Consider the following 57671-nt stretch of genomic DNA (forward strand, 5'->3'; position numbering starts at 1 on the left):
CAGTGCGCGGACGGCCTGTTCGTGCCGGCGCTGCGCAAGGATCGGCCCGAGGTGCCGGCGTTGTTGTCAGCACTGGCGGCGTCTCACAGCGGTGGCGTTGAGCTGGACTGGGAGTCCTTCTTCGCCGGTCGCGGCGCGCAGGTGGTGGACCTGCCCACGTACCCGTTCCAGCGCGAGCACTACTGGCTCACCGGCACCGGCTTCGGCGGCGACGCCACCGCTCTCGGCCAGCTGCCGACCCGGCACCCGCTGCTCGGCGCCGCCCTGGCGCTGCCCGCCGGCGGCCTCGCGCTGACCGGGCGCATCTCCCCGTCGGCGCTGCCGTGGCTGGCCGACCACGAGGTGCTCGACACCGTGCTGTTCCCCGGCACCGGCTTCGTCGAACTCGCCGTCCGCGCCGGCGACGAGGTCGGCTGCGGACACCTCGAGGAGCTCACCCTCCAGGCACCGCTCGCGCTGGACGAACCCGTCGTGCTGCGCGTGGTGGTCGGCCCCGAGGACGCCGGCCGCCGGACCGTCGACATCCACTCGCAGCACCAGGACTCCTGGATCTGCCACGCCGCCGGACTCCTGACCTCGGAGACGGCAGTGGGCGCGCCCCTGGACGCCGCCTGGCCGCCCGCCGGCGCGGAGCCGGTCGCCGCGGACACCCTGCACGACGACCTGGCCGCGGCCGGCCTCGCCTACGGCCCGGCCTTCCGGGGCCTGCGGGCCGCCTGGCGGGCCGGATCCGACGTGTACGCCGAGATCACCCTGCCCGAGGACGTCAGGACCGACGGGTACGGGCTGCACCCCGCCCTGCTCGACGCCGCCCTGCACGCCATCGGGCTCGGCGACCTGCTGCCCGACGACGGCCGGGCCCGGCTGCCGTTCGCCTGGACCGGCGTCACCCTGCACGCCACCGGCGCCACCACGCTGCGGGTGCGGCTGTCGCCCGCCGGCACGGACGCCGTGGCCGTGCACGCCTACGACGGCGGCGGCGCCCCGGTCATCACGGTGGACTCGCTCGCGCTGCGCCCGGTCGAGGCCGAACAGCTGCGCACTTCCGGCGTACCGGAGGCGCTCTTCGTCCTGGACTGGACGCCCCCGAAGGCCGCGGCGGAGGAACCCGCGAGCTGGGCCGCCGTCGGCCGGGACCTGGCCGGCCTGAACCGGTACGCGAGCCTCGACGACCTGCCGGACCCCGCACCCGACGTGGTTCTCATGCCGATCGACGACGACGGCGGCACGGCGCCGGCCGCGCACGCCGCCGCCCGCGACGCACTGTCCGCCGCACAGCGCTGGGTCGGCGACGACCGGTTCGCCGCCTCCCGCCTCGTGATCGTGACGACCGCACCCACCGCGCAGGGGCTGATCCGCTCGGCGCAGTCCGAATCGCCCGGCCGGTTCGTGCTGCTGAACGCCGAGCCGGGCGCGGTCACCGCCGCCCAGCTGGCCGTCGCCGCGTCCGGCGCCGAGGAGGAACTGGCCCTGCGCGACGGCGAGCTCCGCGTACCCCGGCTGGCCCGGGCGCGCCGCGCCGAGCCCGCCGACGCCTCGATCACCGCCGACTCGACCGTCCTGGTCACCGGCGGCACCGGGGCGCTGGGTGCGCTGGTCGCCCGGCATCTGGTCGCCCGGCACGGCGTACGCCGGCTGGTGCTGACCAGCCGCCGCGGCCCCGGCGCGCCGGGCGCGGCCGACCTTCAGGCCGAGCTCTCGGCCGGGGGCGCGGAGGTACACGTCGTGGCGTGCGACGTGGCCGACCGCGACGGTGTGGCGGCGCTGCTCGCGGCGCATCCGGTGACGGCCGTGGTGCACACCGCCGGTGTGCTGGACGACGGGGTGCTCACCGGGCTGAGCCCGGAGCGGCTGGCGGCCGTGCTGCGGCCCAAGGTCGACGCGGCCGCCCACCTGGACGAGCTGACCCGGGCGCTGCCGCTGACCGCGTTCGTGCTCTTCTCGTCGGCCGCCGGCGTCCTGGGCTCGCCGGGCCAGGCGAGCTACGCCGCCGCGAACGCCTACCTGGATGAGCTGGCCCGCCGCCGCAACGACGCCCGGCTGCCGGGCCTCTCGCTGGCCTGGGGACCCTGGGCCGACACTGACGGCATGGCGGGCACGCTCGCCGCCGGCGACGCCGCCCGGCTCGACCGGACCGGGATCGGCGCGCTCTCCGCCGACGAGGGCCTGGCCCTGTTCGACGCCGCGCTGCGCAGCGACCTGCCCGGCCTGGTGCCGATCCGGATAGACACCGCCCGGCTGACCGGCGCGGACCTGCCGCCGGTGCTGCGCGGCCTGGCCCGGGCGCAGCGACGGACCGCGAGCGCCGCGGCTCCCGCCGCCCTGCCGGCCCGCCTCGACGCGCTGCTCGACGTGGTGCGTACCGAGGTCGCGCGGGTGCTGGGTTTCGGTTCGGCGGCGCAGGTGGACGTGGCGGCGGCGTTCTCGGATCTGGGTTTCGACTCGTTGACGGCGGTGGAGTTGCGGAACCGTCTGGTGGCGGTCTCGGGTCTGCGGTTGCCGGCGACGCTGGTGTTCGACTATCCCTCGCCGGGCGCGCTGGCCGGTTTCCTGCTGGCCGAGCTCGGCGGTGCCGCGGCGTCCGCGGAGGTGCGGGAGCATCCGGTGGAGTCGGACGAGCCGATCGCGATCGTGGGCATGTCGTGCCGGTATCCGGGTGGCGTGTCGTCGCCGGAGCAGCTCTGGGATCTGCTGGTCTCAGGCGGGGACGGTATCTCGGACTTTCCGACGGATCGTGGCTGGGAGCTGTCGTCGCTGTTCAGCGATGATCCGTCGCAGGCGGGCACGTCGTATGTGCGCGAGGGCGGGTTCCTGGCGGATGCGGCGTTGTTCGATCCGGCGTTCTTCGGGATCAGCCCGCGTGAGGCCGTGGCGATGGATCCGCAGCAGCGGCTGCTGCTGGAGGCCTCCTGGGAGGCCTTCGAGCGCGCCGGCATCGACCCGGCGTCCGTGCGCGGCTCGCGGACCGGCGTCTTCGCCGGTTCGATGTACCACAACTACGGCTCGTGGCTGGCCGAGATCCCCGAGGAGTTCGAGGGCTTCCTCGGCACCGGCGCATCGTCCAGCGTCCTGTCCGGCCGGGTGTCGTACGTGTTCGGCCTCGAAGGGCCCGCTGTCACCGTGGACACGGCCTGCTCTTCGTCGCTTGTCGCGATGCACCTGGCGGCGCAGGCCCTGCGGCGCGGCGAGTGCGGACTCGCGCTGGCCGGGGGCGTGACGGTGATGCCGACGCCGGACACGTTCGTGAACTTCTCCCGCCAGCGGGGGCTGGCCGCCGACGGCCGGTGCAAGTCGTTCGCCGCCGCCGCCGATGGCACCGGCTGGGGGGAGGGCGTCGGCGTGCTGCTGCTGGAGCGGCTCTCGGAGGCCCGCGCGAACGGGCACCACGTCCACGCGATCGTCCGGGGCAGCGCCATCAACCAGGACGGCGCCTCCAACGGCCTGACGGCGCCGAACGGTCCGTCGCAGGCGAGGGTGATCCGCGCAGCGCTGGAGAGCGCGGGTCTGTCCACGTCGGACGTGGACGCGGTGGAGGCACACGGCACGGGCACGACGCTGGGCGATCCGATCGAGGCGCAGGCGTTGCTGGCGACGTACGGGCAGGGTCGTGACGGTGGTGAGCCGTTGTGGCTGGGTTCGCTGAAGTCGAATCTGGGTCACACTCAGGCGGCGGCGGGTGTCGGTGGTGTGATCAAGATGGTGATGGCGATGCGGCACGGTGTGTTGCCGCAGACGTTGCACGTGGACGAGCCCACGCCTGAGGTGGACTGGGAGTCCGGCGCCGTCGAGCTGCTGACCGAGGCCCGGCCGTGGCCGGAGACGGGTCGCCCGCGCCGGGCGGGTGTGTCGTCCTTCGGCATCAGCGGCACCAACGGGCACGTCATCCTCGAACAGGCGCCGGGCGGTGCAGAGCCGGCGGAGCCCGGACCCGAGCCGGCCGTCGCTCCGGTGCTGCTCTCCGGCCGCACGCCGCGGGCCCTGCGCGACCAGGCCGCGCGGCTCGCCGGCCATCTCGCCGCCCACCCGGATCCCGCCCTCGCCGACATCGCCCGCTCCGCCGCTCTCGGCCGCGCCCGGCTGCGGCACCGCGCGGTGCTGGTGGCGGGCGACCGTGACGAGCTGCTGCGCGGTCTGACCGCGGTTGCCGAGGGCACCGGACCCACCGGTGTTGCTGAAGGCGGTAAGACGGCGTTTCTGTTCACCGGTCAGGGTGCTCAGCGTCCGGGTATGGGTCGGGAGCTGTATGCCGCGTTCCCGGTGTTCGCGGAGGCGTTCGACGCCGCGTGTGAGGCGTTGGGTGGTGACATCCGCGAGGTTGTGTTCGGCGGCGGGGATTTGATTGATCAGACGGTGTATACCCAGGCGGGTTTGTTCGCGTTGGAGACGGCGCTGTTCCGGCTGGTGGAGTCGTGGGGTGTCCGCCCGGATTTTGTGGCGGGGCATTCGATCGGGGAGATCGTCGCGGCGCATGTCGCGGGGGTGTTGTCGCTGGAGGATGCGGCGAGGTTGGTCGCGGCGCGGGGTCGGTTGATGCAGGCGTTGCCGGCTGGTGGTGCGATGGCTGCGTTGGAGGCGACCGAGGCCGATCTGGTCGGTGAGTCGGTGTCGGTGGCGGCGATCAATGGCCCGACGTCGGTGGTCGTGTCGGGTGCCGTCGGGCTGGTGGATGAGCTGGTCGACCGGTGGAAGGCCGAGGGCAGGAGGGCGCGTCGGTTGACGGTCAGTCATGCGTTTCATTCGGTGCTGATGGAGCCGATGCTGGCCGAGTTCCGGGCGGTGGCGCAGACGTTGACGTATCGGCCGGCCACGATTGCGGTGGTGTCGAACCTGACCGGTGTCCTCGCCGAGGTGCAGGACGCCGACTACTGGGTGCGGCATGTGCGGGAGGCGGTGCGGTTCGCCGACTCCGTGACGTTCCTGGCCGACGCAGGGGTGACCACCTTCCTCGAACTGGGCCCGGATGGGGTGCTGTCCGGCATGGGGCAGCAGTGCGTCGACGGACTGTTCGTGCCGGCGCTGCGCAAGGACCGGCCCGAGCCCGCGACCCTGGTCGCCGCGGTCGGACGGACCTGGACCCACGGCGTAGACGTCGACTGGTCCGCGGTCCTCGGCCGCCCCGGCGCCGCGCTCGTCGACCTGCCCACCTACGCCTTCCAGCACGAGCACTACTGGCTGCGGGGCAACGCCACCGCGGGCGACGTCGCCTCGGCCGGCCTCGACGCCACCGGGCATCCGCTGCTCACCGCCGCGGTCTTCCTTCCCGACTCCGACGGCGTCGTGCTCACCGGCCGGATCTCCGCCGCGGCGCTGCCCTGGCTCGCCGACCACCGGGTGCTCGACACCGTGCTGTTCCCCGGCACCGGCCTGGTCGACCTGGCGATCCGGGCCGGCGACGAGGTCGGCTGCGGACACCTCGAGGAACTCACCCTCCAGGCACCGCTCGTCCTCGGCGAACCCGTCGCGGTGCGGGTCCTGGTCGGCGCCGAGGACGCCGGCCGCCGTACGGTCGGCGTGCACTCGCAGACCGGCGACTCCTGGACCTGCCACGCCACCGGCATCCTCAGCGACGAGGCGCCCACAGCCCCGCCGGCCGAGGACGCCTGGCCACCCGCCGGCGCCGAACCCGTCGACCTCGCCGACGTCTATCCGGGCCTGGCCGAGGCCGGACTGCGGTACGGGCCCGCATTCCAGGGGCTCCGCGCGGCCTGGCGTTCCGGCGGCGAGGTCCTCGCCGAGGTGTCGCTGCCCGAGGACGTCAGGACCGACGGGTACGGGCTGCACCCCGCCCTGCTCGACGCCGCCCTGCACGCCATCGGGCTCGGCGACCTGCTGCCCGACGACGGCCGGGCCCGGCTGCCGTTCGCCTGGACCGGCGTCACCCTGCACGCCACCGGCGCCACCACGCTGCGGGTCCGGATCGCACCCGCCGGCGGCGAGTCCGTCGCCCTGCACGTGTCCGACGGCGACGGCGCCCCGGTGGCCACGATCGCCTCACTCGGCCTGCGCGCCGTCGACCCCGGACAACTGGCCGCCGCCACCGACGACGGGCTGATGTTCGGGCTCGACTGGGCCCGGCTGCCCGGGGCGAACGGCGCACCGGGATCGTGGGCGATCCTCGGCCCGGACGTGCTGGAGCTGCGCTCGGCGCTCAAGCAGGCCGGCATCGACCCGGCCGAACCGGCGGGCCTGCCGGAGCTGCTCGCCGAGGCCGCGGCGGTACCGGACGTGGTGCTGGTCGGCCGGCGCGGCACGGCGTCCGCCGCCGTCGACGCGCACACCGCCACCACCCGCGCCCTGCGGCTGATCCAGGACTGGCTCGCGGACGAGCGGCTCGCCTCCTCGCGGCTGGTGTTCGTGACCTGCGGCGCGGTGGCGGCCCGGCCCGGCGATCCGGTAGCCGACCCCGGCCACGCCGCGCTCTGGGGCCTGATCCGGTCGGCGCAGTCCGAGCATCCGGACCGGTTCCAGCTCATCGACGCCGACGCCGACTCCGCGGCCCGGCTGCCCGAGGCGGTCGGCACCGGTGAACCACAGGTGGCGATCCGCGGCGCCGAACTGCTGGCGCCCCGCCTGGTCCGGGCGTCCGCATCCGGGACGGCGACGCCGTTCGACGCGGAGTCGACGGTGCTGATCACCGGCGGCACCGGCGCGCTGGGTGCCGCGCTGGCCCGGCACCTGGTGGCGGCGCATGGCGTGCGCCGCCTCGTGCTCACCAGCCGCCGCGGGCCCGGCGCACCCGGTGCCGACGCGATCGGCGCCGAGCTGCGCCGGCTGGGCGCCGAGGTGACCGTCGCGGCCTGCGACGCCGCCGACCGGGACAGCGTGGCCGCGTTGCTCGCCGCGCACCCCGTCACCGCGGTCGTGCACACGGCCGGCCTGCTGGACGACGGGATGCTCGACGCGCTCACCCCGGACCGGCTGGTGGAGGTGCTGCGGCCCAAGGTGGACGCCGCCTGGCACCTGCACGAGCTGACCCGCGACCTGCCGCTGACCGCCTTCGTGCTCTACTCCTCGGCCGCCGGTCTGCTCGGCAACCCGGGGCAGGCCAACTACGCCGCGGCGAACGCGTTCCTGGACGCGCTGGCCGAGCACCGGCGGGCCGCCGGGCTGCCCGGCACCGCACTGGCCTGGGGCCTGTGGGAGGACGGCGGCGGCATGGCCGCCGGGATCGGCGGCGAGGCCGCCCGGATGAGCCGGGCCGGCGTCGGGGCGCTGTCCACCGAGGAGGGCCTGGCGCTGTTCGACGCCGGCGTCGCCGCCGACCGGGCGCTGCTGGCCCCGATCCGGCTCGACCTGGCCACGCTGCGGACCCGCACCGACCTGCCCGCGCTGTTCGGCGCGCTGGTCCGGCGCCGGGCACGCCGCACGGCCACCGCCGCCGCGGCGGGCGCCGGACGCCGGCAGCAGCTGGCCGCGCTGCCGGGCGCCGAACGCGCAAAGGTCCTGCGCGACCTGGTGCACGCCGAGATCGCCGTTGCGCTCGGCATCACCGATCCCGGCGAGATCCAGGACACCCGGCCGTTCCGCGACCTGGGCTTCGACTCGCTCACCGCGGTCGAACTGCGCAACCAGCTCGGCGCGCTGACCGGCCTGCAACTGCCCGCGACGCTGGTCTTCGACCACCCGACGCCGGGCGAGCTGGCCGCACACCTGGACCGGGAGCTCGCCGGGGAGGCGGTCGAACTGCCGGTCTTCGCCGGGCTGGACCAGCTCGCGGCCGTGCTGGCCGGCACCCGGCCCGACGAGGCCCAGCGCGCCCGCATCACCGCGCGGCTGCGTTCGCTGCTGGCCGGCTGGAGCGGCGACGCGGCGGACGGCGGGACCGAGGGGGTCGCGGACGCGATCGAGGCGGCAAGCGACGACGAGATGTTCGAGTTCATCGGCCGAGAATTCGGTCTTTCCTGACCTGCGGGAGACGTTTCATGAGCAACGAGGACAAGCTCCGGCACTTTCTCAAGCAGGTCACCACCGACCTGCACCAGACCCGGCAGCGGCTGGCCGACCAGGAGAGCCGCGCCACCGAACCGATCGCCATCGTCGGCATGGCCTGCCGGCTGCCCGGCGGCGTCGCCGACCCGGACGGCCTGTGGAACCTGGTCGCCGAGGGCCGCGACGGCATCGGCGGCTTCCCGGCCGACCGGGGCTGGGACATCGACGCCGACGGGCGCGCGCTGCGGTGCCGCAGCGGCGGATTCCTGGACGACGTCGCGGACTTCGACCCGGCGTTCTTCGGCATCTCGCCGCGCGAGGCGCTCGCCATGGATCCCCAGCAGCGGCTGACCCTCGAGGTGGCGTGGGAGGCGATCGAGAACGCCGGCATCGACCCGGCGACGCTGCGCGGCAGCCGCACCGGCGTGTTCGCCGGGCTGATGAACAACTCCGACTACGTGTCGCCGCTGACCGGCGTTCCGGAGGGCGTGGAGCCGTTCCTCGGCACCGGCAGCACCGGCAGCATCGTCTCCGGACGGGTGGCGTACACCATGGGGCTCGAGGGTCCCGCGGTCACCGTCGACACCGCCTGCTCGTCGTCGCTGGTCACGCTGCACCTGGCGAGCGTCGCGCTGCGACAGGGCGACTGCTCGCTGGCCCTGGCCGGAGGCGTCACCGTCATGTGCACGCCGACCACCTTCTTCGAGCTGGAACTGCTGCAGGGCCTGGCGCGCGACGGGCGGTGCAAGTCCTTCGCCGCCGCCGCCGACGGCACCGGATTCGCCGAGGGCGCGGGCATGCTCGTGCTCGAACGGCTCTCCGACGCCCGCCGCAACGGGCACCGGGTGCTGGCCGTGATCCGCGGCAGCGCGATCAACCAGGACGGTGCCTCCAACGGGCTCACCGCGCCGAGCGGGTCGGCGCAGCGCGAGGTCATCCAGGCGGCGCTGGCCAACGCGGGGCTGACCGCCGGCGAGATCGACGCCGTCGACGCGCACGGCACCGGCACCACACTGGGCGACCCGATCGAGGCGCGGGCGCTCATCGACACGTACGGCAGGGACCGGCCCTCCGGGCGCCCGCTCTGGCTCGGCTCGCTCAAGTCCAACATCGGGCACACCCAGGCCGCCGCCGGCGTGGCCGCCGTGATCAAGATGGTGCAGGCGCTGCGCCACCGGGAACTCCCGCGCACGCTGCACGTGGACGAGCCCACGACCGCCGTCGACTGGTCCGCGGGCACGGTCGCGCTGCTCACCGAGGCCCGGCGGTGGCCCGCGACCGACCGGCCGCGCCGCGCCGCCGTGTCGTCCTTCGGCCTCAGCGGCACCAACGCACACGCCATCCTCGAACAGGCGCCCGAGGAGGAGGACACCTTCGAGCCGCCGGCCGGCACGCCGGTGCCGCTGCTGGTGTCGGGCGACACCGGCGCCGCGCTGCGGGCGCAGGCCGACCGGCTGCACGCGTACCTGCTGGACCGTCCCGGCCTGCCGCTGGCCGCCGCCGCCTGCGAACTCGCCACCGGGCGCGGCGCGCGCGACCACCGGGGCGCCGTGATCGCCGCCGACCGCGACGCCGCCCTGGCCGGGCTGTCCGCGCTGGCCCGCGACGAACCCGACGGGGTGAGCGTCCTGCGCGGCGTCGCGCGGCAACACCCCACGATCGCCTTCGTCTTCCCCGGGCACGGCTCGCAGTGGGCCGGGATGGCGGCCGGGCTGCTCGCCACCGAGCCCGTCTTCGCCGCGGCCGTCGCCGAGTGCGACGCCGCGTTCGCCGAGTTCCAGGACTGGTCGGTGGCCGCCGTGCTGCGCGGCGACCCGGACGCACCGGCCTGGGACCGGGTGGACGTCGTGCAACCCACCCTGTTCACCATGATGGTCTCGCTCGCCGCGGTGTGGCGCTCGCACGGCGTGGAGCCGGCCGCCGTGATCGGGCACTCGCAGGGCGAGGTGTCGGCCGCCTACGTGGCCGGCGCCATCACGCTGCGCGAGGCGGCCCGGATCACCGCCCGGCGCAACGTCGCGCTCTGCTCGCTGATCGGCCGCGGCGCGATGGCCTCCGTGCTGGCCGGCCGCGACGAGGTGACACGCCGGCTGGCCCGCTACGGCGACCGGCTCTCGATCGCCGCCCAGAACGGTCCCACCGCCTGCGTGGTCTCCGGCGACCCGGACGCGGTCGACGAGTTCGTCGCCGAGTGCACCGCCGACCAGCTGCGCGCCCGCCCGATCCGCGGCGCCCGCGCGGCCGGGCACTCCGCACAGGTCGAGGCGCTGCGCGACGGCCTGCTCGCCGAGTTCGCCGAGGTCTCGCCGGTCACCTCGAACATCGCGTTCTACTCCACCGTGGCCGGCGCCCGGCTGGACACCGCCGAGCTGGGCGCGGAGTACTGGTACCGCAACGCGCGGCAGACCGTGCAGCTGCACGACGCCGCCACCGCGCTGCTCGCCGACGGCCACCAGCTGCTGATCGAGGTGAGCCCGCATCCGGTGCTGACCGTGCCGCTGCAGGGCATCATCGACGCGCACACCGACGCCGAGGTCGCGGTGGTATCCACCCTGATCCGGGACGACGGCGGAGCGCGGCGGCTGCTCGGCGCGCTGGCGCAGGCCGGCTGCCACGGCGCCGAGGTCGACTGGGCGGCGCTGCTGCCCGGCCGGGGCGTCGCGCTGCCGACGTACGCCTTCCAGCGCCGCCGCTACTGGCTCGACACCGCGGCGAACCCCGGCGACGTCGGCGCCGCCGGGCTCGAGCCGACCGGACACCCGCTGCTGGCGGCCCTGGTCCGCCCGGCCGGCACCGACACGGTGGTGCTCACCGGGCGCCTGTCGCTCGCGGCCGCACCGTGGCTGGCCGACCACGCCGTCGTCGACACCGTGCTGCTGCCCGGCACCGCGTTCGTCGAGCTGGCGCTGCGCGCCGCCGAGGAGACCGGCTGCGCCGGGGTGGAAGAGCTCACGCTGGCCGCGCCGCTGGTGCTCGCCGAGCGGGGCGGGGTGAGCGTCCAGGTGGTCGTCGACCGGGCCGACGCCACCGGCCGACGCACGATCGGAATCTTCGGGCGTGCCGACGACGCGGACGACGACGGGTGGACCCCGCACGCGACCGGCGTGCTCGCGGCGGCGGCGCCGGACGGCGGGGACCCGTACGACTTCACCAGCTGGCCGCCGCCCGGTGCGCAGCCGCTCGACCTCGACGGCTTCTACGACCGGCTGAATGCGGCCGGCGTCGGCTACGGTCCCGCGTTCCAGGGCCTGCGGGCCGCCTGGCGGCGCGGCGCCGAGACCTTCGGCGAGGTGGCGGCGCAGGTCGCCGTCGACGGCTTCGGCGTACACCCGGCCCTGCTCGACGCCGCCCTGCACGCCGCAATGGTCGGCGCGGACGTCTCCGAGGACGTGCCGCTGCGCCTGCCGTTCGCCTGGACGGGGCTGTCCCGCACAGGCGCGGGCGCCGCCCGGCTGCGGGTGCGGCTGCTGCCCGACGGCGACGGGGTCCGCCTGGAGACCGCCGACGAGACCGGACGGCCGGTCTTCTCGGCCGGGTCGCTGCTGGTCCGGGAGGTGTCGCCGGAGCAGCTCAGCGCGGCCGCCGCCGGGCACCACGACGCGCTGTTCGCCGTGGCGTGGGACCGGGTCTCCGTCGCGCCCGGCGCCCCCGCGGCCGAGGTGGCCATCGCGGAGCTGCCGGCCGGCGGCGCCGGGCCGGCGGCGGTGCACTCCCTCACCGCGCACGCGCTGCGGCTCGTGCAGGACCGGGTCGCCGACGACGCGGCCGACGGCCCGCCGCTGGTCATCGTGACCCGGGGCGCGGTCGCGATCGGCGGCGACGTCACCGATCTGGCCCAGGCCGCCGCCATGGGACTGCTGCGGTCCGCACAGTCGGAACACCCCGGCCGGTTCGCCCTGGTCGATCTCGAGCCGGACGCCACGGTGCCACCGGCCGCCCTCGCCGCGCTGGCGGCGGGGGAGACCCAGCTCGCGGTCCGCGGCGGCGTCGTGCACGCACCCCGGCTGTCCCGGGTGGCCCGCGCCGACGACGCGGCCCGGCCCGCCCTCGACCCGGACGGCACCGTCCTGATCACCGGCGCCGGCGGCACGCTCGGCGCCCTGACCGCCCGGCACCTGGTCGACACGTACGGGGTGCGCCACCTGCTGCTCGCCAGCCGGCGCGGCGCCGGCGCGCCCGGCGCGGCCGAGCTGGCGACCCTGGACGCGACGGTGACGTTCGCGGCCTGCGACACCGCCGACCGGTCCGCGGTCGCCGGCCTGCTCGCCGGGATCCCGGCCGCGCACCCGCTGACCGCCGTCGTGCACTGCGCGGGCGTCCTCGACGACGGCATCCTCGAATCGCTGACACCGCAACGGCTTTCCGGGGTGCTGCGGCCCAAGGTGGACGCCGCCTGGAACCTGCACGAGCTGACCCGCGACCGGCCGCTCGCCGCGTTCGTCCTGTACTCCTCGGCGGCCGGGGTCGCGGGCAACCCGGGCCAGGGCGGATACGCCGCCGCCAACGCGTTCCTGGACGCGCTCGCCGAACACCGCCGGGCGAACGGGCTGCCCGCCACGTCCCTGGCGTGGGGGCTGTGGAACGAGCGCAGCGGGATGGCGGGCGAGCGCACCGATGCCGAGCTGGCCGCCAAGCTCCGGCCGGGCATGGCCGGGCTGGACAACGACGAGGGCCTCGCGCTCTTCGACGCCGGCGTCGCGGACGACCGCGCCGTGCTGGTGCCGATGCGGCTGGACCTCGCGGGGCTGCGCCGCACCCTGGACGCGGTGCCGCCGCTGCTGCGCGGGCTCATCAGGCCCTCCGCCCGGCGCGCCGAGCCGGCCGCCACCGGGGCCACCGACGCGTTCCGGCGCGCGCTGGCCGCCGCGGGCGAACAGCAGCGGCCCGCCGTCGTGCTGGAGTTCCTGCGCGACCAGGTGGCGGCGGTGCTGGGGCTGCCCGGGCCGGAGGAGGTGGCACCGAACCGGCCCTTCCTCGAGCTGGGCTTCGACTCGCTCACCGCGGTGGAGCTGCGCAACCGGCTCGGCGCCGCGGTCGGCTTCCGGCTGGCGCCGACCGTGGCGTTCGAGAACCCGAACCCGAAGGCGCTGGCCGACCACGTGGCCGCCGCCTACGGCGAGCGGTCCGGCGGCCCGGCGGCGGATCCGCCGGCGCCCGCGAGCGTGTTCGCCCCGATGGCCCGCCGGGCCGTCGAACAGGACCGGCTGACCGAGTTCGTCGGCCTGCTGCAGGCCGCCTCCGAGTTCCGGCCCACCTTCGAGCACCCGGGCGAGCTCGGCGACGAACTGGCCGTCGTCCGGCTGGCCAAGGGGCCGGCGCCGACCACGATGGTGTGCATCCCGTCGGTGCTGGCGATGTCCGGCCCGCACGAGTACGCCCGGTTCGCCGCGGCCTTCCGCGAGCTGCGGGACGTGGCCGTGCTGCCGGCCCCCGGCTTCCGCGCCGGTGAGCTGTTCCCGGCGAGCGTGGCCGCTCTCGCCCGGGCACACGCGGACGCCCTGCTGGCCCACGTGGACGGCCGGCCGTTCGCGGTCGCCGCACACTCGTCCGGCGGCCTGCTCGCGCACGCCCTGGCCGAGGAGCTGGAGCGCCGCGGCGTGCGCCCGTCCGCCCTGGTCCTGATCGACGTGTACGGCCCGAGCCGGACGGCGTTCGCCGGCATCGAGTCACGCCTGGCCGGCAGCATGACCGGCGCCGTGGAGGGCCTGCTGCCCGCCGACGACGCCCGCCTGACCGCGATGGGCGGCTACTTCCGTCTCCTCGCCGACCGCGCCGCCGCCCCGCTGGCCGCGCCGACGCTGCTGATCCGGGCGACGGACCCGCTCGAGGGGTGGAGTCCGGACGCGGACTGGCGCTCGAAATGGCCGGACGCCGACGAGGTCCGCGACACCCCAGGCGACCATTTCTCGATGATGGAGCAGCACGCGGAAAGCACCGCCGCCGTCGTCGAGCAATGGCTCGCGTCCGTGGTGGACGAATAGACCGTCCACCGGGTGGAGAAGTTCTCATCGCGCTTCTCCACCCGTGGGCCCAGGTGTCTGCCCCGCCGCTGCCATAGGTTTTCCATCAGTACCGGGACGTGTATTCGACACGGGAGGAAACCATGAGTGACGCCATGCGGGAGGCGCTGCTGATCAGCGGCGCTCTGTTGGCGATCGTCCTGCTCACGCAGGTCGGCAAGCACCGCTTCGGCTGGATCAAGTGGGGTATCTCCATGGCGTTCGTGGGATATCTGTACTGGGACACCTATCACCGGACCGCACTGACCACGCCGAATGTCACCGCCGCCGTTCTCGGCGTCGGAATCGGAACCGTAATCGGCATTCTGCTGATGCGGTCGATGCGGGTGTACCGGCAGGAGAGCAATCAGAAGGTCTACACCCGGGCCGGCTGGACGTACCTGTTCATCTGGCTCGCGGTCCTGCTCGCCCGGACCGCATTCCTGTTCGCACTGGAGAACTGGGACGCGTTCGGCGAGAAATTCGGCCGGTGGATGATCGAGCAGCGGCTCGACTCGGACGGCATCGCCGCCTTCTTCGTGCTGATGGCGATGACGATGGTCGGCTACCGCACGATGGCGTGCCTGCTGCGCTGGCGGCGGTTGGCGCCGGCCGCGGCACCCGCCCCCGGTGCGCCGGAGCGCGCACCGGCACCGGTCGGCTGAGCTTTACCCCCTCCGTGACCGGCCCTGACCGTCCCCCGCGGTCAGGGCCGGTCCAGTCCGTGCCGGTAGGCGTACCGGACGGCGTCCACCCGGTTCTTCGCCCCGATCTTCACGAACGCGTTGTTGATGTGCGTCTTGACGGTCGTCTCGCCGATGAAGAGCCGGCCGGCGATCTCCGCGTTGGTCAGGCCCTGCGCGACCAGCTCCAGCACCTCCACCTCCCGGCCGGTCAGGCCGTCCGGCAGGTGCCGCCGGCGCGGTGGCTGCGCGGCACCGGCCCGGCCGTCGACCGGGTCCGCCGCCGGGGCCGGCTCGCTGAGCGCGGCCACCAGCCGGCTGGAGACGGTCGCGTCGAAGGTGGACTGGCCGTCGGCGGCGGACCGGATCGCGGTGGCGATCTGCGCGCGGTTCGCGTCCTTGGTGAGGTATCCGCGGGCGCCGGCGCGTAGCGCCGCCGCGATCGACTCGTTGTCGGCGTAGGTGGAGAGCACCACCACGTTCGCGCCCGGCTCCGCGGCGATGATCTGCCGGGCAGCCTCCGCCCCGTCCATCACGGGCATGCGCAGGTCCATCAGCACGACATGCGGGCCGGTCTCCCGGGCCAGGCGTACCGCCTCGGCGCCGTCGCCGGCCTGGCCCACGACCTGGACCCCGTCGATGAGACCGACCAGCGCGACCAGGCCCTCCCGGACGATCTGCTGGTCGTCCACGACCAGCACGCGGATCGGCTCCGATCCGGATCGCTCCACGCTGTACACCTCCGTCGTCGCCCTCCGGACACCCTATCTTCCGCCGTTTCGGCGCCGGCCCGGCTCGTCCGGACGCCCGTAGGCCCCAGCCGGGCGACAACGGCTGGGGCCTACGGATGATGGCCGCCGGGGCGGCGTGGATCAGGCGCGGGAGGGCGCGGCGGCCGTGAACTCGCCGCTGAGGTACCGCTCGCGCGACTCGCGCCGCTGCACCTTCCCGCTGGTGGTACGCGGCAGCACACCGCGCCGGATGAGCACGACCTCGTCGGCGTGCAGCCGCTGGCCGTCGTGAATCGCGTCCCGGACCCGGCGGGACAGCTCCGCGGGCGGGGTGTCCCGCAGCGTCCGGCCGTCCGCCTCGACGACCACCACCAGCCGCTCGCGCTCGCCGTCGTCGACGGAGAATGCGGCGGCGCAGTTCGGGCGCAGGCCCGGCACCGAGGACTCGGCGGAGAGCTCCAGGTCCTGCGGGTAGTAGTTGCGGCCGTTGCGGATGATCACGTCCTTGAGCCGGCCGGTGACGTACAGCCGGCCCTCGTGCCGGAAGCCCAGGTCGCCGGTGCGCAGGCTGGGCGCCGGGTCCGCGGCGTCGGCGACCCGGGCGGCGAAGGTGGCCGCGCTCTCCGCCGGCCGGTTGAAGTAGCCGCGCGCCACGCACGGGCCCTGCACCCAGATCTCCCCGATCCGCCCGTCCGGCAGCCGCCGGCCGGTGGCGGGGTCGACGATGTCGATCCGGCTCCGGCCGACCGGCACGCCCGAGCTGACCAGCGGCTGGCCGGATGCCTCGCCGCCCGGGCGCACCTCGTCGCGGCGCAGCGCGTCCGGGTCGACCCAGAGCACCCGGGGCGCCTCGTCGGACGGCGTGCCGGTGGCCTTGAGGGTGTTCTCGGCGAGCCCGTACGCGGGGCTCATCGCGATCGCGGGGAAGCCGTACGGCGTCATCGCCTCGGTGAACGCCCGCACGGTACGCCAGCGCACGGGCTCGGCCCCGTTGCCGGCGAACCGCCACGCCGACAGGTCGATGCCGGGTGCGACCGTCCCGGCGGCCGTGGCCTGCACGCACAGCTCGTACGCGAAGCTCGGCGCCGCCGAGTGCGTGCCCCGGTAGCGCGACATCGCCTCCAGCCAGCGCGCCGGCCGGCGGATGAACGCCTCCGGCGGCATCAGGTACGCCGGCACCCCGGTGCACAGCGGCAGCACCGCACCGAGCAGCAGCCCCATGTCGTGGAAGAGCGGCAGCCAGGAGACCACCACCCCGTCGGGGTCGCAGGGGTACAGCTCGTCGGTCTCCGCCACGTTGGCCAGGAAGTTGGCGTGGCTGACCATGACGCCCTTCGGGTCGCCGGTCGAGCCGGAGGTGTACTGCAGCAGCGCGAGGTCCTGCGGCCCCGGCTCCTCGAGCTCGATGTACGCGGTCGCGCCCAGCGCGCCGGTGTCGACGAGGGTCAGCCCGGCCAGCTCCGGGGTGCCGCCGAACTGCTCCTCGAGGCGGCGCTTCACCTCGCCGGTGGTGAGCACGACGGTGGTGCCGGCGTCGTCGGCGATCCGGCGTACCCGCTCGAGGCTGCGCCGGCGGGTCGGCACCTGCGCGGGCGCGCCGGCGATCCGGGCGAACATGCAGCCGACCAGGGCACGCACGAAGTCCAGCCCGGTCGGGTAGAGCAGCACGGCGGCGCCGCCGCTCAGGCCGCGGGCCGCGAGCGCAACGCCGACCGCGCGGCCCTCGTCCTCCACCTGCTGGAAGGTCATGGAGTCGGTCAGCTCCTCGCCGTCGCGCAGGAAGCCGTACGCGAGCTGGTCGGGATGTTTCTTGGCGCGCAGGCGCAGCTGCCCGATCAGCGTCCGGGTCGCCGGCGCGAGCACGTCCGGTGCGGTCACGGTCATCTCGATGGCCTCTCTGGGGAACGGCTCAGGAATAGGGCAGATCGACGGGCGCGAGCCGGTGGAACGCATCGCCCGGGCCGGGGTTGTCGTCGGGGGAGGCGCCGCCGAGCTGGTGCATCACGCCCCACACGGCGTTGAGCGCGGTGGTGACCGCGCCCTCGGCGAAGCCGGCGGTCCACGACACGTCGTCACCGCACAGGTAGAAGCCGCCGGGATCCTGCATGAACTGGGTGAACAGCCGCCGCTGGTAGCGGTACTGGCCGGGCAGGTTCGCCCGGAACGCGCCCATGAACGCCGGCTCGGTCTCCCAGGTCACCGCGACCGGGTCACCGACGATGTGCGAGCGGATGTCCACGCCGGGGTAGATGTCGGCCAGCCGGGCGAGCAGCACCTCGAGCCGTTCGGTGGCCGACAGGGTCGCCACCTTCAGCGAGTCGTCGTTCCAGGTGTAGGACAGGCACATCACGCCGGGCTCGTCCGGGCCGTCGTCGAACAGGTACACGCCGCGGGCCAGCCGGTCGGTGAGGGTCATGCCCATCGTCTCGTGACCGGTCGCCGGGTCGACGTCGCGCCAGAACGGCCGGTCGGTGAGCACGAACAGCTTCGAGGAACCCATGTAGTGGGTCCGCTCGACGGCCGTCCACTGTGCCGGTGTCAGTAGCGCCGGGTCGGTCCGGATCCGGTTCAGCAGGGTCCACACGTGCGGGGTGCAGACCACTGCCTGGAAGACCTCGCCCTGGCCGGTGACGTCGCGCACCTCGATGCCGCCCTCGCTGCGCCGCATCGAGGCGACCGCCGGGCGCGGCCCGGCCTCGCCGTGCAGCAGCGCCAGCGAGGTGCCGTGCGGCCAGTGCGCGAGGCCGCGGGGCCGGTGCCGCCAGAGGCCGCGGGGCAGCTGCTGGCAGCCGCCCGGGATGAGCACGTGGTCGACGTCGGCCCCGGTGTACACGACCCGCAGGATCTCCAGCACCGAGTTGGGGAAGTCGGTGTCCCACCCGCCGCTGCCGAAGCCGACCTGGCCGAAGATCTCCCGTTGCCGGAAGGACCGGAACGCCGGGCTGGCCGAGAGGAAGCCCCAGAAGGACGTGTCGTCGAGCTCGGTGACCAGCCGGTTCCACACCGACTTCAGGGTCGCCACGTCGCGGTCGCGGATCGCGGTGCTCACCGTGAACAGCTCGGCGTGCTCGGTCAGCACCTTCTCCCAGGCGTCCGCCACCTGCTGGTACGCGGCCGGCAGGTCGTCGGCGGTCCGGGCGTGGTGCCGTTCGCCGCCCAGGTGGATGACGGTCGCGGGGGTTCCCGGGGCGAGCGGGTTGGGGAACGGGCGGGTCGGCAGCCCGAGGAGGTCGACGTAGTGGAACAGCGAGCGGGCCGAGACGGGGAAGCGCATGGCGCCCATCTCGGCGACCACGCCCGGCGCGCCGGGGAACGGCACCGAGCGCATCCGGCCGCCGAGCTGCCCGGCCTCGTACACGATCGGCCGCAGTCCGAGGCGCATCAGCTCGTACGCCGCGGTCATGCCGGCCATGCCGCCGCCGATCACCGCGACGCGGGTGCCGAGGCGCTCGGTGGGAACGGTGCCCAGACCGGCCGGATGACTCAGCCATTCGTCGTACGAGAATGGGAAATCGGGTACGAGCATGGTGATCGGCGCCGGTTTTGCAGACGTCATGGGAATTCCCCTCGATGGCGCGGCAATTCGCACGTTGCCGGCCACCGTATTGACGTGCCGGTGGCGACGGAAACCCCTATCCGCCCCAGCCGTGAATGGAAACGCAATTCCTCGCCAGGCAAGTTAGGGGTTACCTGGGGTGTCCGGCCCGGCCATTCTCGATGAGGCTTTGGATCCCATCGACGGTGAGGAGTGCCGCACATGGCCACGGCCACCACCGCCCGGTTACCGGCGGTTTCGGCGCCGGGCCAGGACGCCGGCGGCCGCGAGGACTGGCACCGCGCCGTCATGGCGGTGCTGCCCGGGCTGCTCGCGGCGATCTTCCTGGCGGCGCTGGACCAGACGGTGATGAGCGCCTCGATCAAGACGATCGCGGACGACCTCGGCGGGCTGAGCCTGCAGGCCTGGGTCACCACCGCGTTCCTGATCACCTCGACGGTGACCACGCCGCTCTACGGCAAGCTCTCCGATGTGTACGGCCGCCGCCCGATGTTCGCGGTGGCCATCTCGATCTTCGTGGCCGGGTCGCTGGCCTGCACGTTCGCGCAGACCATGTACCAGCTGGCCGCCTTCCGGGGCCTGCAGGGCCTCGGCGCGGGCGGCCTGCTCGCGGTGTCCAGCGCGATCACCGCGGATCTGGTGCCGCCGCTGCAACGCTCCCGCTTCCAGGGCTACACGATGACCGCGTGGCTGGCGGCCAGCCTGGTCGGCCCGCTGGCCGGTGGGCTGTTCGCCGCCAACGACGCCATCCTCGGCATGGCCGGGTGGCGCTGGATCTTCCTGGTCAACGTGCCGGTCGGCGCCCTCGCGATGGTCATCGTGCTGCGGGTGCTGCGCACCGACGCCGTACGCCGGGCGCACCGGGTGGACTACTGGGGCGCGACGATGATCACGGCTGCCGCCGTACCGCTGCTGCTCGTCGCCGAGCAGGGCCACGAGCGGGGCTGGACGTCGCCGGCGGCCCTGCTCTGTTACGCCGTCGGTGGCCTGGGCATCGTGGCGTTCCTCTGGTTCGAGCGGCGGATGGGCGACGACGCGCTGATCCCGCTCCGGCTGTTCGGCTCGCCGACGTTCAGCCTGGCGGTGCTCATCTCCGCGCTGGTCGGCGCCGGCATGTTCGGCGTGATCTCCACCGTGCCGCTGTACCTCCAGGTGGTGCAGGGCTTCTCGCCGACCCGGGCCGGGCTGATGCTGCTGCCGATGATGGGCGGCACGCTGATCACGATGATCTTCTCCGGCAAGGTGGTGAAGCGCGGCGGCGCGCTGCGGGCCCTGCCGGCCGGCGGCGCGGCGGTCACCGCGCTGGCGCTGCTCGCCTGCTACCGGCTCACCGTCGACACGCCGGTCTGGGTGCTCGTCGTGATCATGATCGCCTTCGGGTTCGGCATCGGCACGTCGCGGTCCCTCAACGTGACGGCCCAGAACGCGGTGCCGAAGTGGGACCTCGGGGTGGCCACGTCCTCGGTGATGTTCTTCCGCGAGACGGCCGGCGCCGTCGGCGTGGCGGCGTACCTGTCGGTGCTGTTCGCCGCGCTGCCCGGCGCGCTGTCCGCCTCGGTGGCCAGGGCGGCCGCCCGGCCCGACGTGGCGTCCGCGCTCGCCGACCCGGCGGTGCGCGACGATCCGCACAACGCCCCGTTCCTCACGGTGCTGCGCGGCGGCCGGGAGGCGCTCGCCGACTCGTCGTTCCTGCCGCTGATGGACGAGCGGCTGGCCCGGGCCTTCCAGATCGGCTTCGACGACGCGGTCGGCCGGGTCTTCGCCGTCGGCGCCGGGCTGATGTGCCTCGCCGCCGTGCTGGCGCTCTGCATGCGGCCGCCGCAGCTGCGGGAGCCCGACCCCGACCCCGAACCCGTGACCGAGTACTTCGGCCGGCATCGCGCGCCGGTACCGGCCGGGACGACCTGAATCCCAGCGAGAAGAGGTACGTGATGACGATCGTGGACGAGCCGACCGCGGAGACCGGCGGCTTCGACGCGCTCACCCCCTGGCAGGAAGCCGGGTGGCGCGACGAGGCGCTGTCCTGGGTGGAGGACGCGCTGCGCGCCGCGGGCCGCGAGCCCGTGGACCGCGCCGGCTTCGGGGTGCGCCTGCGCCCCTGGTCGGTGGTGGTCCGGGTGCCGACAGACGGGGAGACCGCCTGGTTCAAGGCCAACCCGCCGGCGTCCGCGTTCGAGCCCGAGCTGGCGGCCGCGCTGCCCGGCTGGGCGCCCGGCCACGTGCTGACCCCGCTCGCGGTGGAGCCCGGACGCGGCTGGACGCTGTTCGGCGACGGCGGGCGGTCGCTCGCCGACGGGCCGCAGGACGCGGGAGCCTGGGTGGCGCCGCTCCAGCAGTACGCGGAACTGCAGCGCACGCTCGCACCGCGCGCCGAGGAGCTGATCGGGCTCGGCCTGCCCGACCGCCGCCCGGCGATGCTGGCGGGCGGCATGGCGCTGCTGACCGCGCGCGCCACCGCGGTGGACGACGCGGTGCACGACGCGCTGGGCGGGCTCCGCGCCCGCTTCGCCGGCTGGTGCGCCGAGCTCGACGGCTCGGGCATCCCGATCACGCTGGACCACGGCGATCTGCAGGACGGCCAGGTGTTCCTCGGCCCGGACGGTCGCCACCGCTTCCACGACTGGGACGCCGCGTCCGTCGCGTTCCCCTTCACCAGCCTGCTGGTGGTCGCCCGGGTGATCCGGCAACGGTTCGGCGCCGACGGCCCGGCCGTGCTGCGGCGGCTGCGGGACGCCTACCTGGAGCCGTGGACCGCGGACGGGCACAGCCGCGCCGACCTGGACCGGCTGGCCGGGCTGGCGTGCCGGGTCGGCCCGGTCGGCCAGGTGTTCCGCGCCCTGGCGGTGGGCCGGATGTTCCCCGGATCGCCGGTGGACGCCCGGGCGGTGCACTCGGTCGCCGCGCAGGAGGCCCTGGTCGCGGCCTGCGGCCTGATCGCCGCGGATTAGCCGCGCGGCCCGCGCGGGACGGCGAAGGGCGCCCGGAGCAGGCTCCGGGCGCCCGGTGTGGTCGAACCCGCGCCTCACACGCGCGTGCCCGCCACCTTGACCTTGCCGAAGGCGCCCGCCTTGGCGTGCCCGGCCAGCGTGTCGCCGTCCCGGGTCACCTCGAACGACAGGGTGATCGGCATGGTCGACATGGGAACCTTGAACCGGAGCAGGTCGCCGTCGATCGCGCCGTCCTCGATGTCGTTGATCCGTCCGCCGCCGGCGTCGACCTTGCCGACCAGCCGGCTGCCGTCGCTCTCGAACTGCGCCGTCGCCTCCTGCTTTCCCAGCGCGCTTCTGATGACGATGTGCCATTGTCCGTCGATACTCATCGCCCGATGGTCGCGCCTTTTCCGGCGACGGTCGACCGCGTTCGTCCAAGACAGGGGCCGGCGCCCTCGATAGGGGATGCTAGGGGATCTGTGAAACGCCCTCCGTCGATATTTTGGTGAAATTCAGCGACTCCGTTCATACCAATAATCGACGCCGTTTCGTGAAGGAGGGCGATCGTGACCAAGCCACTGTACGAACTAGGGGAGACCCCGCCGCTCGGTGTGGTCCCAGCACAGATGTACGCGACGGTCATCCGGCGGGAGCGCTTCGGCGAGCCCGCCAAGGCGATGCTCACCGAGGTCGTCGACGTCCCGCGCCCCGGCCGCGGCGAGGTGCTCGTCTACACGATGGCCGCGGGTATCAACTACAACAACGTCTGGGCGTCCCTCGGCACCCCGCTCGACGTGATCTCGATGCGGCAGAAGACCCTGGGCGCCACCGAGGCCTTCCACATCGGCGGCAGCGACGGTGCCGGCGTCGTCTGGGCCGTCGGCCCGGACGTGCGGGACGTCAAGCCCGGAGACCACGTCATCACCTCCGGCGGCCAGTGGGACGAGACCGCGCCGGACGTGCGCCTGGGCGTCGACCCGATGTTCGCCAAGTCCCTGACCGCCTGGGGCTACGAGTCCAACTACGGCTCCTTCGCCCAGTACGCGCTGGTGCAGGAGCACCAGTGCCACCCCAAGCCGGCCAACCTGTCCTGGGAGGACGCCGGCAGCATGCTGGTGACCGGTGCCACCGCGTACCGGCAGCTGACCAGCTGGGCGCCGCACGACGTGCGGCCCGGCGACGTGGTGCTGATCTGGGGCGGCTCGGGCGGGCTCGGCTCCGCCGCGATCCAGATCGTGAAGAACCGCGGCGGCATCCCGATCGCCGTGGTCTCCAGCGAGGAGCGCGGCCGCTGGTGCCTCGAGCTCGGCGCGAAGGGCGTCATCAACCGCAACGAGTTCCACCACTGGGGCCGGCTGCCCGACATCGACGACGTCCCGGCCGTCGAGGCGTGGAACGCCGAGGCCCGGCGCTTCGGCAAGAAGATCTGGGAGATCCTGGGCGAGCGCCGCAGCCCGCGGATCGTGCTCGAGCACCCCGGCGAGGACACCCTGCCCACCTCGATGATGGTCTGCGACACCGGCGGCATGGTGGTCATCTGCGGCGGCACCAGCGGCTACAACGGCGACATCGACCTGCGGTACCTGTGGATGCGCAGCAAGCGGCTGCAGGGCTCGCACGGCTCCAACGACCGGGAGAACCGCGAGGTCATCCAGCTGATGGCCGACGGCCGGCTGAGCTCCTGCGTCACCTGGTGCGGCACCTTCGACCAGATCGGCGAGGCGCACCAGATGCTCCACGAGAACCGGCACCCGATGGGCAACATGGCCGCCCTCGTGAACGCCGTCAGTCCCGGTCTCACCACGCTCTGAGCCTGAAAGGCCTTCCCATGCGCGTTCTGTCAACCGTCACCGGCTCACAGGGGCACGCCCGTGCGGTACTCCCGCTGGTCCGTGCCCTGGCACAGGCCGGGCACGAGGTCCTGGTCGTCCTGCCCGAGCACCTCGCCGACGTGTACGCCGACTGCGGTGCCCGGGTCGACCCGGCGATGCCGGACTTCGTCGACTCGATGAAGGAGCTGCGGTCCATGCGCGACGCGCTGGACCCGGAGATCTTCGGCTCGGGCGAGGAGATCGACACCCGGATGCAGATGATCGGCTTCGCCGCGGGGCCGCACGTCGCCGCCGCGTACCACGTGATCCTCGAACTGGCCCGGGACTTCCGCCCGGACATCGTGCTGCGCGACGGCGGCGAGCTGGCCGGCTGCCTGGTGGCCGAGAAGCTCGGCATCCCGCACATCTCCGCGCCCTCCGGCGCCGGCAACCTGGTCGACCCGGACGGGGTGGCCAAGCTGCTCAACCAGCGCCGCGCCGAGCTCGGGCTGCCCGAGCAGGACGACAAGTGGTCCATCTACCGGTACGGCCGGATCAGCTGCCTGCCGCACGCGTACAACTTCGCGGCGTTCGACCTGCCGGCGCCGTTCGAGTACGCGCAGCCCATCTCGGTGGACGGCACCGAGATGCTGCCCGCCGAGTACGCCGGCCTCTCCGGCGACAAGCCCGTCGTGCTGGCCTCGGTCGGCACGTCGCTGCCGGTCGTGCTGGCGATGCAGATGATGGGCATCCCGCTGCCCGACGGCATGGCGGAGCCGGCCGAGACCCTGCGGTCCATCATCGGCGGTCTGTCCGCCCTGGACTGCCACGGCATCGTGTCCACCGGCGGCCTGCCGACCGACGACATGGAGGTCGGCCCGGGTGTGCAGATCGCCGACTGGGTGCCGCAGCCGTTGCTGCTTCAGTGCACCCAGGTCTTCCTGACCCACGGCGGCTACAACAGCATCCGCGAGGGCATGCGCGTCGGCGTGCCGATGGCGGTGCTGCCGCAGTACAGCGACCAGCACCACAACGCCGCCCGGATCGAGGAGCTCGGCCTCGGCGTGCACGTGACCGACGTCAGCTCCGAGGGCATCGCCTCGGCCTGCAAGCGGCTGCTGACCGACGAGCGGATCCTGGCCAACGCGCGGGCCGCGCAGCGCCGGATCCTCGGCCTGCCGGGCATGGACGCGGTCATCGGCCACCTGGAGCGGCTCGCCGCGAGCGGCGGAGCCTCGTGACCTCCGCGGCCCTGGCGCTCAGCGACTCCGTGCTGGGCCTGCGGCCGGACGACCGGGTCCTGGTCGTCGCCCCCCACCCGGACGACGAGACGATCGGGCCCGGCGGGACCCTGGCCCGCCTCTCGGCGACCGGCGTGGCGGTGCACGTCCTGTGCGTGACGGTCCGCCGCGGCCGGATGTACGGCGGCGCCAGCGACCCGTTCCTGCGCGAGCAGGAGTTCGCCAAGGCCTGCGCGGCGCTGGGCGTGCGCAGCAGCGTGATCGCCTGGATTGACGAGACCGGCACGGTCGACGTCTGCAACCGCCAGCGCGAGCTTGTCGATCTCATCGAACGGCACGAGGAGGTCTCGCTCGCGACGGTGGATCCGGTGGCGCTGTTCATTCCGTCGGCGGGCGGCTACCACCAGGACCACCAGGCGGTGCACCGGGCCGGCTTCGCCGCCGCCCGGGTGCATCCGGCCGGGCTCAAGCCGACCCCGCGCATCGTGCTCGGCTACCGCGGCGTCGAGGACCGCTGGAGCGCGGAGAACGAGTCCTGGTGGGTGCACGTGGACACGACGGCGTACTGGCCGGCCAAGGAGGAGGCGCTGCGGGCGTACGGGTCACAGATGCGTGCCGCCGGTCCCCGCTCCATCGAGCACGTCGACCGCATCGACTCGGCCGCCGGGGCGTCCATCGACGTCGGGCACGCCGAGAGCTTCGTTCCGTACCGGCTGGCCTGCTGACCGGCCCGACCCAGAGGTGACGACGATGACAGCGTTACGCATAGGCATGGTGGGCATCGGCTACGCCGGCCTGCCCATGGCGGTGGCCCTCGCCCGGGCCGGCAACCAGGTGTTCGGCTACGACATCGACCGCCACCGGGTGGACGTGGTGAACGCCGGCCGGTCCCCGGTGGACACGGTGACCGGCGAGGAGATCGCGGCGCTCGGCACGGACCTGCGCGCCTCCGCCGACCCGGCCGTGCTGGCCGGCTGCGAGGTGATCCTGATCTGCGCGCCGACACCGGTGGACCGCGGCGAGCCCAACCTGCGGCCGCTGCTCGGCGCGGTGGCGACCGTCCGCGACCAGCTGCGCCCCGGCCAGCTGGTGGTGGTGGAGTCCACCACCCACCCGGGGACCACGGACGGGCTGGTGCTGCCGGTGCTGGAGGAGTCCGGGCTGGTCGCGGGCGTCGACTTCAACCTGGCGTACTCGCCGGAGCGGATCGACCCCGGCAACGCCCGGTTCGGGGTGGCCAACACGCCGCGGGTGGTCGGTGGCCTGACGCCGGCGTGCCGCGACCGGGCCGCCGCCGTCTACGACCAGGTGGGGCAGGTGCACCTGGCCCGCGGCATGCGGGAGGCCGAGGCGGCGAAGATCCTCGAGAACACCTACCGGCAGGTCAACATCGCGCTGGTCAACGAGTTCGCGCAGATCTGCCACGGCATGGGCATCGACGTCTGGGACACCATCGAGGCGGCCGCCACCAAGCCGTACGGCTTCGCGTCCTTCTGGCCCGGCGCCGGGGTCGGCGGCCACTGCATCCCGGCCGACCCGCTCTACCTGGTGCACGAGGCGGCCTCGCAGGGCATGGCGTTCCGGATGGCGGAGACCGCACACGAGATCAACGAGAGCCAGCCGCTCTGGGTGGCCGACCGGGTCTGCAAGGAGTTGGAACTCGGCGGGATCCCGGCGGCGGGCGCGGCGACCGTGCTGCTGCTCGGCGTCACCTACAAGGCGGACACGGTCGACACCCGGCACACCCCGGCCGCGCCGATCGCGCGGTTCCTGCAGGACCGCGGCGTGCGGGTGCTCTGCCACGACCCGTACGCGAACGGCCTGGCCTGGCCCGGCGGCCGGATCGAGCGGGTGCCGGACCTCGACTCGGCGCTGGCGCAGGCGGACATGACCGTCCTGCTCCAGCGGCACCGCCAGTACGGCCCGGAGGTCTTCGCCGCCGCCCGACGGTTGTTCGACACGACCGGTTCGGTCGCCACGCCGCGCACCGTCCGGCTCTGAGCCCGCCGGCGGGTGGAGAACGGGTGGAGCCGGCGGCCCCGGATCTCCACCCGGTCTCCACCCGCGGGAGGTGCCGGCCCCCCAGGGCGCCTCGATAGCTTCGGAACGTCCTATCCGGAAGGAGTTCGAGATGAATGTCGCATTGGACACGGACAGCCTGATGACCATCCTGCTGATCCGCTTCGGTCTGATCGTGGCCGGCGTCGCGGTCCTGGTGCTGCTCGCCTTCACCGTGCTGGTGGTGCTCAAGCGCAAGGGCCGGCTCGACGAGGCGCGCAAGCTCGGCGATTACGTCGCCCCCGCGGCCCGCGCCTACCTGGACAGCCGCCAGGACTACCGGGGCGGCTACGGCCGGCGCGGCGGGCTGCTCTCCACCATCGTGCGCGTCGTCGTGAACTCGCTCGACAGCCGCAACGGCCGGAGGTGACGGATGTCGGCGCTCGACGGCGATGAGCTCATGCACCACCTCTTCATGGATCTGCTGTGGAAGATCGGCATCGTGGCGGTCGCCGCGGTTGTCGTTATCATCCTGATGGTCGTCATTTACCGAGTGGTCAACAAGAAGTAGAAACGACCTGCATGCACAAGCGCTGGCACTTCGTGGACCGGTTGGCACCCAGCTGGCTGGTGGTGCAACTGCTCGGCACCGCGGTACTGGTGCTGAGCCTGATCACCGCGCGCGAGGACACCGTCGGCATCTGGGCGGTGTACGCGGCCTCGATGCTCGCCTGGATCGCCTTCATCATCGTCGCTCCGTGGAGCCCGCAGCCGGCCAACGCGGCCCTGGCGCTCAGCGCCCTGCTGCCGGTGTTCGTGGTGGGCTCGGCGGACGACCCGACCGCCCTGGTCCTGATCTGCGTGCTGCTCAGCCGGTTCGCCTCGCTGACCGGCCCGAGCGGCGGGGCGATCGTCGTGGTCGTGAGCGGCGTCCTGGCCGGCAGCGTGCTGAGCTATCTGCTCACCGGTCATCCGTGGGACGACGTGCTGGGCTATCCCGGCCTGATCCTGCTGGTCACGCTGCTCGGCCTGCACCGGCGGCAGTACGAGCTGCGCACCGACCAGGCGGAGGAGCTGCTGCGGCAGACCTCGCTGGCGCAGCAGGAGCAGGCCCGGGCCGCCGCCCTTGACGAGCGCGCCCGCATCGCCCGGGAGATGCACGACGTGCTGGCGCACTCGCTGGGCGCGCTCGGCATGCAGCTCAAGGTCGCCGAGGCGCTGCTCGCCGACAAGGGCGACGTGCCCGGCGCGCTGGCCCGGGTCCGCCGGTCGAACCGGCTCGCCGAGGAGGGCCTGATCGAGGCCCGCAACGCGGTGGCGGCGCTGCGCGGCGACGTGCCGTCGCTGCCGGACGCGGTGGCCGACGTCGTCGACGCGTTCCGACGTGACCATCAGACCCCGGTCGACCTGCGGGTGTCCCCGCGCCACCGGCCGGCCTCCAGCGCGGCGACGGTCTCGCTGGTGGGTGCGTTGCGCGAGGCGTTGACCAACGCGGCCAAGCACGCGCCGGGGGAGCGGGTGGCGGTGGACCTCGACTACACCGCCGACGACCTGATCCGGCTGGAGGTGCTCAACGACCGCCCGGCTCCGACGCCGGCGGGTGAGCGGGAGACGGTCTCCGGGTACGGCCTGACCGGCATGCGCGAGCGGCTGGCGCTGGTCGGCGGCACCCTGACCGCGGGCGAGCGCGACGGCGGCGCCGGCTGGCGGGTCACCGCCCAGGTGCCGGAATGACTCAGCTCTCGTAGGCGAACCACTGCGCGTACGTGCGGATGCCCTCGATCAGCGGGACCCGCGCGCGCCAGTCCCACCGGTCCGACCGCCCCGCCGGCCACGCTGCCGGCACGGGCAGGCCGCCGTGCTCCTCGTCGGAGATCGGTACCGGCCGCACCGCGGCGCGGACACCTTCCGCGAGCTCCGCGCCGCTCAGCGGCGGTGCGCTGGCAACGAAGACGCCGTCGCGGCCCGCCGCGGCGAGCACGGCGGCGGCCAGATCGTCCACGTGCACCAGCCGGTGCGCCGCGGCGCCGTCCGGCGGCCGCGGCAGGGGCATCCCGATCAGGCACCGCCGGACCAGCTCGGGCAGCATGGTCCCGCCCGGCATGCCGGGCCCGTACGCCGTGCCGGCGCGCAGCACGGTGACTCCCGCCGGCGGCGCGGCGACCGCCTGCTCGCCGGGGACGATGCGGATCAGCCGCGCCCCGCCGAGCACGTCGCGCGGCACGTCCGCGCCGTCGGCGGCGACGATTACGTCGGCGTCGGCGCAGGCTCCCGCGAGCCGGTCGCCGGTCAGCGAGCGCACCCCGGGGTGGTCCTCCACCGCCTGGTCGTCGTCGACCGAGACCAGGTGGTGGCCGGCGTCGGCGAGGCAGCGCACGAGCCGGCGGCCGGGGAATCCGCGGCCGCCGAGCACGACGATCCGCAGCCGCCGCGCCGCCGTCCGGCGCGCGGCCGGCCGCGCCTGCGTCCCGGCGGACACGGCGGCGCGGGCGAGCCGCAGCGACACCTCGGCCAGCTGCCGCGGCGCGGTCAGGTCGTGCCGCTCGCACAGGCCGCCGGGGCCGATGGTGGCCAGGGCCCGGTCGGCGAGCTCGGCGGGCACCTCGCCGCCGCCAACGAGCACGCCCATCAGGTAGGCGGTGAGCCAGACGCCCCAGAGCTCCGGCTCGCCGACGCCGGCCGTGCCGGCCGGATCGGCGCGCAGGCCGGCGACGGCCTCGGCGTACCCGGCGCGGCACTCGAGTTCGGAGAGTCCGAGCCGCGACAGCTGCCGCTCGCCCGTCACCGTCTCCCAGCCGAGCCGCTCGCCGGTGAGCATCCGGGTCGCGCACCAGGAGATGCCCTGCTTGAAGAAGGGCACGACGGCGAACGACGCGACCGGACCGCCGGGCGGCGGACCCGGCGGACCGGGTGGGCACGCGGAGCGTCGCAGCCCCTGGAAGTCGTGCCCGTTCAGGCTGGCCAGTGCGTCGTGCTCGACCAGGTTGGGCGCCGCGAGCAGCGTCGGCACGCCGCGCTCCCGCAGGTAGCGGGCCATGATCACATCGTCCTGCCAGGTGCCGCCGTGGCGGCGGCCGAACGCCTCGAAGCCGCGGGCGACCTCGGCCGGCAGCGCGAGTGCGACCGACGGGGTGTACTCCGCGGTCGCCCTCGCCCAGCTTGCGCCGGAGAGCACCGCGAGCCGGACCGCGGCGCCGTTTCGGGAGTTCCAGTTGGTGTAGAAGGCCAGCGCCGCGCGTGGCTGCGCGGCGACGGCGTCACGCACGGCGGTGAGGAACCCCGGGCCGAACAGGGCGTCGTCCTGCAGGACCAGCCGGTGCGAGTCCTCCGCGCCGGTGCCGGACCAGGCCAGCATCGCCGTGCGCAGCGCCGTCGGCGGCCCGTCCGGCTCGGGGTCCAGGGTCAGCCCGAGCAGGCCGCCCGGCGCCCGGGCCAGCACCTCCCGGGCCGGCCGCAGCCGGCTCGGGTGCGCCATGACGGTGGCGCTGAGCCGGATCCCGGCCGGGGCGCCGCCCGGATCAGGCACGCGGCCGGGCACAGCGCAGGTCGGTCGGCTCGTAGCGGTGCAGGTCGCCGGGCAGGTCCCGGCGGCGGTTCACCCGCAGCTTGCGGTAGGCGCGGGTGAGATGCTGCTCGACCGTGCTGATGGTCAGGAACAGCTGGGCGGCGATGTCCCGGTTGGTGTAGCCCTGTACGGCGAGCGCGGCCACCCGGCACTCGGCCTCGCTGAGCACGGTGACACCGAGCGGCGTCGCATTCGGACAGCCGCCGTGCTGGGGTGTTCGTTGCCGGATCCCGGCCGCGGATTCTGCATGCATGTGATGACTCCCCCGTGACGCATGTGACCAGAGTGCGCGGCGGCCCGCGACCGAGGCAGGCCTCCTCGGCACCCCCGTGCCGCCGAGACCCGCCCGCCTCCGCCTGACCGCCGAAGTCCGCAGTGGACCCGCACGCAAGCGGACGAGCCCCGTGGTTCATCTCAGCGAACAATGTGGATTAGAATAGCGACTGACGTAACCGTGTCAACTGGTGTACTGTCTGCGTGCAAGTGGACGTTCACGTCGGCGAACGAGGTGGTAAGCCATGGCAGCCGGCGCGGAGACCGGACCGCTCGCACAGCGGATCGACAAGCTGTTCAAGACCGTGCGCCCCCGTGGCCGCGAGTACACGTACGACGAGGTCGCGCACGGCTGCGAGGCGATGGCCGGCACCTTCTCGAAGACGTACGTGTGGCAGCTGCGCACCGGGCAGCGCGACAACCCCACCAAGCGGCATCTCGAGGCGCTCGCCGCCTTCTTCGGCGTACCCGTCGCGTACTTCTTCGACGACGAGGCCGCCGCCCAGATCGACTCCCAGCTCGAGCTCGCCGTCGCCCTGCGCGACGCGGCCGTGCGCGACATCGCGCTGCGGGCCATGACGATGGACGAGGCCACCCGTCGGTCCGTGGCGCAGATCGTCCGCGAGATCAGCAACATCCGGGACAGCAGCAGGGCGACCGGTTCCAGCCGGCCCGCCCCACCGGAGGCCGGACCGTGAGCCTGCCGGCCGCACACGCCCGTCCGGTGCTGTCAACGATCGACCACTTCGCGCAACAGGTAGCTATTTCTCGTTAGGGTGTCTGCCGTGCGGTATCGAGAGTTACGTCGTCGCTGCGATCGACATGTGCGCTCGCTGATGCAGGCCGACGGCCTGCCCGATCCGTTCACCCTGGACGAGTTCATCGCCCGGCTCGCCCAGCGCCGTCAGCGCCGCATCGAGCTGCACCCCAACGACCACCTGCCGGGCCATGCCTGCGGGATGTGGCTGAAGCTGGCCGACGTCGACATCATCGTGTACGCCCGCACCGCCCAGCTGCACCAGGAACACATCGTGCTGCACGAGGTCGGCCACATGCTCTGCCAGCACCGCGGCGAGACCGGGATCGGCGACGAACTGACCCGCATCCTGATGCCAGACCTCGACCCCGCGATGGTCCGCAGCCTGCTCAACCGCACGTCGTACAGCGACGCCGAGGAGCAGGAGGCCGAACTGCTCGCCACGCTGATCCTGGAACGGGTCGCCGACCGCAGGCCGGGCGTCGACCCGGTGCTCAACGCGCGGCTGGCCCGGCAGATGGACCGGCTGAAGTCGACCTTCAACGGATGAGGTGGCCGTGGCGACCGTGGTGATGGTGCTGGCCGGCCTGCTCGGCCTGTGCACCTGTGCCCTGAAGGCGCGGGACGCGATCCGGCACCCGGAGCGCCCCGCGCTGCGCGCCCTGTGCATCATGCTCGGCGTCTTCGGCCTCGCCTTCATCGTGACCGCCCCGCCGATCACACCCTGGCTCAGCGGGGTCATCGGCATCCCGAACAGCGGGCGGCTGGTCGGCAACACGCTGACCCTGATCAGCGCCGCCGCCTTGCAGGCGATGATGCTCTACCTCGCCGAGCGGCCGGAGGACGCGCGGCCCCGCGTGCGGGTGCGCCTGATCGCCCTCGCCCTCGCGGTCACCGGCATGGCCGTCACGCTGCTCGGCAGTGACACGGTGGAACGCAACGACTTCCTCACCGCGTACGCGGACTATCCGCCGATCATCGGGTACCAGTTCTGCTATCTGGCCTTCCTGAGCCTGGCCATCACCGACCTGCTCACCCTGTCGATCCGGTACTCGCGCTACGCGCAGGGAGCCCTGCGGTACGGCCTGCGCCTGGTCGCCGCCGGCGCCGTTGCCAGCGTGGCCTACTTCGCCTACAAGCTGGCGTTGCTGATCGGCGGCTGGACCGGCCACCGGCCGGGCGGCGACGAGTCCATGATCTCCGCGGCGCTGGCCGGTACGGCCGGCATCCTCGTCGCCGTCGGCGCCACCATGCCGCTGTGGGGCCGGCACGCCGCGGTTCCCTGGATCCGCCTGCGGCAGTACGTGAGCTACCGGCGGCTGACCCCGCTGTGGTCCGTCCTGAACGCCGCCGTGCCCGAGGTCTCGCTCGTCTCCGGGCAGGCGATGGCCGGCCGGTACGGGCGCGGCGAGATCGGCATCCGGCTCTACCGCCGGGTGATCGAGATCCGGGACGCCCAGCTGATCCTGCGGGCGCACAGCGATCCCGCCGAGGTGCAGCGGGTGGAGGCCGAGGCGGCCGGGCGCGGGCTGGCCGGTGACCGGCTGCGCGCCGAGGTCGACGCCGTCGAGTTGATCACCGCGCTGCGGGTGGCCGGCGAGAGCGCGGACCGGCGCGGCGCAACCGCCGTCCCGGAGCGCGAGGAGACCGACCCGGCGGACGGCGACGCCAGCCTCAGCAGCGAGAGCCGCTACCTGGAGAAGGTGGCCGTCGCCTTCCGCCGTCAGCAGGCCGAGAGGCCGTCCGCCCCGGAGCCGTCCCTGTCATGACCGCGACCCGTACCGCGGAGCCGGCCGCCGCGCCGCGCGCCGCGAAGCTGATCACCGATGTGCTGTCCCCGGTCGTGCTGGTCAGCGTCCAACTCCTGCTGGTGCCGGTGCACGCCGCCGGCATGCTCCCCGGCCTCGCCTGGGGCGCCGTCGCCGTCGCCTTCGTCAGTGCCGCGCCGCTGGCGTACATCCTGTTCAGGGTGCGCCGGCGCACCCTGACCGACGTGCACATCGGGGTCCGCGAGCACCGGCGGCTGCCGCTGCTCGTCGGACTGGTCACCGTGCTGGCCGGGCTGGCGCTGCTGGCCGCCACCGGCGCGCCGCGTGAGCTGCTCGCCCTGATCGCGGCGATCGTCGTGCTCGCGGTGGCCACCATCGCGATCACCGGTCTCTGGAAGATCTCGGTGCACGCGACGGTGGCCATGATGACCGTCGGTGTCCTCGTCGCGCTCTTCGGGCCGTGGCTCTGGCTGACCCTGCCGGTCGTCGCCCTGATCGGCTGGGCCCGGGTCGCCCTCGCCGACCACACCGTGCCGCAGGTCCTGGCCGGGGCCGCGCTCGGTCTATGCGTGGCGGGAGCGTTCGTACTGGCGCGGTAGCGGCACCCGGCCGTCGCCCAGCACCCCCGCGCTCCCGCACGCGTGCAGGGCCGCGTAGGCGAAGGCCAGCACGATCCGCCGCGGCTCGTACAGCTCCTTGCCTTGCCACAGCGGTGCCCGGCCCTCCGCCGGGAAGTCCGCCGCGCAGCCCGCCAGCAGGTACGCGGCGCCGCGGCGCAGCGCCGTGGCGGTGTCCGGCGCGTCGGCGGCGAGCAGCGCCCGCAGCGCGTAGGCCGTCTCCTCGTAGGTGCCGTGCCAGACGCCCCACGAGCCGTCCTCGCGCTGCGAGTCGAGCAGCCACCGGACGGTCCGCGTCACCCGGTCGGCGGTGCCCGGATCGCAGGCCAGGGCGAGGGTTGCCGCCGAGGTGGCGTAGTAGGGCGACGCGTGCCACTTGTCCGCCCAGAAGCCGTCGTCGTTCTGCGTGGCCATCAGGTAGTCCCGGGCGGTCCGGGCCCGGACCGGATCGCCGTACGCGCGCAGGGTCCGCAGCACGTGCGCGTTGGTAGAGATAGACGGCGTGCGCTCCACTGTGAACGTGGCGAAGTGCCCGGGGCGCTCGTAGCGGTCGAGCAGGCTCGGGTCGGGGGAGGCGCCCAGGTAGGCCAGGGCGTACAGCACGCACGCGGTGTCGTCGGCGTCCGGCGGCAGTCCGTATCCGGGTACCGCGCCCTCGGGCCGCAGCGCCGTCGTGAGCCAGTCCCGCGCCCGCCCGGCGCGGCCGGGCTCGAGCGGTACGCGGCTCTGCACCATCGCGCTCACCACCCACGCGCCCTCGAAGAACTGCACCGGCGCCACCGTCGGCCAGCCGCCGGCGTACCGGGCCGCCTCCGCGGTCAGGAACGCCTCCGCCTCGGCGGAGGTCTCGGGCGCCCACGCGAGGGCGGCGGCGGTGGCCGCCGGGGAACAGGTCATCGCGCCCTTGACCAGCGACGCCCTGGCCGCGGCGGCCGGGCCCAGCACCTCGAGCGAGTGCCACAGCGGCGGCGGCAGCCGGGCGTCGCCGGTGAGCCGCCGGCGCAGCCCGTGCAGCCGGGCCAGCCACGAGCGCTGCATGTCCAGCGCGGGCGCCAGCGGGCTCGCCCCGTCGGCGACCAGGGCCTCCAGCAGATCGGGCATGATGAGCTCGACCGCGACCGTGTCGGGCTGCCGCTCCGGGGCGAAGTGCACCAGCTGCCCGGCGAGGAACCCGATGCCGCGCTCCGCCGCCGCGCGGTGGCCGAGCAGCGAGAGCGTCCGCACGGCGCTCAGCGTCGGCACCAGCCGGTAGGTGACGGCGGCCTGTGGGTATCCCCAGCTTCCGTCGGCGTTCTGGCCGTTCAGCAGCGCCCGTACGGCGTTGTCGGCCAGAGCCTGCGGCATTCCACCGGGCCGGGCGGACCAGAGCGCGACCACGCGCGCGGTGTCGTACCAGGAGATCGAGAAGTCGCTGCTGGTGTCGTCCACAATGGTGGCCAGCAGGCCGTTGAGCTTGCGTGCGCAGTGGACCAGGCGCGCTTCCTCCGGCATAGGTACCCCCCAGTGCTTAGCCGGACACAAAGCGTGGAGCATACCGGTATCCATCCATGAGGGTAAGTATCGACACCCCTCGAACGGTCTCAGTCGCGCCCGATGAACCGGCGGACCACCTCGGCGCTGGCCCGGGGCTCCCGGTCGGCGGTGAACAGGCCGAAAGGCACCTCGTAACCGTCGTTCCACTCGTAGTTGTCCACACCGGTCCAGAGGAAGGCGCCGGCCACGTCGATGCCGTCCGCGATCGCCGCGCCGACGTGGTCGAGCGACCTGGTCAGGTAGTCGGCCCGGGCCCGGTCGTCGGTGCCGCCGTAGCCGAGCTCGCTGATGAGCAGGCGCCGGCCCGGCAGCTCGGCGGCGAGCCGGTCGAGCACGACCCGCAGCCCGTCGGCCCACGGCACGTAGCCCTGCGGCCCGGTGGCCTCCCCGGGCGGGTACGGTCCCGGGCGGCCGCGCTCGTCGACCTCGACCCCGAAGTAGTAGGAGAAGCCGATGTAGTCGAACGCGTCGCCGTACTCGTCGCTGCGGGCCAGCCGCAGCCAGGAGTCCCACAGCACGCCGTCGTGGCCCTTCGCGGCGGGCGCGGCCGCCTCGCTGCGCGCGATGATCGGTGCCAGCGCCTCGACGCTGGCGGTCGGGCGGCCGGTCTGCCGCAGCACCCGGGCGGCCTCGAAGTCGGCCAGCTGGATCGCGTGCAGCGCACGTCCGAAGGTGGCCTGATCACGGATGCCGGGCGGGAACTGGCCGGTCAGATAACGCTTGGTGGCGAAGCTGGCCGGGCCGTTCACCGGCTTCCACCCGGCCACCAGGTCGCCGAAGGTCTCGGCGGCGAGGTCCACCCAGCGCCGCCACCGCGCCCCGGCCGCGGGGTCGAGGAAGCCGCCCGATGCCGCGAACCACGCCGGCAGCGCGCCGTGCAGCAGGCAGGCCCAGACCTCGAGGCCGGCGTCCCGGCCGGCGGCGAGGACCGCCCGGTAGTGCTCGACCGCCGCGGGGTCGACGCGGCCCTCGGCGGGCTCGACCCGCGACCAGTCGATCGTGAGCCGATGGTGGCCGAAGCCCCAGCCGGCCAGTAGCTCGAAGTCGTCGGCGTAGCGCGAGCCGAAGCCGTTGCCGTCCCCCGAGATCGGCGCGTGACCCGCGCGCTCCCAGGCGTACCAGTCCGAGGCCGGCGCGGCGCCCTCCGCCTGGGTCGCCGATGCGCTCGTACCCCACATGAAGTCCCCCGGAAGCTTCATCCGCCCAACGTACGCCAGTGCTGACCGCGATCGATCGAGGGGGCCCTAGGGGGCCGGCACGGGTACTACCCGCCGGTGCCCGGCCATAGCGTCGAGACCGACGATAGCGACGACGGGAGTGAGAAGATGAACGACCTCTTCATCGAAGCGATCCTCGAGGGTGGACCGGACGACCTGCCGGACGGCGAGCGGGTCCGGCGGGTGCCCAACGACGAGCACAAGGTCAAGATCCGGCACGGCTCCGGGTACGAGCACTTCGAGCGCCGGTACACATCGGACGGCGCCGTGCCCGCGGTCTTCGCCTGGTCGGCACGCACCCGGGTCGCGGAGTAGCGACGGCCGTCGACCTCCTCGCGCTGCCCGCGTCCGCCGGCGAGTTCTGGATGATCGGTTACCTGCTCCTGCGCGGCGTCCGCGCCGGCGCGCCGTCAGACCCGGCCGGCACGCGCCCGGGCGGCGGGTGAGGCGAACCGGTCGAAGCCGCTGTTGGCGCGGGCGCGCCGGGCTGCCGGGGTGGCGGGGATGGCTGGGGCCGGCCGCTTCGCCGGCGTCTCTACGATCTCGGCGTGCCGCGCCGCCGGGGCGGGTGCCGGCTCGGTCCGCGCCGTCGTCGGCGGCGCGGCCGCCGGGGGCGGGCCGGGCACCGGTGCGGACGCCGTCACGGGGATGCCGCCCAGGTCGTCCGGTGCGCCGGTGGTGACCCGGGTCCATCGGGGCCGGTGGCGAAGGAACACGGCCGCGCCGACGCAGATCATCAGGATGCTCACCAGGACCGTCGTCTGCATCACGCCGCCACGACCTCTCGCTCGAGCCCGAGTCATTGGTTATCTAGCCAACGACGGTAGCAGGACGTGAGGTTTCGACCAATCGCCCCGGCGGCCGGATAGCGCCTATCCTGGGCCGATGACCCCTTCGCGGCCGCTGATCGGCTTCGGTGGCTACCTGAAGGAAGCGATCCAGGCAGCCGGGTTCCCGACACCCACGCACTTCGCGCGGACGGTCGGCACCGATCCGTCCGTCGTGCTGCGCTGGCTCAGCGAGGAGCAACGGCCCACCATCAGGTCGATCGAGCGCATCGCGCCCGTGCTGGGCCGAAGCATTCCCGAGATCGTCATGGCGGCGTACCCGGATCGGCTGGGCGGGCCGCCGCCGGTCGCGCCCGCCGCTCATCCGCTGGTCCGCGAGCTCGCCCGGATCCTCGGCGCGGATTCGCCGATCCCCGCGGCCGACCGGGCCGCGCTGGAGACGGTGCTCGACCGGCTGTTCGAGCCGTACCGGAAAGTGTCGCGTCGGCGCAGGTCGGCATGATCGATATCGCATCCACACCGGAACTTCCGTAATCTCGGACCATGACTGAGCGGGCCCGCCCCGATCATGGGTCCACCTTGGGTGGACTCTCCATCCAGATGAGCAGGTTGCTGCTGGTCTCCCTCGTCGTGGCCACCGCCGCGACCGGCGCACTCATCATCACGATGGTGGTCGGACTGCCGCCCGCGCACCCGCCGCCCGGGCCCAACGGCATGCCGCCGCCCCCGCCCAACCTGCGGCCCCTCGCCACCTTCCCGGTCGTCACCGGGCTGTTCGTGCTGGCCTGGCTCTCGGTCCTGGTGGTGTTCTCACGCGACCAGATCCTGGCGCGGATCCGTCAGGTGCAGCGCGAGCCGGAGGCGGCCGTGCAGCGGATCGACGAGTTGTTCACCGAGCTCCGGTCCCAGCTCGCCGCCGACCGCGAGCGCGAGCTGCGGATGCTCGAGGAGCGCATCGCCGAGCTGACCACCGAGTACGGCGAGCAGCGCGAGACCGACGGCTACCTCAGCGGCATGCGCGTGGCGACCACCGAGGACCCGGCCGCGAAGGTTCACGCGCTCCGCCGTGACCGCCGCCCGGGGGTCTGACCAGCGCCGATCGGCCGACCACGATTCTCTGGCGATTCGGGGGTCGAAGTCCGTTTCGTCGGCCCTTCCGGGTGGGTAGACGGTGATCAGGAACATTGCCTATCCGAAGGGTCAGCGACCATGGTGACCGTAACTCTGTGCAATGCCCGGCCCGTCTCCGTCGAAAGGGAGGCGATGGCATGAGCGTCGCGAATCCCGCCACGGTCGGGGACTGCCTGCGGGTAGGTGCCGGGTTCTCCCAGGGTGACCGCAACTGGATCGCCGAGCAGTTCGCGACGCTGGACGCCCGGCTGGCCGGCTTCCATGCGGACACGACCGAGCTTGAGGTCTCGGTGAAGGACCGCGAGGTCCGGGGACAGAAGGTCACGCTGGAATGCTGGATCGCCGGCCGGCAGAAGGTCGTGACGACCTCGCAGGAGGAGGACCTGCACGCGGCGCTGAACGACGTCCGCGACGACCTGCGCCGCAAGCTCAACGACGCGAAGACCAGGCAGGAACCGCGGAACAACCGGCACCTGCGTGACCACGTCGTGCCGGAGGAGACCGAGGCGCTGCCCGAGCCCGGCCAGGGCTGACCGCCCGGTCCGCGCCCGTCCCGCCCGCAGGGCGGGACGGGCGCGGGTAGAAATTTCTCGATACTTTCGGCATTCGCAAGAAGAGTCGCACGCGAGGCCGCATCCGCATGGCGATCAGCCGCGGGCGCTTCGCACAGTTGGGCATGAGTTTGACCCTCGCACCTGGAACCGCCTGGACCGACATCCTCGCCCGGGTCGCGGCAGCCGCGCCAGAGGCCGTCGCGGCCGACCGGCTGCGCAATCTCTACGCCGGCCGGTGGCATGACGTCGGCATGCCGGCGCCCGTGCGCACGCCGGTCGACGGCACCCTGCTCACCTGCCTGTGCAGGGTCGACACGGCCACCGCGGCCGACGCCGTGCGGGCCGCGAGCGCCGCGCACCGGGTCTGGTCCGGCACCCCGCTGCGCGAGCGCAAGGGCCGCGTCGCCGCCGCCGTCGAGGCCCTCGCCGTGCACCGCGACCTGCTCGCACTGAGCCTGGCCTGGGAGATCGGCAAGCCGTGGCGGCTGGCCTGCGCCGACGTCGACCGGGCGCTGGACGGCGTCCGCTGGTACCTGGAGCAGATCGACCGCCAGACGGCCGGACGCGAGCCACTGCCGGGCCCGGTCAGCAACATCGCCTCGTGGAACTATCCGATGAGCGTGCTCGTGCACGCCGAACTGGTGCAGTTGCTGGCCGGCAACGCCGTCATCGCCAAGACGTCCTCGCAGGGTGGCGCGGTCTGCCTCACCCTCGCGCACGCGCTGATGGTCCGGGCCGGCCTGCCGGTGACGCTGCTCTCCGGCAGCGGCGAGGAACTGTCCGAGGCGCTGGTCCGCGCGCCCGAGATCGGTGCGGTCGCGTTCGTCGGCGGGCGCAGCAACGGCGGCAAGGTCGCCGCCGCGCTGCTCGACTCCGACAAGCGGCACCTCATCGAGCAGGAGGGCCTCAACGCCTGGGGTGTCTGGGAGTTCTCCCGGTGGGACCTGCTCGCCGGGCACCTGCGCAAGGGCTTCGAGTACGGCAAGCAGCGCTGCACCGCGTACCCCCGGTTCGTGGTGCAGCGGCACCTGTTCGACGCGTTCCTCGACGTCTACCTGCCGGTGGTCAAGAGCGTCCGGTTCGGGCACCCGCTCGCTGTCGAGGCGCCCGGAGACCCGCTGCCCGAGCTCGACTACGGGCCGCTGATCAGCGCCGCCAGGGCCGACGAGCTGCGCCGCAAGGTCCAGGAGGCGATCCGTGGCGGCGCCGTGCCACTGCACCGCGGCTCCGCCTCGGCGGGCCGCTTCCTGCCGGGGCAGGACATCGGCGCGTACGTGGCGCCGACCGCGCTGCTGGCCCCGCCCGGCCGTTCGCGGCTGATGCACGCCGAGCCGTTCGGACCCGTCGACACGATCATCGTGGTGGACACCGAGGACGAGCTGCTCTCCGCGATGAACGCCGGCGACGGCGCGCTGGTCGCCAGCCTCGCCGTCGACGACGAGGAACTGGGCGCGAAGCTCGCGAAGGACGTGCAGGCCTTCAAGGTCGGCATCAACCGGCCGCGGTCGCGCGGCGATCGCGGCGAGACCTTCGGCGGGCGCGGCGCGTCGTGGAAGGGCGCCTTCGTCGGCGGGGATCTGCTCGTGCAGGCGGTCACGACGGGCGAGCCGGGGGAGCGGCTGTACGGCAATTTCCCGGACTACAGCAGCTACCCGCCCGAGATGTGAGCGTACGAGATGCACCAGACTGTATGTCGTGGCCAGAACGATGAGGATCAGCACGCGCAACGCGACCTTCCAGCAGTGGCAGGCCCTGCTCACCAACCGGAACAAGCGGCAGCGCGCCGGTGAGTTCCTGGTGCAGGGCGTCCGCCCGATCTCCCTGGCCGTCGAGCGGGGCTGGGAGATCCGCGCGATGCTCGTCTCGGACGGTCCGGGCCTGTCCCGGTGGGGGCGCGACATCGTCGACATCGCGGGCGCGCCGCAGGCGGTCGTCGCCGCCGAGTTGATGCGTGAGCTGGGCGGCAAGGACGACGAGGCGCCGGAACTGCTGGCCGTCGTCGCCATGCCGGACGACGACCTCGCCCGCATCGTCGCCGCCCCGGCCATGCTGGTCGTGGTCTTCGACCGGCCGACGACGCCCGGCAACATCGGCACCCTGGTGCGCTCGGCGGACGCGTTCGGCGCGGCCGGGGTGATCGTGGCCGGGCACGCCGCCGACCCGTACGACCCGAAGGCGGTCCGTGCCAGCACCGGTTCGCTCTTCGCGCTGCCGGTGGTACGGGTGCCGAGCCACGTGGAGGTCCTCGACTGGGTGAAAGTTGTGCGTACGGACGGCGTTCCCGTGCAGATCGTGGGTGCCGACGAGCACGGACCGGTCGAGATCGCCGAGCACGACCTCACCGGGCCGACCGTGCTCGCGATCGGAAACGAGACGCACGGCCTGAGCGCCGCCTGGCGCGACGCCTGCGACGAGACGGTACGCATCCCCATCACCGGGGCCGCGAGCTCGCTGAACGCGGCGTCGGCCGGATCCGTCGCCCTGTACGAGGCGGCGCGCCAGCGGCGCATTCCGGGATAGTCGCTCAGTTTCGAGAATCCCCGGTCGAAAGGGTATGACGAGCGGTGTGTTCGATGCCGCCGTCCCAGGGGGTACGACTCGTGCGTGTTAAGGACGTAAGCGTCGGCAAGCGGCTCGGCGCCTCATATTTCCTGCTCACCTCCCTGATCGTCATCGCCGCGGGGGTCGGCTGGTGGGGGATGCAGCAGCAGAGCGAGACCCAGCGGCGCCTGGCGGCGCTCGAGCAGGTGCGCGACGACATCCAGGCGGCCCAGTACCTGGTGGCGGACGTGTCCGGCTGGCAGGGGCTGGTGGTCGCGGACGCCGGCGCGTTCGGGTACGCGCAGGCGACCGGCCCGGACGGCTTCAACCGGCAGGGCGAGCTCGAGTCGAAGAAGGCCGTCTACGAGGGCCTCGCCGCCACCCATGTCGATGACATGACCGACTCCGAGCGGGCCACGTTCGCCCAGCTCAAGCCCGCGTGGGACGACTTCTTCAAGTGGGACGAAACGATCATGGGTTGGCTGGCCGCCGACGATCAGGCCAGCCGGGCCAAGGCCATGAGCAGCATCAACGGCGGGGCCGCCTCCGACTCGTACGGCAAGGTTCTGGACGTCACGGACGCGCTCGACAAGTCCGTCAACGCCCGCGCCGCGCAGCTGCGCGCCGACGCGGCCGACGTCCGCTCGACAAGCCTCAAGGTGCTCGGCGGCACGCTGCTGCTGGCCGTCATCCTCGCGTTCCTCATGGGTACCTATGTCACCCGTTCGGTGGTCCGGCCGCTCGCGGTGGTCGTCGGTGCGCTCAACCGCCTCGCCGGGCGCGACCTCACCGCCCGCGCGGACCTCTCGCGGAAGGACGAGCTCGGCAAGCTCGGCGACGCCGTCGACCGGACGGCCGAGTCGCTCGGCGAGACCGTCACCGCGATCGCCGGGCACGCCGGCACGATCGCGGTGGCGTCCGACGACCTGTCGGCGGTGTCGGCGCGGGTCGCGGAGTCCAGCGCGCACGTCGACACCCAGGCGGCCGCGGTGGCGCAGGCCGCCGAGGGCGTCTCCGGCAACGTCCGCACGATGGCCGCGGGCAGCCAGGAGATGAGTTCCGCCATCGACGAGATCGCCCGCAACGCCGGGGCGGCCGCCGACGTCGCGACCGAGGCGGTGGCGGTGGCCACGCAGACCAACACGACCGTCGGCAAGCTCGGCGAGTCCTCGGCCCAGATCGGCGACGTGGTCAAGATGATCACGTCGATCGCGGAGCAGACCAACCTGCTGGCGCTCAACGCGACGATCGAGGCGGCCCGGGCGGGCGAGATGGGCAAGGGGTTCGCGGTGGTCGCGGGCGAGGTCAAGGACCTGGCCCAGGAGACGGCCAAGGCGACCGAGGACATCGCCCGCCTGGTGCAGGCGATCCAGGCCGACTCCGGCAACGCGACCGAGGCGATCGGCCAGATCGGCTCGGTGGTCGGCCGGATCAGCGACTTCCAGACGTTGATCGCGGCGGCGGTGGAGGAACAGACGGCCACGACCAGCGAGATGGGCCGCAACGTCCGGGAGGCGGCTAGCAGCAGCGAGAACATCGCGTCGAACATCGCGGGCGTCTCGACGGCGATGGGCGAGACGACGATCGCGGTGCAACAGGCCCGGGAGTCGGCGGAGGGCCTGGCCCGCACGAGCGGCGAGCTGCGCGACCTGGTCGAGAGCTTCAAGCTCTAGCGGGTTTGTCCAGGGGTGTGCGTGCTCTCTTTGGGCTGACCCCCGATAAGGGGGGAGTTCCCCGCGCGCACCCCGTTCCCCGGCCGGCGGCTCGTAGCGTCAGCCGTATGACGAGTTCACCCGCGCTGGGCGACATCAAGGCGCGCCAGCAGAAGACCTGGGCCAGTGGCGACTACGGCGCGGTGGCCGCACTCATCCACCCGGTCTCGGAGGCCCTGGTGCAGGCCGCGGACCTGTCCGCCGGGTCGCGCGTGATCGACGTCGCCACCGGCACCGGCAACGCGGCGATCGCCGCGGCCCGCTGCCTCTGCGCGGTGACGGGCGTGGACTACGTGCCCGCGCTGCTGGAGCGCGCGCGGGCCCGGGCCGCGGCCGAGCATCTCCCGGTCACCTTCGAGGTGGGTGACGCCGAGGCGCTGCCCGGCCGGGACGGCGAATGGGACGCGGCCCTCTCGGTGTTCGGCGTCATGTTCGCTCCCGACCAGGAGCGGGCCGCCGCCGAGCTGACCCGGGTGATCCGGCCGGGCGGCACGATCGCCCTGGCGAACTGGGCACCCGACGGATTCATCGGCGAGCTGTTCCGTACGGTGGGCCGCCGGGTACCGCCGCCGCCCGGGGTGCGGGCGCCCTCGGAGTGGGGCAGCGGTCCCCGGCTGCGGGAGCTGTTCGGCGAGCAGGTGACGGACCTGCGGGTGAACCGGCGGGAGTTCGTGTTCCGGTTCGCGTCCCCTGAGGACTTCGCCGACTTCTTCCGGGCCAACTACGGGCCGACGCTGAAGGCGTTCGAGGTGCTCGACGACGAGCAGGGCAGGCTGCTCTACGCGGACCTGGTCGACCTGGCCACCCGCCACAACGTCGCGACGGACGGCACCGCGAGGATCCCGTCCGGATACGTCGAGGTGCTGGCCACCCGGGCCTGACCGCGCAGGGTCAGGCGGCCGACGTCAGCCGGTTGAGCGCGTCCGTGAGCCGGGCCGCGGTCTGGTCGCCGAGCCGCTCGAACTCGATCCTCATGACCGGGGTGGCCAGCTTGGCGACGCCGTGCATCTCGAGCTCGACGTGGTAGGTGACCTCGCTGCCGCCGGCCACCGGGCGGACGGTGATCGTGTCGGTCGAGGTCGCGCCGTCGTTACGGCCGACGAAGACCAGGCGGTCGCTCTCGACGGCCTGCAGCGTGTACGTGAGCTCGCTCGTCACGCCGAGGATCCTCGACGTGTTGTGCCAGCTGGCGCCGACGGCGAGCGGCCCGTCGTCGGTGCGGGTGGTCTGCCGGGTGGCCGCGTCCCAGGCGTTGGTGTTGCCGAAGTCCTTCAGGTAGGCGAGCACCGCCTCCACCGGGGCGGCGACGGTGAACGTGCGGGAGATCGTGATCATCGCTTCCCCTCGGGGTCCGGCAGAGCGTTTCCACCCTAAGCGCCGGTAATCCCCGCCGCCGCGCTTTCGACCTTTGCGGTGCCTCGTCCGATGAGGATGCTGCCGAGACACCCCTAGCGGTAGCGGCGGACGTAGCGCCGCTGCCACGGCGTCTCGACGGCGCCCGGGTGGTAGTGCTCGCGCACCCAGGCGACGGCCTCCCGCGGCGCCACGCCGTCCAGCACGGCCAGGCACGCCAGCGCGGTGCCGGTGCGCCCCCGGCCGCCGGCGCAGGCCAGCTCGACCCGCTCGGTCGCGGCGCGCCGCCACGCCTCGTGCAGCACCTCGGCCGCCCGGGCCCGGTCGGCCGGAAGCCGGAAGTCGGGCCAGCGCAGCCACCGGCTCTCCCAGGCCACCGGCGGCGGCGCGGAGCCCAGCAGGTAGACGCCGAACTCGGGGTCTGGCCCGGCCGGCCGCGGCCGCCGCAGGCCGCGCCCGCGCACCCGCCGGCCCGACGGGAGCGTGACGACGCCCTCCGCGCCGGCCGCCCAGACTCCACTCACCCGGTCGATTCTCCACGACGCCGCACGGCCCGGTCCGCTAAGATCGTCGCCGTGCACAGTGCCAGCAGCGAGCGACGCCGGATGAACCCCCTCCGGTTGAGCTAGCACGTTCCCAGCCGGCGGGTCGATCCCGCCGGCACCGCCGCACCGACCGCACCCGGCACCGATCGACCCGCCTCCACGCGTACCGTCGATTGGGTTGTCATGAATCTCGAAGCTCTGCTTGCAGCGCGGCTCGGAGCCGCCTTCTTCCGGGTCGCGGGAGCGACCGTCGATCCGGCGGTGCGGCGCTCGCGGCACGCCGACTTCCAGTCCGGCGCGGCCCTGCCGCTCGCCCGGCGGCTGGGCCGGGCGCCCCGCGACGTGGCGGGCGACGTGCTAGCGGCGGCCGACCTGGCCGGCGTCGCGACGGCCGAGGTCTCCGGCCCCGGCTTTCTCAACCTGCGGCTGACCGGCGAGGTGATCGCGGCCGCCGCGAACGAGGTCGCCGCCGACCCGCGCCTCGGCGTGCCGCCGGTCGCGCGGCCGGAGCGGATCGTCGTCGACTACTCCTCGCCGAACATCGCCAAGGAGCTCACCATCGGGCACCTGCGCTCGACCGTCATCGGCGATGCCGCGGCGCGGCTGCTCGAATGGCTGGGTCACGACGTCGTGCGGGCCAACCACCTCGGCGACTGGGGCACGGCGTTCGGCATGCTCATCGAGCACCTCGGCGCCGGCGACGCCGCCGGGATCGATGACCTCACGGCCTTCTACCAGGCGGCGCGGCTGCGGTTCGACACCGACGAGGAGTTCAGGACCCGGGCCCGGCTGCGGGTGGTGGCGCTGCAGACCGGCGACGAACCGACGCTGCGGCAGTGGCGGCACCTGGTCGCCGCGTCGCAGCACTACCTGCTGCTCGCCTACGACCGGCTCGGCGTCACGCTCGGCCCGGAACACTTCGTCGGCGAGAGCTTCTACAACGACCGGCTGGAGTCCGTCGTGGCCGAGCTCGCCGCCAAGGGCCTGCTGGTCGAGAGCGAGGGCGCGCTCTGCGCGTTCCCGCCCGGCTGCACCGGCCGCAACGGCGATCCGCTCCCGCTGATCGTGCGCAAGAGCGACGGCGGCTTCGGGTACGCGGCCACGGACCTTGCCGCGCTGCGGTACCGGGTGCGGGAGCTCGGCGCGATCCGGCTGCTCTACTTCGTGGGCGCACCGCAGCGGACCCACTTCCAGATGGTGTTCGCGGTGGCGGACGCCGCCGGCTGGCTGCCCGACGGCGTGACGGCGGAGCACGCCGGCTTCGGCTCGATCCTCGGCACCGACGGCAGGATGTTCCGCAGCCGGTCCGGCGAGTCCGTCAAGCTGGCCGCCGTGGTGGACGAGGCGATCACCCGCGCCTCGGCGCTCGCGCCCGCGCCGGAGGTGGCCCGGGCCGTGGGCATCGGCGCGATCAAGTACGCCGACCTGTCCGGCGACCGGATGTCCGACTACGTCTTCGACTGGGACCGGATGCTGGCGCTGACCGGCAACACCGGGCCGTACCAGCAGTACGCGTACGCCCGGATAAGTGCGATCCTGCGCAAAGCCGGTGAGTTCGAGGGCACGATCCTTCCCGTTGCGGCCGCCGAACGGGCCCTCGCCCTCGAGGTGCTCGGCTTCGCACCGGTGGTCGACCAGGCGGCCCGGTCGCTGGAGTTCCACCGGCTCGCCGGCCACCTCTACGGCATCGCGCAGGCGTTCAGCGCCTTCTACGAGAGCTGTCCCGTGCTGAGCGCACCCGCGGGCGTACGGGAGAGCCGGCTCGCACTCTGCGCACTCACGGCCCGGACCCTGCGTCAGGGCCTGGATCTATTGGGGATCTCCACGCCGGAGCGGATGTAGGCGCGGGGCCCGGCCGGCCCTCCTCCTTGACGACGCCGAGGAGTGGCCGGTTGCTGCCCGCCGGATCCCAGGACGGATCGGTGACGGCCGGCTGGGCCCAGGACAGCCGGCCGAAGCCGGGCCAGATCCGCTGGGTCAGCGCCCGGGTGGCGTGCACCCGGGTGCCGGCCCGGCGGCGGCGCTCGGCGAGCACGGCGCTGAGGAACATCCAGGGCGGCGTGCCGGGCGGCGGCCGCTGTGCGATCTTCTCCGCGACCTCCTGCGCCAGCTGGTAGGCGAACCGCCCGTTCTGCGGCTGACGGATCTCCGCGGCCCGGGCCAGGTAGTGCCGGGCCGCGAGCGCCAGCCGATCGTCGAGCCCGCTCAGGTCCAGCCCGGCCGCCCAGCCGGCGAGCTGCGGCGGCATGGACGGCACCCAGCCCCACGGCGCGGGCGAGCGCTCGTGGATCACGAACGTGCCCGCCGCCTGGTCGCCGAGGCGCCGGCCCTGCGGCGAAACGAGCATCGTGGTCAGCGCCACCGCCCAGGTCAGCGGCGGGAACAGCAGGCCGGGCCACTCCACCGCGGCGCCGACCAGGGTCCGGGTGAGCGCGTGCCGCAGCCGGATCGGGCCGCCGTCCACCCGGACCACCCGCAGGCCCATCGCCCGCTTGCCCGGGCTGCGGCCGTTGGTGAGGGTCTCGACGATCGTCGGATATGCGATGAACACGACGATTATCGAGATGGTGAGGGCCGCCTGCATGAACGCCTCGTCGGCGACCCGGTCCGGCATCATCGACGACACGATCCCGATCAGGGTGATCAGCAGCACCACGAAGAGTGCCTGCACCGTGATGTCGATGAGCAGGGCGAGCCCGCGCGAGCCGACCCGGGCGGGGCGCACGTCGACCTCGACGGCCTCGCCGTTGACGAGCGGGTCGTCACGCCGGCCAGAGGTCGTCACCGCCACAGTCATGCGGGTAGTTAACCCGATCGGCGTTGGCTACGCTGCGCCGGTGGACCTGGACGCGTACGTCGCCGAGCGCCGCGGGGAGTGGAACAGGCTCGAGGTGCTCGCCCGGCGCCGGCGCCTCTCGCCGGACGAGGCGGACGAACTGGTCCTGCTCTACCAGCGGGCGGCCACCCACCTGTCGGTGGTGCGCAGCCACTCGCCCGACCCGGTCCTGCTCGCCCTGCTGTCGCAGCTGGTCATCGCAGGCCGCTCGGCGGTCACCGGCGGCCGGCGCTTCTCCTGGCGGCCGGTGGCGCGGTTCTTCACCTCGTCGTTCCCGGCCCAGCTCTACGTCACCCGGCGCTGGTGGCTGAGCGTGATGGCCGTGAACGTGCTCGTCGGCTGGGCACTCATGTGGTACTTCTCCGCCCACCCGGACATCATCGGCAGCTTCGCCAGCGGCCAGGCGCTGCGGGACTACGTCGAAGAGGACTTCGTCGGCTACTACAGCGAGTTCCAGGCGCAGAACTTCGCGGCGAGCGTCTGGTCGCACAACGCCCTGATCGCCGCGCAGTGCCTCGCCTCTGGCGTGCTGATCCTGCCGGTGCTGTACATCCTCGGCCAGAACCTCTTCGCGATCGGCATGACCGGCGGCGTGATGATCTACGCCGGGCACGGCGCGACGTTCTTCACCATGATCCTGCCGCACGGACTGCTCGAGCTGACGTCGATCTTCGTCGCCGCCGGGGTGGGCCTGCGCATCGGCTGGGCCTGGATCGCACCCGGCCCGCACCGCACCCGCGGCCAGGCGCTCGCCGAACGCGCCCGCGCCGCGATGCTGGTCGCGCTCGGGCTGGTCGTGATGCTCGGCGTCTCCGGGTTGCTCGAGGCGTACGTGACGCCGTCCGGCCTGCCGGACGCCGTGCGGATCGGGATCGGCGCCGCGGTGTGGCTGGCGTTCATGGTCTACGCGCTCGGCGTCGGGGCCGCGGCGCACCGCCGCGGCGAGACCGGCGCTGTGGCCCCGGAGCACGACGTGACCCCGGTGCCCACGGCTTAGCGAATGGGTGGGGCGCCTGCCCCTGTTCGGCAGCCACCGCTGCGTCCCATGAACGACGGTGGCTGCCCCGCCTTCCCGCCTGAACCGTCACGCGGGAAGCAAATCGGCAATTGTCTCTCAGGGCACGAGGCTGATGGTGAATGTCTCGAGCCCGGGGCTGAAGTTACGCATTCGCAGCCCCAGCGGCCTCGTGCCGGGTAGTGCCTGCTGCAGATAGGTGTCGCAGGTACCGAACCTCTTGTTCGGGACGTTCACTGTGATGACCGAACCGTCCCAGACGGTGTCGTCGCCGTTCGACTCGGCAAAGAAGAGGATGTAGTCCCTGTCGGTGTTCGCCACGTGCCTCGTGTCGCCCGAGTCGATCACGAACCAGCCGCGCACCATCCAGCCCGTGCACGCGCTGTCGCGGTACGCCACTATGGCCTGGGTTTGGTGTGGGTAACGGTTTGTGATGTGCACCTGGGTATTCGTGAGCATCATCGAGGCTGGGCTGGCATCAGCACGAACAACGGGAACCAGCGCGAGAATCAGCCCAACGACAGCGGCTCCGATCCAGGGTCGTGTCTTCATTGTTGCCCCCTTCAAACAATAGCAATTCCTGATAGACCTGGATACGCGCTCAGCGTACTCGCACTTTATGAGGCCCGGAGCCCGCTTTCCGCACACGCCGAAGCGTTCGGGATCGCAATTGAATTCGTCGCTCTGGGTAATGTCGCGATCGGCTACCGCCGCACCAGCGGTGACACCGACACCGCCCGCGCCATCCGACACTCCAATCGCCGTCCACGCGACCTCATCACTGCCGTGACCAGCAGTTACATCGGCCTTGCGGCGGATTCTTCCGGGCGCGGAATTGTCGGTGCTATTCGGCCGACAGTTGCGGGAGCATTTCCGCCACATGCGAGTGGCCCTCGCGATAGGTGAACGCGGGAGTCCTGGATGCTGCGGATTATCATCAGTCGTGAGCAGTGCAAATGATCAAGATGAATTGGATCGCCATCGGTCTGCCGGGCCCGCTTCCCCGGCCCGCCACGGACGACGCGAAAAAGTGTCCCGGTTTCATGTCTGGGCCGGTCTCGCCGTTCTTCTGCTGATCGCGTTCTTTCTCAGCCGAGGCCTGGAGGACGCGGACCGTTTCGCCAGCGTCATCGGCCTGCTCTTCATGATCGCAATGCAGGCGCACACGCTCACGAAGGCACAGCGGCCGGAGGCGTCCGACACCGCCGCGGAGGCACCCCGGAGACAGCGGGGAAGGCACCGGCAGCGGATCTCCAAACCCGCCGCCATCGTCATCACGGTCAGCCTGGGCGCCTTCTCCTGCAACGTCGCCGGTCCGTCCGGATCCGGGAACCGGAATTCCCCGTATCAGTGCGGCATCGCCGCCGGCACGCCCGGAACGATCGCGCCTCGTCCGGCGCTCGCCGGTGGGATGGTGTTCTGCCCCGTCCAGGTCGACGACGGCACCGGACCCATCGAGGGCCCGTTCGTGCTGACCGGCCAGGTGGTCGGCAGGCACCCGGAAGATCTGGAGCTCGTCCTGTTCGTCCGCGTCGACCCGGCGACCTGCGACACCGAGGGCGAACGCGGCAGGCGCGGCCGCTACCTGCTCGAGCAGGTGGATCTGCACGCCGCCGACAGCGGCTGGTCCTACCTCGACGATCTCGGCGACCACCCTCCGGGCGTCACCTTCGGGCGCATCTTCGAGTACGCCACGATGTCGCCGCAATCCCTGCGAGCGATGAGGGGCCGGGGGAGGGCGTTCGGCTCCGGCGACATCGGCGACTACGAGCTGCCGCCCGACGTGCGGTTCCTATCGAGATTCGAGGTGCCGCCCGGGGTGGCCGCCGAACGGGTCCCCTGCGACTGACCCGAGGTGCCGATCGGCGGGCCATATTCGGACTACGCTCAACAACAGCCTTTTGATATCCCGGCGGGGCTGTGAGTGGAGGCGGCGTGGTAGTCGGTTCCGGTGCCGGACACATTACGACTCTGCGGCTGCCCCTATCCGGCTGGCTTTTACGATGGTGCGGCGACGGCTGTTGGCGCGAGCTGGACGACGCGCAGTTTCGCGCCGAACTCGATGGCTCGCATCTGCCGGCCGAGGATGAGCTCCGAGGCCCAGTCGGCAACGGTGCACGTGGAGGGGGAACAATTCAACCTTCCATTCTTGGAGCCGTACTATCGGCGGTTTCTCTCCTGACATGTTCACCGGGCCCCGCACGAGCGCCCGCCCGGATGCCTGGCTCGATACGCGCAGTGGCCGGGGCGACTCGAACGGTGTTGATGATGATCGTTATCCTCTGCCGGAACGTCGCCCGCCGGGCGGCCCGGGGGAAGGTGAACACATGAGACGGTTCGCGCGAGAACGCATGCTCGTCGCGGCGGCGTTGCTGGCGGCCTCGACCGGTGCGCTGCTCGGCGAAGGGACCGTGGCCGCCGCGGCTGGGGGCACCACGCTGCGGGTGTCCGTCGCGCCGGACGGCAGCCCCGGCGACGGTGGCTCGGTGATGCAGTACCTCAGCGCCGACGGCCGGTCCGTGGCGTTCGTCTCATCCGCCACCAACCTCGCCGCCGGCAAGACCGACCGGATGCGCAACGACGTGTTCGTCCGGGACCTGGACGCCGCCACGACCAGCCTGGCCTCGGTGACGGCCGACGGTAAGGCCGGCGACCGCGACTCGCGGTCGCCGTCGCTGAGCGCCGACGGCCGCTACGTCGCCTTCCAGTCCGACGCCACCGACCTGGTCGCCGGCGACACCAACGGCCAGGCCGACATCTTCGTGCGCGACCTGCGCGCCGGCGTGACGACGAGGGTCTCCGTGGACGGCGCCGGCACGCAGGCCGACAACTTCTCGCAGAGCCCGTCGATCAGCGCCGACGGCCGCTACGTCGCATTCGTGTCCCGGGCGTCGAACCTGGTGCCGGGCGGCAGCACCCCGCTCACCGCCGACGTCTACGTCCACGACCGGGACTCCGGGACCACCACCCGGGTCTCCGTCCCGGCCGTGAACCCCGACGAGCAGTACAACAACGTGCAGCCGGCGATCAGCCCGGACGGCCAGTTCGTCGTCTACGCGTCGGACTCGCCGCGGCAGGTGACCGGTGACACCAACCGGAAGTCGGACATCGTCCTCTTCGACCGGCAGGCGAACGTCCGTTCCCGGGTCTCGGTGGCCGCCGACGGCACCCAGGGCAACGGGTCGTCCTACAGCCCCACGATCAGCGCCGACAACCGGTACGTCAGCTTCGCCTCCAGCGGCACCAACCTGGTCGCCGGGGACACCAACCGCAGGAGCGACGTGTTCGTCTACGACCGGCTGCTGAGCCGGTCGGTGCGGGTCTCGGCGCCCAGCGGCACCGTCGAGGCCAACGGCGATTCGAGCAGCCCGTCGATCAGCGCCGAGGGCGGGCACGTGACCTACACGTCGACGGCGTCGAACCTGGTCGAGGCCGACACCAACGGCGGCGGCGACGTGTTCGTCACCGACCTGTCGACCGGTACGACCGAGCGCGTGACCGTGTCCGACGCCGGGGCACAGGTCAATGCCGCCGTCACCGCGCCGCCGTCGATCAGCCGCGACGGCCGGGCGGTGGTCTTCACGTCCAACGCGCCGGGGCTGGCGCCGCGAGACGCCTACTGGCACCAGGTCTACCTGCGCCTGCGCTGACGGACACACCGCGGCCCTGACCAGTGGAGGCGCTGGTCAGGGCGCGAACGCGCTGAGCACCCCTTCGTTCGCCTGATAGAGCACGCCGCCGGTCACGACGACGTCGCCCTCGAACGCCGGGACGTCGCCGACGACCGTGCCCCGCCCGGCGTCCAGCGCGACGTCGCCCGCGTAGACGAGTCCACCGGCGACCAGCGGCTGACCGCCGGAGTCCGCCAGTTTCCGGCTCCACATCCGCTTTCCCGTACGGGCGTCCAGTGCCGTGACCGTCTCGCGGGACGAGCGGTATACCCGCGTCTGGTCCGTCGCGATCGACTCGTAGTCGTCCTCGGGCGGTGGCGCCGTCCAGCGAACGGTCCCGTCGGCGGCGTTGACGGCCGTCAGCTTGTCCTCCGCGTCGGCGCCGTAGAACGAGTTGCCGGCCGGATCCGCGGCGTCGGCGAGTAGGTACCCCTTCCTCGTCCACCGCACGGCACCGCTGGTGATGTCGAACGCCACTGTCTCGCCGGCCCGTACCCCCTCGTCGTCGGTGGTGTAGGCCGCGACGATGCCGCCGGCGGAGACCGCGGCCACGCGACGGTTCTGCACTCTCCAGAGTTCCTTGCCGTCGCGTATCCGGTAGGCCACGGTCAGCGTCTCCCCGTAGATGTCGGTGTTGGAGGCCAGGATCACGCCCTTGTCCACCACCAGGCCACCGATCGGCGGGGCACCCCCGGCCCAGCGTTTCGCTCCGGTCGCCGCGTCGAGTGCGACGACGTGGGTGTTCGGGTCGCTCACCGAGTAGCAGTCGTTGTAGCCGGCGAGGAGCAGGCCACCGGCCACCGCCATGCGCGGCGAGCCGCCCTCGCCGAAGTCGTCCCAGTCGAAGCTCCACTGCTTGGCCCCGGTCGCCACCGAGTACGCCGAGATCCCGGCCTGATCACCCACGAAGATCCGCCCGCCGGAGATCACCTGAGCGCCGAATCCGGAGCAGTTGTCCGCCTTGCGCAGGTTCACCGACCATTTCTTGGTGAGCCGGCCGACCGTCGCCGCCGTGATCACGTTCTCGTGCGGGTTGAAATAGGTGTCCTCGGCGTCGTAGCCGATGTGATCCCAGTCGAGCGGCGCCGGGGCGGCGGTGGCCGGCGTCAGCGCCGCGCCGGCGGTGGCCAGGATCAGGGACAGCACGACGGGGATACGGGCGAACGCATGCATATAAATAAACTATGCGGCATAACGGACGCCTGACCGGATAATCCCTCAAATGCCGGCCGAATCTCCCTGACGATATGGTGCTCCGGGTCCCATGAGAGAAGGCGACCGGAAGTAAGGGCTGTGGAATCGCAGACGGTCTTGCTCGACCTGGACGGCACGCTCCACGAGCATGGAGATCCGGTACCCGGCGCGGCGCGTGCGATTGAGGAACTCCGGCGCGCCGGTCACGTGGTGCGGCTGTTCACCAACACCGACTCCCAGCCCGAGGCGGTGCTCGTGCACCGGATCCGGCAGCTGGGCATTCCGATCGCGACCGGGGAACTCTTCACCCCGGTGACCGCGGCGCAGCGCGTGCTGGCGTCGGCACCGGAATGCCGTGTCCTCGTCCTGGCCGACGAACCCGTGCGCAACGAGCTCGCCCGGCATGGGCGGCTGCTGAGCGTCGATGAGGCGGAACCGGCCAGCCACGTGGTCATCGGCGACTGCCGGCGGACACTGTCCTACCGGTACCTCGACGCCGCCTTCCGGGCCGTCCGCGCCGGCGCCGAGCTGCTGGCCCTACAGCGTGGCCGCTACTACCGCGCGGCGGACGGGGACCACCTGGACACGGGCGCGATCGTCGCCGCCGTCGAGTACGCCGCCGACCGGCCGGCGCGGGTGCTGGGCAAGCCCAGCCAGGACTTCCTGCGGCTTGCGGCGGAGTCGGCGGGCGGTACCGCCGCCGGCCGGCTCTGGGTGGTGGGCGACGACCGCACCACCGACATCGTGATGGCGAACGCCGGGGCTGCGATCTCCGTCCAGGTCCGCACCGGCAAGTACGCCGACCAGCTTGAGAACGGCGCCCTGGCCCATGCCGCGCATGTCATCGACTCGGTGGCCGAGCTACCGGAACTGCTTGCCCGATGTCTTTCGTGAAGCTCAGACCAGCCACACTCCGTCGCGCATCAGGGTGCGCTCCGGAATCTCGTTGACCTCGCGCCATGCCTGAATGCGGGCCGGAACAAGAATGAGGAAGACGTAGGTGTCACCCGCCGTACGCGGATCCCAGTCGCTCTGCGCCACGTACGCGTCCCCCACGTCGCCGGCGTCGGCGACCGGGACGGTGCGCTCCAGCGTGGCGTCGATCATCACCACGTCGCGGGTGTCGCCCAGGGCCAGGCGGGCCCTGCCCCGCGCGACGATGTTGCGGGCGGTCGGTGTGTCCTTCGCCGTGGCGAGCACGATCCGGTCGCCGAACCAGGCCATCGTGAGCGGCACCAGATAGGGCCCGTCGCCGTCGGAGGTGGCCACCCAGGTATCGGCGACCTTCGCGCTGAGCTTCTCCAGCACGTCCGACTTGCGCTGCGCTCTCGTCCGCGGTTCATCGGTCATGCCACATCTCATCACAAGGGGATCGAGGAACGCGTCCGTGTCCTGCCCGGTCCCGCGCCGGGGGCCGGCGACGACCGTGACCGTTTCCTCGCCGACGCGCACCTCGCCCTGGGCTGAGTATCAGCGCGGGCGCAGGGTCTCGTCGAGCCAGTCGAAGACGACCTGGTCGAAGCGGGACCGGTTCCAGGCCTCGCAGTGCCCGGCCGTGCCTTCCGCGGCGGTGAAACGCACCATCCTCTTCGGGCAGGTCAGCGCCGTGTGCAGGGCCTCGGCGCCGCCCGCCACCGGGTCGCCGTCGGCGGCGACGACCAGCGTCGGGCAGGCGATCGACGCGACGGCGTCCGACAACGTGTAGCTGCGGCCCAGGTCGACCACCAGGTCGGCGAGGGTCGCCGAACCGTGCACCCACATCCCACGCTGGACCAGCTTCCACCGGGCGAGCGGATCGTCCGCCACCACGGACAGAAACGGCTCCAGCTCCGCCGGGTCGACGTCGGGGAACCGGTCACGCACCGGTGGCGGCAGCATGGCCCGGACCGCGTCGGCCTGGTCCCATTGGCCGGGGTCGGCGACCAGCGCCGCGATCCTCGGCTCGCCGCTCGCGCCGCGCGGAGCGAGGAAGCCGCCGAAGCTCCAGCCCATGACGGCGATCCGGTCGCCGTCGACCTCGGGCAGGGCCAGCGCGGCGTCGACGACCGCCCGGAGCACGTTCTCCCAGTCGGGCCGCATCCGCAACCGCTGCAGCACCAGCGCGCCGCCCTGGCCGGGCCCGTCCACCAGCAGGCAGTGGTAGCCCCGACGCAGCGCCGGCACGGCGAACGACCAGTACATCTCGTGCACGTTGCTGTCGTATCCGTCGACGCCGATCAGCAGCGGCCGCACCCGGTCGTCGGCCAGGCAGAGGTAGCCGGGCAGGCCGGTGTCCTCGAACGGCACCCGCACCGGCCGCAGCGGGTGCGGCGCGAGCGCGGCGAACCGGCCGAAGCAGTCCGACTCGCGCTCGAACGCCGCCACCAGCCGCGGGTCGGCCGGCTCGCCGAACAGCGGCGAGTACGACACCCGCAGGTACGTCGCGGCCCGTAGGTACGCCTCGCGGGCGCTGACGCGATGACCGTGGTCCAGGCTGTCCCCGGCCCAGCCGCGCACCCGGTCCGCGTATCCGCTCCAGGCCTGGTGCCAGCCGTCCACATCGCCCGGCCCGATCTGCTCCGCGATCGCGGCGACCTCGCCGTACTCGGCGCCGCCCCGGGTCATCGTCATCAGCGCACGCTCGGCGAACATCTGCCACAGCGGGTCGTCGAACAGCTGCCTCACCCGGCACACTTTATGCGACAGTACGCACCAAAAAGGGCGATAAATGGCTAGAGCCGGCTCGCCGCCTTGAGCATCAGGTACACGTCGGCGACCTTCGAGGCGAAGCCGTCGCGGAGCTCGTCCACCACGATCACGCCCTGCTGCTCGAGCAGGGCGCGCACCCGGCCGCGCTCGGCCAGCGCCAGTTCGGCGGCCGCGGCCACGTGCACGGCCTCGGCGGTCGCGTCGCTCTCCGGCAGCTGTGCCAGCTGCGCGGTCTCCGGGTCACGGACGCTGGCGAGGACCACCCGGTGCCGGGTGGTCAGCCGGGTCAGCATCGGCAGCAGGCCCTCGACGATCGGCGCGGCGTCCAGCGCCGAGAAGATCACCACCAGCGAGCGCTTGTGGTCGCGGCGCAGCAGGTCCGCCACGGCCAGGCCGAAGTCCGTCTCCACCAGCGCCGGCTCCAGCGCCGCCATCGAGCTGATCAGCCGCGGCAGCTTGGTGCGGTGCCCGCCGCCCTCCACCTTGGCCCGTACGGCGGTGTCCACCGCCAGCAGGTCGACCCGGTCGTCGGCCTTGGAAGCGAGCACCGCCAGCAGCAGGGCCGCGTCGATCGCGGCGTCCAGCCGGGGCTCGTCGCCGATCCGCGCCGCCGACGTCCGCCCGGTGTCCAGCACGCAGATCACCCGGCGGTCGCGCTCCGGGCGCCAGGTCCGGACCACCACGTCATGGGTACGGGCGCTGGCCCGCCAGTCGATCGAGCGGACATCGTCGCCGATCACGTACTCGCGCAGCACGTCGAACTCGGTGCCCTGGCCCCGCCCGCGGGTCACCACGGCGCCGTCGAAGATGCGCAGCCGGGCCAGCTTCTCCGGTAGCAGCCGCCGGGACGGGAAGCGGGGCAGCACCCGCAGCGTCGACTCCGGGGTGAGTGCCTCGTTCCACCGCTGCCGCCGCTGCCGGTACGCGAGCCCCAGCGGCCCGCACGAGCGCAGCGTCACCCGTACGGCCGGCCGGTCGCCGTGCCGGGTCGGCGTCAGCGTGGTGACCACCTCCCGCTCCTCGCCGGGCCGCAG

Annotated in this window: 45 protein-coding genes and 1 pseudogene (1 of these 46 running past the window's edge); 29 read left to right on the top strand and 17 right to left on the bottom strand. The window is 73.1% G+C overall.

Annotated elements, in window-relative coordinates:
• The first annotated feature begins 60 nt into the window (after window positions 1-60).
• From AB0B58_RS35245 to AB0B58_RS35255, 3 genes are all read left to right on the top strand, one after another.
• The gene (locus tag AB0B58_RS35245) at window positions 61-7905 is read left to right on the top strand and encodes a type I polyketide synthase (RefSeq protein WP_360233063.1); all 7845 of its coding nucleotides are present in this window, start codon (window positions 61-63) and stop codon (window positions 7903-7905) included.
• 17 nt (window positions 7906-7922) lie between these two features.
• On the top strand, window positions 7923-13910 hold the full coding sequence (locus tag AB0B58_RS35250) for a type I polyketide synthase (protein ID WP_360233066.1): 5988 nt from the start codon (window positions 7923-7925) through the stop codon (window positions 13908-13910).
• Between the two features lie 122 nt (window positions 13911-14032).
• Entirely contained in the window at window positions 14033-14593 is a 561-nt protein-coding gene (locus AB0B58_RS35255) for a hypothetical protein (protein ID WP_360233069.1), read from the top strand.
• A gap of 41 nt (window positions 14594-14634) precedes the next feature.
• Here the strand turns inward: AB0B58_RS35255 and AB0B58_RS35260 are convergent, their stop codons facing one another.
• The 3 genes from AB0B58_RS35260 to AB0B58_RS35270 all read right to left on the bottom strand — a co-directional run bounded on the left by AB0B58_RS35260 (window position 14635) and on the right by AB0B58_RS35270 (window position 18898).
• Window positions 14635-15342 carry a response regulator transcription factor gene (locus AB0B58_RS35260; protein WP_360233072.1) on the bottom strand — a complete coding sequence of 236 codons (708 nt, stop codon included), beginning with the start codon at window positions 15340-15342 and terminating at the stop codon, window positions 14635-14637.
• A 141-nt stretch (window positions 15343-15483) separates the two neighbouring features.
• Entirely contained in the window at window positions 15484-17226 is a 1743-nt protein-coding gene (locus tag AB0B58_RS35265) for a fatty acyl-AMP ligase (protein ID WP_360233075.1), read from the bottom strand.
• Window positions 17227-17251: 25 nt separating this feature from the next.
• Complete coding sequence (locus tag AB0B58_RS35270) at window positions 17252-18898, bottom strand: NAD(P)/FAD-dependent oxidoreductase (RefSeq protein ID WP_360233078.1); 1647 nt, start codon at window positions 18896-18898, stop codon at window positions 17252-17254.
• A 201-nt stretch (window positions 18899-19099) separates the two neighbouring features.
• Between AB0B58_RS35270 and AB0B58_RS35275 the strand changes: the two genes are divergently transcribed.
• Window positions 19100-20806: an MDR family MFS transporter gene (locus AB0B58_RS35275; protein WP_360233081.1), complete on the top strand. Its 1707-nt coding sequence runs from the start codon at window positions 19100-19102 to the stop codon at window positions 20804-20806.
• 23 nt (window positions 20807-20829) lie between these two features.
• Window positions 20830-21846, top strand: coding sequence for a hypothetical protein (locus AB0B58_RS35280; RefSeq protein WP_360233084.1), 1017 nt, complete (start codon window positions 20830-20832; stop codon window positions 21844-21846).
• A 74-nt stretch (window positions 21847-21920) separates the two neighbouring features.
• On the opposite strand, the gene AB0B58_RS35285 is transcribed toward AB0B58_RS35280, so the two are convergent.
• Entirely contained in the window at window positions 21921-22217 is a 297-nt protein-coding gene (locus AB0B58_RS35285) for a hypothetical protein (RefSeq protein ID WP_360233087.1), read from the bottom strand.
• A gap of 177 nt (window positions 22218-22394) precedes the next feature.
• Between AB0B58_RS35285 and ccrA the strand changes: the two genes are divergently transcribed.
• The 7 genes from ccrA (at window position 22395) to AB0B58_RS35320 (ending at window position 28612) form a co-directional block, all read left to right on the top strand.
• Window positions 22395-23639: a crotonyl-CoA carboxylase/reductase gene (gene ccrA / locus AB0B58_RS35290; protein ID WP_360233090.1), complete on the top strand. Its 1245-nt coding sequence runs from the start codon at window positions 22395-22397 to the stop codon at window positions 23637-23639.
• Between the two features lie 17 nt (window positions 23640-23656).
• The gene (locus tag AB0B58_RS35295) at window positions 23657-24880 is read left to right on the top strand and encodes a glycosyltransferase (protein ID WP_360233093.1); all 1224 of its coding nucleotides are present in this window, start codon (window positions 23657-23659) and stop codon (window positions 24878-24880) included.
• Entirely contained in the window at window positions 24877-25605 is a 729-nt protein-coding gene (locus AB0B58_RS35300; protein WP_360233096.1) for a PIG-L deacetylase family protein, read from the top strand. The genes AB0B58_RS35295 and AB0B58_RS35300 overlap by 4 nt, the downstream gene beginning before the upstream one ends.
• Before the next feature lie 25 nt (window positions 25606-25630).
• A complete protein-coding gene (locus tag AB0B58_RS35305; protein WP_360233099.1) occupies window positions 25631-26881 on the top strand; it encodes a nucleotide sugar dehydrogenase in 1251 nt (416 codons plus the stop codon).
• Window positions 26882-27011: 130 nt separating this feature from the next.
• Window positions 27012-27308: a hypothetical protein gene (locus AB0B58_RS35310; RefSeq protein ID WP_360233102.1), complete on the top strand. Its 297-nt coding sequence runs from the start codon at window positions 27012-27014 to the stop codon at window positions 27306-27308.
• 3 nt (window positions 27309-27311) lie between these two features.
• Window positions 27312-27449, top strand: a complete 138-nt coding sequence (locus tag AB0B58_RS35315; RefSeq protein WP_360233105.1) for a hypothetical protein — start codon at window positions 27312-27314, stop codon at window positions 27447-27449.
• 11 nt (window positions 27450-27460) lie between these two features.
• Window positions 27461-28612, top strand: a complete 1152-nt coding sequence (locus tag AB0B58_RS35320) for a histidine kinase (protein WP_360233108.1) — start codon at window positions 27461-27463, stop codon at window positions 28610-28612.
• 1 nt (window position 28613) lies between these two features.
• Here AB0B58_RS35320 and AB0B58_RS35325 read toward each other — a convergent pair whose 3' ends face one another.
• On the bottom strand, window positions 28614-30404 hold the full coding sequence (locus AB0B58_RS35325) for an NAD-dependent epimerase/dehydratase family protein (protein WP_360233111.1): 1791 nt from the start codon (window positions 30402-30404) through the stop codon (window positions 28614-28616).
• Window positions 30397-30609, bottom strand: a pseudogene (locus AB0B58_RS35330) (helix-turn-helix transcriptional regulator); the annotation flags it as partial. The pseudogene AB0B58_RS35330 and the gene AB0B58_RS35325, both read right to left, overlap by 8 nt.
• A 352-nt stretch (window positions 30610-30961) precedes the next feature.
• Between AB0B58_RS35330 and AB0B58_RS35335 the strand changes: the two are divergent.
• The 4 genes from AB0B58_RS35335 (at window position 30962) to AB0B58_RS35350 (ending at window position 33841) form a co-directional block, all read left to right on the top strand.
• Window positions 30962-31414, top strand: coding sequence for a helix-turn-helix domain-containing protein (locus tag AB0B58_RS35335; RefSeq protein ID WP_360233114.1), 453 nt, complete (start codon window positions 30962-30964; stop codon window positions 31412-31414).
• A gap of 126 nt (window positions 31415-31540) precedes the next feature.
• Entirely contained in the window at window positions 31541-32023 is a 483-nt protein-coding gene (locus AB0B58_RS35340) for a hypothetical protein (RefSeq protein WP_360233117.1), read from the top strand.
• Window positions 32024-32030: 7 nt separating this feature from the next.
• Entirely contained in the window at window positions 32031-33242 is a 1212-nt protein-coding gene (locus tag AB0B58_RS35345; protein WP_360233120.1) for an MAB_1171c family putative transporter, read from the top strand.
• The gene (locus AB0B58_RS35350) at window positions 33239-33841 is read left to right on the top strand and encodes a phosphoesterase PA-phosphatase (protein ID WP_360233123.1); all 603 of its coding nucleotides are present in this window, start codon (window positions 33239-33241) and stop codon (window positions 33839-33841) included. Before AB0B58_RS35345 ends, AB0B58_RS35350 begins: the two co-directional genes overlap by 4 nt.
• On the opposite strand, the gene AB0B58_RS35355 is transcribed toward AB0B58_RS35350, so the two are convergent.
• Window positions 33806-35350 (bottom strand): prenyltransferase/squalene oxidase repeat-containing protein, encoded by a 1545-nt coding sequence (locus tag AB0B58_RS35355; protein WP_360233126.1) that lies wholly within the window; start codon window positions 35348-35350, stop codon window positions 33806-33808. The two genes, AB0B58_RS35350 and AB0B58_RS35355, sit on opposite strands and share 36 nt — an antisense overlap.
• 89 nt (window positions 35351-35439) lie before the next feature.
• A complete protein-coding gene (locus AB0B58_RS35360; RefSeq protein ID WP_360233129.1) occupies window positions 35440-36591 on the bottom strand; it encodes a family 1 glycosylhydrolase in 1152 nt (383 codons plus the stop codon).
• A gap of 126 nt (window positions 36592-36717) precedes the next feature.
• On the opposite strand from AB0B58_RS35360, the gene AB0B58_RS35365 reads away from it, so the two are divergent.
• Window positions 36718-36924 (top strand): DUF5988 family protein, encoded by a 207-nt coding sequence (locus tag AB0B58_RS35365; RefSeq protein ID WP_360233132.1) that lies wholly within the window; start codon window positions 36718-36720, stop codon window positions 36922-36924.
• Between the two features lie 95 nt (window positions 36925-37019).
• Here AB0B58_RS35365 and AB0B58_RS35370 read toward each other — a convergent pair whose 3' ends face one another.
• Window positions 37020-37379, bottom strand: a complete 360-nt coding sequence (locus tag AB0B58_RS35370; protein WP_360233135.1) for a hypothetical protein — start codon at window positions 37377-37379, stop codon at window positions 37020-37022.
• A gap of 115 nt (window positions 37380-37494) precedes the next feature.
• Here AB0B58_RS35370 and AB0B58_RS35375 point away from each other — a divergent pair, with 115 nt between their 5' ends.
• From AB0B58_RS35375 to AB0B58_RS35405, 7 genes are all read left to right on the top strand, one after another.
• On the top strand, window positions 37495-37899 hold the full coding sequence (locus tag AB0B58_RS35375) for a helix-turn-helix transcriptional regulator (RefSeq protein ID WP_360233138.1): 405 nt from the start codon (window positions 37495-37497) through the stop codon (window positions 37897-37899).
• 98 nt (window positions 37900-37997) lie between these two features.
• Window positions 37998-38486, top strand: coding sequence for a hypothetical protein (locus AB0B58_RS35380; protein ID WP_360233141.1), 489 nt, complete (start codon window positions 37998-38000; stop codon window positions 38484-38486).
• Window positions 38487-38665: 179 nt separating this feature from the next.
• Window positions 38666-39061 (top strand): HPF/RaiA family ribosome-associated protein, encoded by a 396-nt coding sequence (locus AB0B58_RS35385; RefSeq protein WP_360233144.1) that lies wholly within the window; start codon window positions 38666-38668, stop codon window positions 39059-39061.
• Window positions 39062-39204: 143 nt separating this feature from the next.
• Entirely contained in the window at window positions 39205-40749 is a 1545-nt protein-coding gene (locus tag AB0B58_RS35390; RefSeq protein ID WP_360233147.1) for an aldehyde dehydrogenase family protein, read from the top strand.
• Between the two features lie 28 nt (window positions 40750-40777).
• Window positions 40778-41602, top strand: coding sequence for a TrmH family RNA methyltransferase (locus tag AB0B58_RS35395; RefSeq protein WP_360233150.1), 825 nt, complete (start codon window positions 40778-40780; stop codon window positions 41600-41602).
• Window positions 41603-41682: 80 nt separating this feature from the next.
• Complete coding sequence (locus tag AB0B58_RS35400; RefSeq protein WP_360233153.1) at window positions 41683-43296, top strand: methyl-accepting chemotaxis protein; 1614 nt, start codon at window positions 41683-41685, stop codon at window positions 43294-43296.
• 107 nt (window positions 43297-43403) lie between these two features.
• Complete coding sequence (locus AB0B58_RS35405; protein ID WP_360233155.1) at window positions 43404-44216, top strand: class I SAM-dependent methyltransferase; 813 nt, start codon at window positions 43404-43406, stop codon at window positions 44214-44216.
• Between the two features lie 10 nt (window positions 44217-44226).
• Here the strand turns inward: AB0B58_RS35405 and AB0B58_RS35410 are convergent, their stop codons facing one another.
• Together AB0B58_RS35410 and AB0B58_RS35415 are read right to left on the bottom strand one after the other, a co-directional pair.
• A complete protein-coding gene (locus AB0B58_RS35410) occupies window positions 44227-44670 on the bottom strand; it encodes an SRPBCC family protein (protein ID WP_360233158.1) in 444 nt (147 codons plus the stop codon).
• Between the two features lie 113 nt (window positions 44671-44783).
• A complete protein-coding gene (locus AB0B58_RS35415; protein WP_360233161.1) occupies window positions 44784-45212 on the bottom strand; it encodes a protein phosphatase in 429 nt (142 codons plus the stop codon).
• 204 nt (window positions 45213-45416) lie between these two features.
• On the opposite strand from AB0B58_RS35415, the gene argS reads away from it, so the two are divergent.
• On the top strand, window positions 45417-47075 hold the full coding sequence (argS, locus tag AB0B58_RS35420; RefSeq protein WP_360233164.1) for an arginine--tRNA ligase: 1659 nt from the start codon (window positions 45417-45419) through the stop codon (window positions 47073-47075).
• Here argS and AB0B58_RS35425 read toward each other — a convergent pair.
• Window positions 47011-48030 carry an RDD family protein gene (locus tag AB0B58_RS35425; protein WP_360233167.1) on the bottom strand — a complete coding sequence of 340 codons (1020 nt, stop codon included), beginning with the start codon at window positions 48028-48030 and terminating at the stop codon, window positions 47011-47013. The genes argS and AB0B58_RS35425 overlap by 65 nt on opposite strands.
• 40 nt (window positions 48031-48070) lie before the next feature.
• On the opposite strand from AB0B58_RS35425, the gene AB0B58_RS35430 reads away from it, so the two are divergent.
• Window positions 48071-49066, top strand: coding sequence for a stage II sporulation protein M (locus AB0B58_RS35430; RefSeq protein WP_360233170.1), 996 nt, complete (start codon window positions 48071-48073; stop codon window positions 49064-49066).
• Window positions 49067-49183: 117 nt separating this feature from the next.
• On the opposite strand, the gene AB0B58_RS35435 is transcribed toward AB0B58_RS35430, so the two are convergent.
• A complete protein-coding gene (locus AB0B58_RS35435; RefSeq protein WP_360233173.1) occupies window positions 49184-49636 on the bottom strand; it encodes a DUF1036 domain-containing protein in 453 nt (150 codons plus the stop codon).
• 478 nt (window positions 49637-50114) lie between these two features.
• Here AB0B58_RS35435 and AB0B58_RS35440 point away from each other — a divergent pair, with 478 nt between their 5' ends.
• Entirely contained in the window at window positions 50115-50933 is an 819-nt protein-coding gene (locus tag AB0B58_RS35440; RefSeq protein ID WP_360233176.1) for a hypothetical protein, read from the top strand.
• A gap of 478 nt (window positions 50934-51411) precedes the next feature.
• On the top strand, window positions 51412-52734 hold the full coding sequence (locus AB0B58_RS35445; protein ID WP_360233179.1) for a hypothetical protein: 1323 nt from the start codon (window positions 51412-51414) through the stop codon (window positions 52732-52734).
• A gap of 36 nt (window positions 52735-52770) precedes the next feature.
• On the opposite strand, the gene AB0B58_RS35450 is transcribed toward AB0B58_RS35445, so the two are convergent.
• Window positions 52771-53928: a PQQ-binding-like beta-propeller repeat protein gene (locus AB0B58_RS35450; RefSeq protein ID WP_360233182.1), complete on the bottom strand. Its 1158-nt coding sequence runs from the start codon at window positions 53926-53928 to the stop codon at window positions 52771-52773.
• A gap of 120 nt (window positions 53929-54048) precedes the next feature.
• On the opposite strand from AB0B58_RS35450, the gene AB0B58_RS35455 reads away from it, so the two are divergent.
• Entirely contained in the window at window positions 54049-54843 is a 795-nt protein-coding gene (locus AB0B58_RS35455) for an HAD-IIA family hydrolase (protein WP_360233185.1), read from the top strand.
• A gap of 3 nt (window positions 54844-54846) precedes the next feature.
• On the opposite strand, the gene AB0B58_RS35460 is transcribed toward AB0B58_RS35455, so the two are convergent.
• The 3 genes from AB0B58_RS35460 to AB0B58_RS35470 form a co-directional block, all read right to left on the bottom strand.
• Window positions 54847-55299 (bottom strand): pyridoxamine 5'-phosphate oxidase family protein, encoded by a 453-nt coding sequence (locus tag AB0B58_RS35460; protein ID WP_360233188.1) that lies wholly within the window; start codon window positions 55297-55299, stop codon window positions 54847-54849.
• A gap of 120 nt (window positions 55300-55419) precedes the next feature.
• Window positions 55420-56613: an alpha/beta fold hydrolase gene (locus AB0B58_RS35465; protein ID WP_360233191.1), complete on the bottom strand. Its 1194-nt coding sequence runs from the start codon at window positions 56611-56613 to the stop codon at window positions 55420-55422.
• Between the two features lie 47 nt (window positions 56614-56660).
• Window positions 56661-57671: the 3' portion of a DUF58 domain-containing protein gene (locus tag AB0B58_RS35470; RefSeq protein ID WP_360233194.1), read on the bottom strand. It continues 309 nt past the right edge of the window; only the last 1011 of its 1320 coding nucleotides appear in the window; the start codon falls outside the window, past its right edge; the stop codon is at window positions 56661-56663.

This window comes from Actinoplanes sp. NPDC049118, assembly GCF_040648555.1.
GTDB lineage: Bacteria > Actinomycetota > Actinomycetes > Mycobacteriales > Micromonosporaceae > Actinoplanes.

What these genes read in the sequence shown, in the direction of transcription:
- AB0B58_RS35270 (WP_360233078.1), bottom strand. Translation starts at nt 18,898, where the DNA reads ATGACGTCTGCAAAACCGGCGCCGATCACCATGCTCGTACCCGATTTC.
- AB0B58_RS35310 (WP_360233102.1), top strand. Translation starts at nt 27,012, where the DNA reads ATGAATGTCGCATTGGACACGGACAGCCTGATGACCATCCTGCTGATC.
- AB0B58_RS35380 (WP_360233141.1), top strand. Translation starts at nt 37,998, where the DNA reads ATGAGCAGGTTGCTGCTGGTCTCCCTCGTCGTGGCCACCGCCGCGACC.
- AB0B58_RS35435 (WP_360233173.1), bottom strand. Translation starts at nt 49,636, where the DNA reads ATGAAGACACGACCCTGGATCGGAGCCGCTGTCGTTGGGCTGATTCTC.
- AB0B58_RS35350 (WP_360233123.1), top strand. Translation starts at nt 33,239, where the DNA reads ATGACCGCGACCCGTACCGCGGAGCCGGCCGCCGCGCCGCGCGCCGCG.
- AB0B58_RS35280 (WP_360233084.1), top strand. Translation starts at nt 20,830, where the DNA reads ATGACGATCGTGGACGAGCCGACCGCGGAGACCGGCGGCTTCGACGCG.
- AB0B58_RS35335 (WP_360233114.1), top strand. Translation starts at nt 30,962, where the DNA reads ATGGCAGCCGGCGCGGAGACCGGACCGCTCGCACAGCGGATCGACAAG.
- argS (WP_360233164.1), top strand. Translation starts at nt 45,417, where the DNA reads ATGAATCTCGAAGCTCTGCTTGCAGCGCGGCTCGGAGCCGCCTTCTTC.
- AB0B58_RS35285 (WP_360233087.1), bottom strand. Translation starts at nt 22,217, where the DNA reads ATGAGTATCGACGGACAATGGCACATCGTCATCAGAAGCGCGCTGGGA.
- AB0B58_RS35405 (WP_360233155.1), top strand. Translation starts at nt 43,404, where the DNA reads ATGACGAGTTCACCCGCGCTGGGCGACATCAAGGCGCGCCAGCAGAAG.
- AB0B58_RS35460 (WP_360233188.1), bottom strand. Translation starts at nt 55,299, where the DNA reads ATGACCGATGAACCGCGGACGAGAGCGCAGCGCAAGTCGGACGTGCTG.
- AB0B58_RS35385 (WP_360233144.1), top strand. Translation starts at nt 38,666, where the DNA reads ATGAGCGTCGCGAATCCCGCCACGGTCGGGGACTGCCTGCGGGTAGGT.
- AB0B58_RS35305 (WP_360233099.1), top strand. Translation starts at nt 25,631, where the DNA reads ATGACAGCGTTACGCATAGGCATGGTGGGCATCGGCTACGCCGGCCTG.
- AB0B58_RS35265 (WP_360233075.1), bottom strand. Translation starts at nt 17,226, where the DNA reads ATGACCGTGACCGCACCGGACGTGCTCGCGCCGGCGACCCGGACGCTG.
- AB0B58_RS35360 (WP_360233129.1), bottom strand. Translation starts at nt 36,591, where the DNA reads ATGAAGCTTCCGGGGGACTTCATGTGGGGTACGAGCGCATCGGCGACC.
- AB0B58_RS35450 (WP_360233182.1), bottom strand. Translation starts at nt 53,928, where the DNA reads ATGCATGCGTTCGCCCGTATCCCCGTCGTGCTGTCCCTGATCCTGGCC.
- AB0B58_RS35390 (WP_360233147.1), top strand. Translation starts at nt 39,205, where the DNA reads ATGAGTTTGACCCTCGCACCTGGAACCGCCTGGACCGACATCCTCGCC.
- AB0B58_RS35295 (WP_360233093.1), top strand. Translation starts at nt 23,657, where the DNA reads ATGCGCGTTCTGTCAACCGTCACCGGCTCACAGGGGCACGCCCGTGCG.
- AB0B58_RS35425 (WP_360233167.1), bottom strand. Translation starts at nt 48,030, where the DNA reads ATGACTGTGGCGGTGACGACCTCTGGCCGGCGTGACGACCCGCTCGTC.
- AB0B58_RS35320 (WP_360233108.1), top strand. Translation starts at nt 27,461, where the DNA reads ATGCACAAGCGCTGGCACTTCGTGGACCGGTTGGCACCCAGCTGGCTG.
- AB0B58_RS35445 (WP_360233179.1), top strand. Translation starts at nt 51,412, where the DNA reads ATGAGACGGTTCGCGCGAGAACGCATGCTCGTCGCGGCGGCGTTGCTG.
- AB0B58_RS35355 (WP_360233126.1), bottom strand. Translation starts at nt 35,350, where the DNA reads ATGCCGGAGGAAGCGCGCCTGGTCCACTGCGCACGCAAGCTCAACGGC.
- AB0B58_RS35255 (WP_360233069.1), top strand. Translation starts at nt 14,033, where the DNA reads ATGAGTGACGCCATGCGGGAGGCGCTGCTGATCAGCGGCGCTCTGTTG.
- AB0B58_RS35275 (WP_360233081.1), top strand. Translation starts at nt 19,100, where the DNA reads ATGGCCACGGCCACCACCGCCCGGTTACCGGCGGTTTCGGCGCCGGGC.
- AB0B58_RS35365 (WP_360233132.1), top strand. Translation starts at nt 36,718, where the DNA reads ATGAACGACCTCTTCATCGAAGCGATCCTCGAGGGTGGACCGGACGAC.
- AB0B58_RS35315 (WP_360233105.1), top strand. Translation starts at nt 27,312, where the DNA reads ATGTCGGCGCTCGACGGCGATGAGCTCATGCACCACCTCTTCATGGAT.
- AB0B58_RS35250 (WP_360233066.1), top strand. Translation starts at nt 7,923, where the DNA reads ATGAGCAACGAGGACAAGCTCCGGCACTTTCTCAAGCAGGTCACCACC.
- AB0B58_RS35410 (WP_360233158.1), bottom strand. Translation starts at nt 44,670, where the DNA reads ATGATCACGATCTCCCGCACGTTCACCGTCGCCGCCCCGGTGGAGGCG.
- AB0B58_RS35375 (WP_360233138.1), top strand. Translation starts at nt 37,495, where the DNA reads ATGACCCCTTCGCGGCCGCTGATCGGCTTCGGTGGCTACCTGAAGGAA.